The organism is Nodosilinea sp. P-1105 (assembly GCF_012911975.1).
Taxonomy (GTDB): Bacteria; Cyanobacteriota; Cyanobacteriia; order Phormidesmidales; family Phormidesmidaceae; genus Nodosilinea.
Window position 1 is genome coordinate 1 of sequence record NZ_SMDQ01000014.1, and the last position, 57,671, is coordinate 57,671.

Here is a 57,671-nt window from a genome sequence, read left to right on the forward strand (position 1 = left end):
TCCTTGAGTTGCACCATACACCTGCTCTGTCAGAACAGTGCAAATATACTGAAATTCTGTTTATCCGAACAGTATTGCATGGCGTTCCACCCAACCTGCGATGCTTCTAGAACTCCGGTACAGAACCCCGGTTTCTGGGCCAGAAGGCCAGTCATGCCGTTAGGGCAGTGACGAAGCAACCGGGTTGTTAACCCTACTGAACTAATTGCTCTGGGTCGCTCAGCCATGCCCGTGTCTCTGCTGCTGCGGCCGTCATTGCCGCCTCGGGGGTGGTCTGCCCCACCAATACCTGCCACAGGTGGGCCTGCAAAATCCGCGACACCTGGTCATACTGGGGAATCTGGGGCCGAAAGACGGAGTTATGCTCCAGAATCTCTAAGATCTGAGGGAAAAAGGGATACTGGGCCACGATTTCCGGGGTCTCAAACAGGGCCGTGCGGCTGGGTAAATGGGCCGAGCCCAGCACAAACTGGCGTTGGGCAGCGGCGCTGGTGAAATAGGTGATCGCCCGTTCCGCCGCCTGGGGGTGAGCTGCATTGCGGGGAATGCCAAATCCCCATCCCCCCCGGCAGGCCTGGGACCTCCGCCCAGAGGTGGCAACCATGGGGGCCAGGTTAACCTGGTGCTGCAGGGGCGACTCCTCTTGCTGGGCCAACTGCCAAAAGGCGGGCCAGTTGCGCACAAACAGGCTCTGGCCATCCAGGAATTGATTAAACGACGCCGTTTCCCCATAGCTGGTGACCAATTGGGGGGAAATTCCCTGGCGAATGGTGTCGGCTAAAAACTGGGCAGCCGCGATCGCCGCTGGCTGATCCAACCCCACCTCCTCTGTGCTGGGTTCAAGCCAAAACCCCCCGTGGCCGGCCAAGACCTCCACAAAGTTGGCCACCAGCCCCTCGTATTCCCGCCCCTGCCAGAGATAGCCCCAGGTTGTCCCCTGGGCCTGGGTCCCCTGGGCCTGGGCCACCAAGTCGGCAAAGGTTTGGGGTGGCTCGGCCCCCACCTGGGCCAGCAGATCAGTGTTATAAAACAAGAGCCCCACATCGGCCCGAAAGGGTAGCCGGTACAGACGGTCCCCATAGCGCCCAGCCGCTAACTCACTGGGGATAAAGGCGGCCAGCTCATCCTCGGGCAATAGGGTAGAGAGATCTTGCAGCCAGCCTTCACTGGCAAACCAGGGCAGCCAGACCACATCCATATACACCAGGTCATGCTGGGGGCTACCGCTACTCAGATCAGCGCTATAGATGGCTTTGACCTGGTCCGTACTGTAGGTGCCTTCCACCAGTTGCAGCCGAATGTCAGGGTTTTGGGCTTCAAACTCAGCAATCAACGGCTGCCAGGCGGCGGCTTCATCCAGCGGCACCACAAACGACAGCAGGGTCGGCTGGGCCTGGGGCCAGGTCCACCACCAGGCCGCCAGGCCTAGCAGTTGGGCCAAGAGCAGGCCCGTGAGACAGGCGATCGCCAAGTGATGGGGAGCTTTGACAAAAAAACGGCGCATGATGGGGGGCTCCCTAACGCTGCACTAGAATGCTACCGCTATCTTTAGAGGTTGTTTGAAAAAGGTGATCCCAGGTATAGTTTGCCGCCAAGAGGCCGTCAACTCGCTGACGCTTGAGGACGTAGGGCTACTCTATATCTCAATATCCTCAGGCAAGAGTGATAGTCCTGATAGAAACTTCATCCCTAGGGATGTCTCATAGGGCACAATAAGGAAAAGATGAATCCCAGACATAACCTGTCTGACCCGATATTAACCAATCTGGGATCAGGCTCGTACCGTTACCCCCCGCCATTGAATTACTTGAATTACTGCCGTTGCTATGGTTAGGCCCATCAACCGTCCGATCATCCACCACTTGAGGGAAATCAGCTGCACAGCGCTTGCTAGCGTTATCTTGATGTCAGGGGCGATCGCCCAACAGGCCATGGCCACCCCATCGCCCTCGGCGGGGACGCATACCACTGCCGCCACCACCACCGGGCAGCCGAAGCAACATCAAGCATCAGAACAACGGCCCACGGTACCGGCCCTGCCTGCTGATATTCCTACCGCCATTGAGCCTGACGAAAACGGTATCGTCGGGCTTATGCCCCAGCCTAATGATGACCTTGGCATTGGTCATCTGCGACCGGCTGACCTGGATTCCTTAGCCGGTAACAACTGGCGCAACAGTCCCTTGCTCAACGCCCGCTGGCTGCGAGGCACAGCTTTGCCCATTTATGCGGCCCCTGAAGGGGATCCCTGGGGCTGGTTAGTTAATGGCTGGTTGCTGTCTGACGGGCATGACCCCTTGGCCATTGGTCGCGATGCGGCTTTTTCGATGGTGCAGGTCAACCGGGGACTCTACACCTTTCCAGTGCTCGAGCTGCGCGATGATGGCTGGTTTGAGTTTCAGTACACCCCCGCCGGCAGTGCCTGGGCCCATGTTAGCCACCTCAATCTAGGGGCCAATACCCTAGTGGTTGAGGCTTGGGAAGACTACCTGCCAGCGGTAGATCGGGTTGAGTTTCGGCGTTTGGGTGTGTCTCAGCCAGTGCGCTCTGCCCCCAGTGCCAGCGCCTCGCTGCAAGCGTTAGTGGGGCCTAATAGCCTGATTGAACCCCTAGAAGTTGCAGATGACTGGCTGCGGGTGCGGGTGGTTCAGCCCGCCAATGGCTGTACGCCGCTGCCTGGTTCCGGTAGTGCCGAGGGTTGGGTGCGCTGGCGTGACGACACCGAAACCCCCCTGGTTTGGGTGGCTGTCGACGACTGTCTTTAGGGGCTCAGCCCATCAGCTTTGGCTTGACAGACCACTAGTACTGCCTGGCCGAAATATGGCCACCTTTGCTGGGGGTGTCAGGTGCTAGGTGACAGGTAACATGACGGGTTGGCCGATTTATGCCACCGGGTACTACTGGTCTGAGGCAGAAATCAGTCTATTGTTCAGGACGCTTAAAATCCTTGGGCAGCCACAATTTTTCACCTTGAACTTTGCATTTTTAATTCCGCGTAGCGGTACTAGGCTTAGGGACGCCTCATCCACATATGAGAGGATAACCCTGGATATCAATGATTTTCAGGAGTAGCGCAGACTGTGGGCTATGGGCTTGTTTTGCTGGCCGGGGTTTTCTTCTGTAGCCAGAATTTAATTGTGCGGGTGCTGTTCACCCCATCCAGCTTGCTGGGTCACCTGGAAACTGGGGGCTTTGTGGCTCCGACCCTGGCTAATTCGTTTCTGCTGCTGTTTATGCGGATGGCCGTTGGTGTACCGCTGATGCTAGGGCTTTTGCCCCTGGTCTACCCACGCTTGTGGTCTGATCTGCGTCAACTGCATCAACCCCGCTCTCGTCCAGACCTGATCCTGGCCCTGACGGGTGGGGTGCTGATGTTTAGCTACCTGGCGCTGCTGTATGTGGCCATTGGTCGGGTTGCTGCTGGCATTGCCCTGGCCCTATTTTTCACCTTTCCGGTGTACACGGCATTGCTGTCATGGGCCTGGTTTGGCCACCGTCCCAGTGGCCTGCGCTGGATCATTATGGGGGTGATCTTGTTAGGCAGCAGTCTCACGATGCCTCAGGATGGCACAACGGTGGATAGCTGGCTGGGGGTAATCTTTGGCTTGGCCTCTGGGCTGGCCTATGCCCTGTATTCGGTAACAGCCCAAAGGGCGTTTGAAACCGTTCACCCGGTACCGTTTACGACAATCAGCTTTGCCACTACCCTGGTGCTGGCCACGGGTAGCCTCCTGGTCTGGCGCAGTGACCTGAGTGGTCTGGCCTGGACGGCTCTGTGGATGGGTGGGGCGCTATCGGCGATCGCAACGGTGACTGGCCATGTGCTCAACAATCTGGGCATTCGCCTGGTAGGGGCCACGGCCGCGGCCATGTTGGGGGCTGCCAATCCGGCGTTAACCGCTGTGCTAGCTTGGGTGGGGCTACAAGAACAGCTCACCCTGATCCAGGGGGCCGGGGTAGCGCTGGTGACAGGGTGTGTGGCCTTGCTGGCTCTGAGCAAACCGGCCTGAGCCTTAACATGGTCTGTCAAGCCGGACGTGACGGTGCACGGTTCACGGTCTACGGTTCACGGTCTGCGGTTCACGGCTCGCCTTACCGTATACCTTGCACCTTGCGTCGTGAACCCCAAGTCCCACCTCCCGTCATTATTTTTTGGGACTCAACCCTAGCGGTATGCTGATCTAAGACGTTACCACTGGACCATCATGCCTCTGATTAAAGTACAAACTTCGGTACCCGCCCCCGACAAAACCCAGGTAGAGGCCATGCTAAAAGACCTGTCCGCCAGCCTGTCTGACCATCTTGGCAAGTCAGAGTCTTACGTCATGACCGCCTTTGATGCTGATGTGCCGATGACCTTTGGGGGCACTACCGACCCAGTCTGTTACATCGAAATCAAGAGTGTCGGCACCATGGGCGGCAGTAAAACCAAAGCCATGAGTCAAGATTTTTGCGCCAAGGTGGAAAGCGCCCTGGGGGTGCCCCAAAACCGCACTTACATTGAGTTTGCCGATGCGGCGGGGGCCATGTGGGGCTGGAACGGCAGCACCTTTGGCTGATTTAGGGTTGGAGACTACTTCCTGGACAAGACCGGACCCATATCGCGCAACATCCGAGTTAAGCCCACAAATACCGTAAAAAACTCTAGCCGCCCTAAAAACATTGCAGCGATTTGGGTCCAGAGCAAGGTGACAGGGGCGTCAGGGGCGGTGACCCCCACCGATAGACCCACGGTGCCGATAGAGCTTGCTGTCTCAAACAGACTCTTGTCTAGGGCATAGCCGTGGGCGGACATAATCAGGGTGAACAGGCTGAAGGTAGCGAGGTAAAGGAACATAAAAACGGCGACTTGCCGAACTTGGGTATCCTTCAGAAACTGACGACGGTCACTTTGCCATAAGGAGGGTTCACCGACGACACGATCCGGTTTCAACATCTGCTGAACTTCCCACAGCAGACTGCGGTAGAGCATATAAATACGAAGTTGTTTGATGCCCCCAGCTGTGGAACCAGCACCACCGCCGACTAGCATCAGCAAAATCATCATCCCCCAGCCTAAGCTACCCCAGTCGTCATAGCCCACGGTCGAAAAACCGGTTGTAGTAAGGGCTGAGACTGTTTCAAATAATGCTACCCGAATGGCCTTGTCCAAACCGCTGTAGATTGGTAAAGCCACAATAGTTAGAAGCACTAGCGTGCTAATACCAATTAGAACAGTTTGTAGGCGTACCTGACCGTCTCGCCACAAACTCTGAAATCTGCCGGTCAAGGTAAAATAGCTCGTGACAAAGCTAAGGCTGCCTAGCAGCATCAGGACCAGCGTAACAGCTTCAATCAGAGCGCTATCCCAATGGCCAATTGATTCATCTTGGGTAGAAAAGCCACCCGTAGATAGGGCAGCAAAGGCATGGTTGACCGCATCGAACCAGCCCATCCCTGCGAGCACTAATGCCAGGATACCGAGGGCTATGTAGCCAAGATAAATCTTTAGTACTAGTTTGGCAGAGCGGCGCACATTAGGGGCTAGCTGTTCGCTGCGACCCTCAGCGCTCGATAGCCCTGAACCCGACGGCCCGGCAATCGCGCTCAGGGTGATTATCGCTAACCCGGCACCGCCAAGCAATTCGGTAACACTACGAAACAGCAAGATCAGCCGAGGGGCTTGGGTGACATCCACTACTGACAGTCCGGTAGTGGTCCAGCCACTGGTCGATTCAAATAGGGCCTGGGTAAAGCTAAGCCCTGAGATCCTCAAAAAAGGTACTGTTCCAGCCAGAATGGCCAGTATCCAGGCCATTACCACAATCACAGACCCCTCTTGTAGGGTAAGGCTGGCTCCATTGCGAGGGCGTAACCCTTGCCAGGCTGCTCCACCCAATCCTATGAGCAGGCCCCCTGGCAGCAAAAACCCCATCGCCAGCGTCCACTCTTCCGGGTAAGCCAGTAAGGCCAGCAGTGGCGACAAAATACCAACACCTGCAATCAGGCAGACAAGACCGGTATAGGCAGCGATCGCCCGATAACGTTGGCGCAGAAATGTTTGATAGCGCCCCATTTAGCTGGTCTCTCCTACGATCACGCTGTAGACCGCCTCGTAGGTCTCAGCCCGGCTAACCACCACCAGGCGATCGCCAGCGGCTAAGCGACTACTACCTTTGGGGATGAGTAAATTTCCCTGGCGCACAATGCAGGCAATGATAGCCTCGCCAAGGTTAAGGTCTTGTAGGGTCTGCCCTACGGCCAGGTGGTGTCCCTGGAGGGTGAGTTCTACTAGCTGAACATTGCCATCGGCAACCGGAACCAGTGCCTTAATATCTTGGTAATCGGTCTGCTGCTCAATCAGATGCCCTAGGATTTCTGTAGCTGAAAAGACTACCGATACCCCTAGCTGACGAAACACGGGTTGGTTATCGGGGTCATTGACCAGGGCAATGGTGCGAGGTATGCCAAACCGCTTTTGGGCAATTTGACAGGTCACCAAATTATCTTCATCTTGGGCAGTGAGGGCTAGCAAGACATCTGCCCGATAAGCTCCGGCATCTTCGAGCACAGCCGGGTCGCTGCCATCACCATGGAGCACCGTAGCCTTGAGCTTGTGAGATAAGGCGATCGCCTCCGCTTGGTTAGGGGTAATCAAGGTCAGAGTATAGCCTTTGGCGACAAAGTGCTTGCCTAGAAAATAGACCAGCTTTTCTTGCCCAATCACAATTACTCTCATAGGGCCATCTGCATATCTTGGGACAGAATATCCAGAAACGTCTGGGCCGACAGCTGGGTTGGACTAATGGTGGCGATACCAAAGTCTTTGTAAATTGCCTCGCGCATCGGATTGTAAACCCGAGCCATGACTACTGGTACATCGAACATGATCTTGGCCACCTGGGCCACCATCAAATTTAAGTTGTCCTGGTCGGTTACAGCCAGCAGGCAATCAGCCCGCTCAATATTAGCCTTTCGTAAGACGGTCATTTCAGTGGCATCTCCGGTAACCTTAAAGCCGCTAAACTCCAGTGCTAGATGCCTGAAAGCGCTATCTTGGATATCAATGGTCACTACGCTGTGGCCAGCGCTACTGAGCTGGCTTGACAGCAGTGCCCCTAACCGGCCACATCCGACGACTACGAAATAACTCGATTTAGCCATAGACAGCGACGTTTTCCAGAAAACACTACCTAGGGCACCGTTAACCTGTTAGCCAGAGCAGCTAAGAGTACATTACCCCTATCCTGAACTGACTGCCTGGCAGATCTCCAGTCCCCTCAACGCTTTATTGAGTAGTATATAGGCAGGTAGTACCATTGTTTTTACAGTGAGGCTTCCCACTTTTTGGCTGGTTAGAAAATCTGAAATGACGACTGCCCCCAGTAGACCGATCGATCAGCAAGCAAGCGCCCATGTGCTGGTCATTCATCATGAGCCGGAAACGCGATCGCTACTTACACAATATTTGCAAGCGGGTGACTACCAGGTTTCTGCCGTAGAAGACTGGGATACAGCTTTAGGCAGTCTTCAGCAGCGGATGGCAGATGTGTTGATTTTAGATTTGGCTATGGTGCAACAAGCTGAAGGCGATCGGCTAGGTTCACTGTTTGCCCAGTATCCCACCCTACGTTTAGTGGTCATCGGCGATGGTTGTAGCTTAGAAGACGCTATTGGGGCGATGAAGCAGGGTGCTATGGACTTTATTGACGAGCCGCCAGGGTATCTCCAGCGACCTTTAGAAGCAGACCGTATTCAAGCAGTGGTTGCCGAAGTATTGCAACGCCCCTTACCCTCCCCAGAGGTTTCGGTAGACTACGACGAGTTGATCCAGCGGGCACAGCAATGGGCCCAAAATAGCGATTTTCATCGTGCCCGCGAGATCATCCGAGAAGCGCTCAAGCAGGCCCCCAACCGTCCTGAAGGCCTGACATTGCTAGGGCAAATTACTGAGTACCTGGGTGATCACAACGAAGCGCTCAAGTACTACCGGGCGGCCATTGGCCTCGACCCAACCTACACAGTGGCTAAACAAAACTTAGATCGAGCTGTGATGCACCCCCGCACCCGCCCCAATTTTGATCAGTAGCCTGGGCTCTGCCCTAGGGGCACCTCGAACAACTGCCTTGAATACGCCTCTTGTTGGACCTATTAAACCAAGCCCCAGTTCAGACGTGGAGTTCTGCTTATGGAAAAACGCCAGATCCTGAACTGGACTTGGTATAGGTCCGGGGTAATAACTTTTGACTCGGTTAAGCACCTAAAAGGGGACATCCCGATCGGGGTGGGACGGCTGGCTGGCGGCTCCGTTGTGGCTGTTGGCTCTCCCCTCTTTTAGTAGCGTATCAACATCATTATCTATATCGACATCGACCACCTGGCCGTTAAAGAACTGGGCGAAGTTTTTCACAGCCCGGTCAAAATCACTGGCAATTTCTGGCATCAACGGAGCGGCTGGTTGTTGATTGGCAGAGGCGGCTGGCTCTATAGTGGGCGGCGCAGGGGACGAGTTGCTGGGGGATACGGCCTGGTCGTGGGGCACTGGTGGCGGCGGCGACTCTGGAATAGACGGCGGTGAGGTCGTTGGCTGCCGACCTGGGGCCCCAGAAATATTGGGGGCTGGGGCCTCAGGCTTTGGGTCGAGTAGCACCTCCAGGGACACCTGCACCTTTTGCTGAACCACCTTTTGAAAGGCGGCCTCAATATTTTCTACCCGGCCCTGGGCCATCTTAAACAGGGGCTTGGAGCTAATGCCAATGCGGGCCACGGTGCCGTCGTAGAACAGCAGGCTACCCTGCTGCTGCATCAGGGCGCGAGTGCCCAGGGGCTCGAGTACAGCGATCACTTGCAGCCAGAGTTGATCGAGGTTGGGGTCGGGGGTGTCGGCGGGTGGGGGAGTGGGGGAGTGGGGGAGTGGGGGAGGTGGAGAAGATGGGGGAGATGAGGGAGTGGGGGAGTGGCCTGCCCTGAGCGGAGTCGAAGGGGGGAGTGGGGGAGTGGCGGGAGATGGGGAGGAGTTGGGGAGGAGTTGGGGAGTGGGGGCGCTGATCAGAGTGGAGGGTAAGAGACCGAGCAGGGAGACTTCTAGCCAGAGGCGGGGTTGGGTGGTGTTTTTCACCTGCACTTCGGTGGAACGCAGGTGTTGCTGCCCCTGCAACAGCAGAGCAATATCTAGGTCTTGGGCTAGGGTTTGCATGTCGGCCCAGGTGGGGGGGGTAATGGCTACCAGGTCTTGGCGATCGCCCGCAGTTTTGGCAATCAGTAAATCTCGATAGAAACCGGCCAAGTTTTGTAGCACAATCAGGGGCTCGCGCCCTCGGTCCATCAGCTTACGGGCTTGCTCAAGCACGGCCGTACCGTTATCACTGACGATCGCCTGGACCAGGGCTAACAGATCCTGCTCTGGCACGGCGCCGACCAGATCCCAAACAGCATCTGCTTCTATGGGGGGCTCCAGCAGGCTGAGTTGATCGAGTAAGCTCTGGGCATCCCGCAGCCCCCCCTGGGACACCTGGGCGACGAGCCGTAGGGCTTCATCGTTGATGTCGATGGCTTCTTGGGATGCGATCGCCCGTAAATGCCCAATCATCGGCTCCAGGGGAATGCGCCGATAGTCAAACCGCTGACAGCGCGAAATAATTGTCGGTAGCACCCGTTGGGGATCCGTGGTTGCCAGCACAAACACCACATTGCTGGGCGGCTCCTCCAGAGTCTTTAGTAGGGCGTTAAACGCAGCAGTGCTTAGCATGTGGCATTCATCAATAACGTAGACCTTGTAGCGGCACTGCACCGGGGCAAATTGGGCTCGTTCGATCAATTCCCGGATGTTGTCGACGCCGGTGTTGCTGGCGGCGTCGATCTCGATAAAGTCGAGGGCCGAGCCGTTGGTGATCGAGCGGCAGGTCTCGCAGACGCCACAGGGCTCTGGGGTGGGGTGGTCCTGACGAACACAGTTGAGGGATTTCGCCAAGATTCGGGCGCTGGAGGTTTTGCCTGTGCCCCTAGGGCCGCAGAGCAAGTAGGCGTGGGCAATGCGCTGCTGCTGCAAGGCATTGGTCAGGGTCGTGGCGATCGCATCTTGCCCCACCAGTTCGCCAAAGGTCTGGGGCCGGTACTTGTGGTGCAGGGGTTCGTAAGCCATAGCACTAAGATACCTTGCCCCATGGTCCCATGGCCCTATGGCCACCCGGCTTAGCCATAGATCACTCGATGATCAGAATGTCCATATCTTGGCACGAGCAGTCAGACTGACCCTGGCAAGAGTAACCGATACGTTGCTGGACTTTCTGGGCCAATCTCCTGACTTGGGTCACCGCTGCCGAGATCGCCTGGCAAGGGGTAACTGGCCGAGGCCCCAATGAGGCCCCTAAGATACCTGATGGGCACGCAAGCTTTGCCCATCCTATGGGGGTATTTTGTTATCCAGAGATTGCCTTAAGCGATCCGGCATCGCCTGTTCCACTTGGGCCGATTTTTCTAAACCGTCTACCAACTGCCCCATAGCGTGGGCAATTAACCGATTATCCTGACGGGTGGTGGGGTAAATATCCTTAAGATCTAGCCGCAGGCTTCAAATTCAGCCAACTCTCGTAGCATCATGGGACAGACCTAGCGATTGGAAAATGTCATAAATATGTCAATTATTCAAAAAATCTACACCGATGGTGCCTGCTCCGGAAATCCCGGTCCAGGGGGCTGGGGCACCGTGTTGTACTTAGCCGAGGGGGGGGTCCACGAACTCGGTGGTCGCGACGCTCAAACCACCAACAATCGCATGGAAATGCAGGCGGCGATCGCTGGGCTAACCCTCCTGCGCGACAGTGGCCAAACCCAGCCCATTACCCTCCACACCGACAGCGAATATGTGCTGAAGGGCATCACCCAGTGGATCAAAGGCTGGAAGCGCCGGGGCTGGGTAAACTCTGCCAAAAAGCCGGTGCTTAACCGCGATCTGTGGGAGATCATGGATCAGCTCCATGCAGAGGTAAATCAAACCCTGGATCGTCCGGTGCAGTGGGTTTATGTGCGGGGTCATGCCGGGGACCCTGGTAATGAGCGCTGTGACACTATCGCCCGAGCGTTTGCCACCAACCGTTCCATCGAGTTGGAAACCGCCGACTTTCCTAGCGTCGTTAGCTTGTAGTCAAATCATTGGGAGCCGGTCGATTTAGCTCATCAGTTTCAGCTTCAACGGCTCCCCTGTCGATACTATCTATATAGAGTGCTTTGCCCAGTGAGGAAAACTGTGCTGCTGTCAAAAGGCTTCGAAGTAGAAATGTATACCGGTACCCCCGCCGGGGAGATTGTTGGCCTCTCCGATCGGATTGTGGCTGACCTAAATGGCTTTGTGCGGGAGCCAGACAGCCGCAACGTCGAATACACCACCCCGCCCCTCTGCCAGTACGAAAAACTACTATGCGAACTGGTGCGGCCCCGCCACGAACTCCGACAGTACCTGAAGGGACTTGGCAATTACACCCTGGTGCCGGGCAGTACCCTCGCCCTAGGAGACACGAGCGCATTCCATCGTTCGGATCCAGGTAACCCTTACCATGCCTATATCGAGCAGACCTATGGCACCACCGTAGTGACCGCCAGCATCCACATCAATATTGGCATTTCCGATCCAGAAACCTTGATGCGGGCCTGTCGCCTGGTGCGCGTAGAGGCCCCTCTGTATTTAGCCCTTAGCGCCGCCTCGCCATTTTTGGCTGGCGAAGTGACTGGCTATCACTCCAGCCGCTGGCAGGTATTTCCTAAAACCCCGGCTGTTGTTCCCTTATTTGAAAGCCACGACCACCACATTCGTTGGATGGAAGCGCAACTGGCTGCGGGGACCATGCAGAATGTGCGCCATTTGTGGTCCTCGGTTCGGCCTAACGGCGATCGCCGCCCCTACAACCTTAATCGCCTGGAACTGCGCATTTGCGACTTAATTAGCGATCCTATCGCTCTGTTAGCGGTTACAGCTCTGCTAGAAGCCCGGCTGATGCAGCTCATGGCCAATCCAGATATGGATCCCTTAGTCATGAGCACCCTACCCAAGGCCACCCGCAATCAAGCCTTAGTTGCCCTCAGTGATGCCAATGAAATGGCCGTGGCCAAGCATAGTCTGGACGCTGAACTGCACCACTGGCAGGATGGTCGTCCGATTCTGGCTCGAGATTGGATTCAACAGCTCTACGACCAGGTTTGGCCCATCGCTAAAGCCCATGGCATCAGCTGTTTTCTCAGCCCGGTCAAGAAAATCCTCCGGGAGGGCAACGAAGCCCAACGTTGGCTGCGACAGTACGAGTCAGGGCAGTCGGTCCAGCACGTTATTCAAGGGGCGATCGTGGCCGTTGGCACCCATGAAGGGCGACTTGCCAGGGACCTCTGTGAGCCCTGCGCGGCCTAGATCTAGGCCGCCATTACCTTTGCCGTATTTATACTGGCTATAAGCTAAGCTTTTCTATTGGCCAGAGTTTTCTAGTCAATTCAGAAGTTGAGAGGGGGGCTGGCCAACCGAGAAGCAAGTATTAATAAAATCTATAGCTCCTAGACTTTCGTCTCGTTTTGCCGATCAAATTTCGTTCGCGGTTTATTCCTGCTGCCATGCCCCATCTTGTGTTGGTTACGCCTCAAATTCCCCCCAATACTGGCAATATTGCCCGCACCTGCGCTGCGACACACACGCCGCTCCACTTAGTTGGTCCCTTAGGGTTTGAACTCAGCGATCGCTATCTCAAGCGAGCCGGTCTAGATTACTGGCCTCAGGTCGATCTAGCCCTTTATGAGGACTGGGAACAGTTCTATACCCAGCAGCAGCAACAGGGCGGACGCACCATCGCCTTTAGTACCGGTGGGCGATGTAGCTATATAGAGCTAGACTATCGTCCTACCGACTGGCTGTTGTTTGGCAGTGAGACTGAGGGGCTACCCCAGACGGTACTGGCCGCCTGCGACGAAACCGTCACCATTCCCATGGCCCGCTCAGCTGTTAGAAGTCTAAACTTAGCCACCAGCGCGGCTATTGGGCTCTTTGAGGCATTGCGACAGCTTGAATTTTCTCCTCTCTATCACCCCTAGCGGCGACTAGAGCTTGAAACACTCATGGCGATCGCCCCTATGAAATCAGGGGGGTGATGCAGGTTCAACTCCATCCGCAAGCAGTAATAAGTGTCACCGGCCCACCGTAGGTGCCAAGGAAAAATGGGTGGTGAGGCTCGCATGCCCCCTCTTATAGTCAGACCAGTGGAGAGCCGTAACCTCTATTACTGTCTGCTTCAAACCTAGACTTACATCAGGTTTCATGCCCCTGAATCAGGGGATTAGAGGTTGGGCCGTAGAGCGAAAAGCGCCTTAAAAAAACATGGGGTTGTCGGGGATACAAAACAGGCCACGGCTAGATAAGAAATTTATATGGCTCGAACCTGTCACAGACTTATGGGATTAGTTGAATGGATACATAACCCTATCTTAGGGCTGTCTTGATCCCCAGATATCCTTGCCGTACTAGGTTCTCAGCCTTTTATGCTGAAGAATGTTGCCGCCCCAACTGACGTAACAACAGGCCTTTCAAGCTGTAACTGGATCAGGGAGAACACGCTTGCGGAAAAATTCTTTTAGGGGTTAAACCTGTATGTTGAGTTAGCAAAGTTCCCGGTTAAGCTTGGCTTCACTGGGAATAAGCGGTAAGAATCGTGAGGGATTGCTTTTTTAGAGCACTCATGTAAACTTGCCTAAGCCACTTGGGCAAGGTAGTCTTACCTAGTCAAAAGAGCTTGGTTGATTCACGGTTGTTGTAATGCTAATGTTCTGCTCGCCATCTAGGATGTTGACTCGTCGCTCTACGGAGATCTCGAGGTTGACAATCCGGTGGGTGGGAAAGTTCAAACGAAGTTGATTCGTTGAGCGCTGGTTTACAGGAGGTCGTTCCTTGAAACGCGTATTTCTGCAAGAGCCTATGGTTGATTCACATTCATCTAGCTTGAATGAGGTTCAGCTAGGAGCTTCAGGAGGTTCCCGCCGAGTTCAAACTTCGGCCGCCATGTTAGGTATTGCTTTGTCTTTTGGGGCATCGGCTCCTCTGCTATATGAGCCGGAAATGGCTCTAGCGGCTGATGGCTCAGCAATTGCTGTTTTGCCTGCCGTTCGAAGCAATGTTGAGGTGTCTGGTGCAAGAGGTGCATCTGGTCAACGATCTGTTTTGGCGTCCTACTACACGGTCGAAGATGGGGATAGCCTCTGGCAAATCGCCGAGCGTCACCAGGCTGATATCGATTCGATTAAGGTAGCTAACGGCATCTCTCCCGAAGAGGTGCTCCGAGCTGGTCAGGTGATTCGGGTCCCCGCTGTGGGTATGGCTGACGCCGGTACGGTCAGTCAGGATCAGCGGTTGGCCCTGCGTTCCGATGGCCTTGGGGGCGTTGGTGGTGATCTATCAGCTGCCAATACATTGGTCCTTTCGGCATCTGCCTTGTCCGTTGATGACTTGGAAAAAGCGTCAGCCGATAAGCTAGAACTCGAAGAAATGGCTGGGTTAGATCTAGACGAGCATGACGATGACGTCGCCACAGACTTAGCTGATGAGGATGTCCCCAGTCTGTTGGCTTCAGCCAATTTAGATGAAAGCTCATCCCCAGATGCCAGTGTCATCGCTGATGATCAGCCTGCGACTAACAATTGGTCTGTGGCGGATGTGGCCGGTGTGGACCAAGTCGCCTCGGCTCAGGTGCCTGCTACTGAGGAAATCGCTACTGAGGAAGCGGTGACCTCTGTTGTAGCCGCAGACGAGGTTTCTGATGCTACGCCTGGGTATCCATCTACTTTGCCGCTGCATGAACAGCCTCCACAGCCTCGCCTGGCTGTGCGGTCTGCCCCATCTGAGGCCACTGCTAACACTATTGCTAACACTTCAGTCGAGCCGGAAGCGACTTCAGAGACGGTTAACTCTGACTCTGTGGATCACTCTGCTGCTGATGACCTCAATGGAGCTAGGGTAGCCAAAGAGGAATTTGTTGCTGTTCTAACTCCAGGGGTGGTGGATTCTAGCCAGCTACCGTCGACGAGTGCGACACCAACCGGTACGGCTACTAGCAGCTATGATGTCAAGCCTGGGGATACCCTGTGGACCATTGCATCTAACCATGGGGTGACCTTGCAAGAGCTGTTGAGTCACAATCATGGCATTGACCAGCCAGAGGCGATCGCTGTTGGTGACAGTATTAGTCTGCCGACAGCAACAGCTTCGATAGACGAGGTCTCTGATCGCTCTGCTGATCGGGTATCTGCTGCCTTGCCTAATGCTGCAGCTCCTCGTACTCGAGATCAGGTCATTCAAGATCACCTGGCTCGTATCCGAGAGTCAGCCAATAGCCTGGTGGATCGTGAGGAATTGAATGCTCGTATTCGTCAGGCTCGTGAAGAGCTAGAGCGTACTCGCCTAGCGACTAGTGAGCGACCTCAGGTGTCCTTGGAATACTACAGCGATGATCAAGCTGTTGCCTTAGCCTCTCCAGAGCATGACACGGTATCCGCTACAGCTACAGCCTCGACCCCTGCTACCCTAGCCAGTTCCCAGTCCAGCCAGTGGCGAGTCACTGATGCCTCCCAAGCTGATGATACTGAGGCTGCGGTGGCTGCCGTTATCAGCCCAGGTGTCATTCAACCAGCTGACATTAGGGACACTGATTCCCTGGCTGATGAGGTACCTGAGCAACTAGACAGTCGGCAACTCTTGGCGGCAGCTCCCCTGGAACCCGACGCTTACCGGGCTACTCCCAGTTTACCGACAGGGCAAACCGTATCTCCCAGTATGCCGTTGCTACCTAGTTCAGGGGAGTTCCTCCCAGAGGCTCCCGAGCGATTTAATGGCTACATCTGGCCCACCCACGGCACCTTTACGTCCGGCTATGGCTGGCGCTGGGGTCGAATGCACCGTGGGATTGACGTTGCTGGTCCTGTGGGTACGCCGATTGTGGCAGCCGCAGCAGGGGTGGTGGAGCGTTCTGGCTGGAACTCGGGTGGCTACGGCAATATGGTTGATATCCGTCACCCCGATGGCAGCATGACCCGCTATGCCCACAATCATCGGAACTTGGTACAGCAGGGACAACAAGTGCGCCAGGGGCAGCAGATTGCTGAGATGGGTAGCACCGGCTTTAGCACCGGGCCTCACTTGCACTTTGAAGTGCACCTGCCTAATCAAGGAACCGTCAATCCGATGGCTTTTCTACCGAGTCGTTAGGCTCGTAGGTGAGACTGTATAGCATCCCCAGACTGCCTTCGCTCAGTCCGGGGATGTTCATAGGTTTGGTCAGGATAAGTTACCCTACAGGCTCCACAAAAATAAGCTTGGTATGTGGCTGATTCTGTGATACGTTTATTTACTGTTGGTTTGCGAAACGCAGTCTAGGACTGCTAGTAGCAACTAAACTCTGGCTCAGTAGCTCAGTGGTAGAGCAGGGGACTCATAAGCCCTTGGTCGCGTGTTCAAATCACGCCTGAGCCATTTTTTTGAAGTTTGCTCTGTAATGTCTTGAGTGTAAACAGTGGGCTACAGGTATGGCTCTAGGGGTTGTGCTGCGTAGTGCTGCGCTAGGGCTTGCAACAAGGTTTCAGTACAACTTGTCCAGCCCACGATGCCGCCCTGGGCCCGCACCATCTCCAGAGTAGCCCGCTTAAACTCAGGGAAATAGCTCTCGGTGGCGTCTTCCACCAGTAGGCACTCGTAGCCGCGATCGTTAGCTTCGCGCATGGTGGTCTGTACGCAAACCTCGGTGGTCACCCCAGTAATGACTAGATGGGTAATGCCCTGTTTGATCAGGTGGTGTTCTAGGTCGGTGGCAAAAAAGGCCCCCTTACCTGGCTTGGGAATTACCACTTCCCCCGGCAGCGGTGCCAGCTCAGGGATGATGCCGTTGCCCGGTTCCCCCAGCACCAGGATGCGACCCATGGGGCCAGGGTCGCCTATTTTGAGGGCGCTAGTGCCGCGATCGCGCTTCGACGATGGACAGTCAGACAGATCGGGCAAATGTCCTTCTACGGTCTGAAAAATCGGCAGATTGTAGCGGCGAAACGCCTCCTGTAACGCCTTAACGTTAGAGATGATGGCCCGCAGCAGACTGACATCGTTGCCCAGGGCATCGCCAAAGCCGCCGGGCTCGATGAAGTCCCGCTGCATGTCGATGATCAGCAGCGCCAGGCCGGTGGCGGGCAGGGGGTAGGGGTAGGGTTGGGCGGGTAGAGGGGTGGTGGGCATGGTGGGCATGGTGGGTGATGGGGTGGATGGGTGGGGTGACGGGGAGGAAACGTAGGGGCGGACCCGTGTGTCCGCCCTTAGCGGGAAACGACGACAAAAATGAATGAAGGGCGATGCCGTAGGGGCGGATCCGTGTGTCCGCCCTAGGGTTCGATGTGGACAGGTTTGGCCCAGATGGCGAGGACGATGCAGCCCTCGGGGCTGTGGACGGTGTGGCGGGTGTCGGGGGGATTAACGACCAGGGTGCCAGCGGAGTAGGTGCCGTTCTCGTCGGACTGACTGCCAGAGAGCACCAGAATGTGCTCGAAGCCGGTGTGCAGGTGGTAGGGCACGGTGGCTCCCGGCTGGTACCGCAGCAGGGCGGCAGCGGCCCCCTCCGGTTCGGCAGGGTACAGCCGATGGATCTCCACCCCAGGGCGAAACGGCTCCCAGGGTAGGTTTGGGTCGAGGGCGATCGCCTTCAGGTCATTCAAAACAATCGGTTCCATCAAGACTCTCCCATTGGTCAACCGCTTCTCGCTAGGGCGGGCAGACACGTGGGTCTGCTACGACCCATCCACTCCCTACCCATCCACTCCCCTAATGTCCCGCCATCCGCTGCCCCAGCACCTTGATATCCGCCTTGGCGGTGGCGCTTTCGTAGACCAGGTCGCCGTCGCTGATCACCACAATGCGATCGCTCAGCTTCAGCAACTCATCCAGGTCTTCGCTGACCAGTAGCACCGCCACACCGCGATTGCGGGCGGCGAGGATTTGGGTGTGGATGTAGTCTACGGCGGAAAAGTCGAGGCCAAAGCAGGGGTTGGCGGCGATCAGCAGGTTGATCGTAGTGGACGACAGCTCGCGGGCCAGCACGGTGCGCTGCACGTTGCCGCCAGAGAGGTGACCGACGGGGGTATCCACCGACGGCGTTTTGACCGAGAACACCTGCACCAGGCCCTCGGCCATACGGCGAATATTGCTGAGGCTGAGCAGCCCGCCCCGCTTGGCCTGGGGCGGTTTGTCAAAGGTGCGCAGGGCCATGTTTTCGGCCACGCTCATGTGGGGGACGCAGGCGTTGCGCAGGGGTTCTTCGGGCAGGGTGTAGACCTGGTGCTGGGCCATTTCCTTGCGGGTGGACTGGTAGGGCTCTCCATTGACCAGAATGTCGCCGCTGGAGCGGGGGCGCTGCCCGGCCAGCACCTCCACCAGCTCCCGCTGGCCGTTGCCCGAGACCCCGGCAATGCCGACGATTTCGCCACTGTTGACCATCAGGTTGATACTGCGGACGGCGGGCAGACCATTGTCGCGATCGGCACAGAGGGCCTTGAGTTCCAGCACCGGGTGAGGGTCGGGGATGGCGACTTTCTCGACCGGGGTGGGTTCCTGCTTCTCGCCCAGCATCATGTGGGCCATGTCGGCTACAGTGAGGTCGCGCACGTAGCCGTGGCCCGCTAGCTTGCCCTTGCGCAACACGGTAACTTCGTCGGTAAAGGCCGTCACCTCCCGAAACTTATGGGAGATCATCAACACGCTCAGGTGCCCGGCGGTGACTTCTTCGCGCAGCAGGCCCAGCACCTCGTCGGCCTCGTCGGGGGTGAGCACCGAGGTGGGCTCGTCGAGAATCAGCACCCGGCTGTTGAGGTAGAGCTGTTTGAGAATTTCCAGCTTTTGCTTTTGGCCCGCCGCCAGCTGGGCGATGGGGGTGCGCAGGTCGATCTGAAAGGGGGAGGTGGCCATGAAGGCTTCCAGGCGATCGTACTCCTCCTTCCAGTTGATCCACTGGGGGCTGTCGTAGCGGGAGAGCACCAGGTTTTCGGCCACGGTCATGGCGGGCACCGAGGTGAAGTGCTGGTAGACCATGCCAATCCCGAAGTGGTGGGCATCCTTGGGGCTGGCGATGGTGCGGGAGTGTTTGTCGATCAACACATCGCCGGAGGTGGGGGTATAAAAGCCCATGATGCATTTCACCAGGGTGCTTTTACCCGCCCCGTTTTCCCCCAGCAGGGCATGGAAACTACCGGGGGTGACTTTGATCGACACCTGGTCGAGGGCGGTGAAGGTCCCGAAGCGCTTGGTCAGGTTGATCACTTCGAGCTCGGGGGGGGTGGTTTTGGTTTGGGTGGCGGTGGCGGTTTGCATGGGAGTAGGGGGTAGGGGGTGGATGGGTGAGGCGTGGATGGGCGTAGGGGCAGACCCACGTGTCTGCCCGGATGTGGATGGGTGGATGGGTGGATGAGATGGAGGTGATGGTAGGGAGAGGGATGGGGAAGGTGGGGGAGATGGAGGGTGCATTCGCGGCCTGCAATCCTGCGCGACTCCTCATCACTTTTCCCTGTGGGCCGCAATGCACCGATTTCGGTATCGAGAAATCCGCAGGGTATGAGCCGTAGGTGCCGTAGGGTGGGCACTGCCCACCAATTTCCTTGGGGCTAAACCAATGCCTCGATCAGCGCCTCCGAATGGGCTACGGCGCCAAAGACGCCGCCCTGCATTTTGACCATCTTTAGGGCCGCCAGGTGGTTGCCGTAGTCGGTAGCCCCGGTGCAGTCCGAGAGCAGCAGGCACTCGTAGCCGCGATCGTTGGCGTCGCGCATGGTGGTGTGGACGCAGACGTCGGTGGTGATGCCGGTGAGGATGATGTTGCGGATGCCCCGGCGGGTGAGGATCAAGTCCAGGTCGGTGGCGTAGAAGGAGCCTTTGCCGGGTTTGTCGATCACCACCTCGCCGGGTAGGGGTTGCAGTTCAGGGATGATTTCCCAGCCGGGTTCGCCCCGCACCAGAATGCGGCCACAGGGGCCAGGGTCGCCGATGCCTGCGCCAATCTGGCGCGATCGCCACTGTTTGTTTTCCGGCAGGTCAGCTAAATCGGGGCGATGGCCCTCGCGGGTGTGGATGATGGTGAAGTGGCCATCGCGCATCACCCCCAGCAGCTTGGCAATCGGTTCGATGGGGGCGCGGGTGAGGGAGAGGTCGTAGCCCATCTTGTCCACATAGCCACCGATGCCGCAGAAATCGGTCTGCATGTCGATTACAATCAGCGCCGTATTCTCGGGCCGCAGATCGCCGTTGTAGGGGTAGGGGTAGGGTTCAGCATCAACAAAAATTCCCATAGTGGTTCTCCAATCACAGAAAAGGCAGTGCCATAGGTTGGGTAGAGCGTAGCGGCACCCAACAAATCTGCCGCTGTTGGGTTGCACTGCGTTTCACCCAACCTACAGGGCGAGACACTTCTACAAAATGCTCTAAAGGACGTTGGCAAACTGTTACTCCTGAGCCTGCCCCAGTGCTCCCGGCGCGCCAGTTAACGTGCGCTTTGGCGAGCAGGTGATCACCATGATCAACAGCGTCAAAATGTAGGGCGATGCGTTGAACAGGTAGTAGTAGGCGTCAATACCCACCGACTGCATCGCCGGGCCGATCGCCTGGGCACCGCCAAATAGCAGCGATGCAAACAGGCATTGAATTGGATTCCATCGGGCAAAAATTACTAGGGCGACGGCCATGAGACCCTGGCCGCTAGAGATGCGCTCTGACCAGCTGCCAGGGTAAAACAGCGATAGCGAGGCCCCGCCGATACCGGCCAAAAAGCTGCCCGCCACAATGCTGGCCATGCGCACCTTAAAGATCGAGATGCCCATGGCGCGGGCGGCGTCAGGGCTATCGCCCACGGCCCGCACCAGCAGCCCCCAGCGGGTGGAGCGAAAGAACCACTGCATCAAAGGCGCGATCGCCACCCCCAAAATAAACAGCGGGCTAATCCGCAACGCCGACTCCAGCTGGGGAATCTGGGTCCACCCCGCCAGGGAAAAGGTGGGCAACTGGGGGGCCGAGGGCTGGATGAACGGCTTGCCCAGGAAAAAGGCCAGGCCGCTGCCAAAGATGATCATGGCAATGCCCACCGCCACGTCATTGACCCGGGGCTGCTGGGACAGCCAGCCGTGGATCAGCCCGAGAAACAGGCCCGCCACCCCCGCTGTCACCACCCCCAACCAGGGCGACCCGGTCAGGAAGGAGATGGCGTAGGCGCTCATGGCACCCATCAGCAGGGTGCCTTCCAGACCCAGGTTGATCTTGCCGCTCTTTTCGGTCAGGCATTCCCCCAGGCTGACAAACAGGAAGGGCACGCTGCCCCGCAGGGTACCGGCGACAATGGCCAGGGGTACGCCCCACCAGCCCAATGCTTCTGTAGCCATGGTTCTCTCTCTCCGTAAATAAAACTTTCGCTAGGGACAAGATCGGGGCTTCAACCAGCCGCTACCTATCCACCCTCGCCACCATTCCCCGCCAGGGCAGACACATGGGTCTGCCCCTACACCCACCCATCCACCCTACCCTCCGGGAAGCCGCTCCGCGTCTACCACCCATCCACCCATCCACCCTTCACCCTTCACCCCTAAACCAGCGTCGCCGTTGCCACCGGCGGTGTCGGCCGCACCTTGGGGGGTCGCGCCTTAAAGATCGGCAGCTTGCCGTAGAGGGAGTCGCTGTAGAGTACCGACAAAAACACAATCCCCTGGAACACCATCACCGTGGCATCGGGTAGGCCGTGGGCCCGCTGGAGAATGCCACCGCTGGCCAAAATCCCCCCCAGCAGTAGGGCCACCAGGCTGGCGGCGATCGGGTTGTGGCGGGCAATAAAGGCCACCAGCACGCCGCCGTAGCCGTAGTTGGCATTCAACGATTCATTGGCGCGACCGTGGACGGCGGCCACCTCGACCATCCCCGCCAGCCCGGCGCAGGCCCCGCCCAAAAAGCAGATCGCCAGGGTGAGCTTGCCCACGGGCAGACCGGCTACCCGCGCCGCCCGCACGTTGCCCCCGGCGGTACGGGCCGCAAAGCCAAAGGTGGTGCGCTGAATTAAGAAATAGGCCAGCCCGCAGGCCACCAGCCCCAGCACCAGCCCGTAGTGCACCCGACTGCCGGGCAGAGTACCCAACATGTGCTCCGACGGAATCGGAAAGGTGGAGGGCTTATTTAGCGAGGCCGGGTCCCGCATCGGGCCATTGACCATCTGGTTGAGGAAGGCGATCGCAATGTAGTTCATCAGCAGGCTGCTGATGGTCTCATTCACCGCCCGGTAATGGCGCAGGGCACCGACAATGGCGATCCAGAGGCCGCCCGCCAGAATGCCTGCCAGGGCCATGCCCAACTGCACCCCAGGGGTGGGCAGACCCCAGCCCCCCAGGGTGAGGCCCCCAGCCACCGCCGCCAGCCCCCCCAGCACCAGCGCCCCCTCATTGCCGATAATCACCAGCCCCAGCCGGGCGGGCAGGGCGGTACAGAGGGCGCTCAACATCAGCGGCGACGCCTGAATCAGGGTGTTCTGAAACGAACTCCAACTGCCAAAGGCGGCCCGGTAAATGGAGTGGTAGACCCCAAACGGGTTCGCCCCCGCCAGGGCACAAAACAGGCCAAAGATTACCAGGGCCGCCAGCAACGCCCCCAGGGGGATACAGATTTTTTCCAGTAGACTCCGCCAGCGATCGCTCATGGTTTTGCTCCTTCGTTCACTGATGTTTTGGCGCAGGGGTTGTGGTGTTGGTCAATCGGTAGAGATAGAGGGTTGGTGAGCCGTGAAGGGGATGGTGGGCAAAGCCCACCCTACGTCAGTGGCGAATTGGTTTCAGGCGGGATTTCGGGCGGTGGCGAATTGGTTACAGGCGGGGTTGGGGGCAGACACGTGGGTCTGCCCCTACGCATCCACCCTACCCTCCGGGAAGCCGCTCCGCGTCTACCACCCATCCACCCATCCACCCATCCACCCCATCCACCCACACTCCCCATCCACCCACACTCCCCATCACCCCTTCCGCCAGCCAGTTCATCTGCTCCAGCTCCACTGCCGTCTGGCCCAGTTCCTTGCCGCTTTCAATCACGGTCTGGCCCTGGTTGTCTTTGATTTCGCCTTTGTAGATCACCAGGTTGCCCGCCACTAGCTCAGCTTTGGCCGCTTCTGCTGCTTGCTGGGCTTCGGGGCTCACCGCCGGGCCAAAGGGAGAGAGCTTTAAAAAGCCATCCTGGAAGCCGCCCCGCACCAGGTGGGGGATGCCGCCGTTCATCAAGGTTTTGCCTTCCAGTATTTGAGTCATATAGTTGGTGTAAACATTCGACCAGTCCCACTCGGCCCCAGTCAGGTAGCCCTGGGGGGCCAGTTCCGCCTGGTTGGCATGGTAGCCGGAGGCAAAAATGCCGCGCCGCTCGGCGGTTTCGATCACCACCTTGGGGCTGTCCACGTGGCAGGTGAGCACGTCGATGCCCTGGTCGGCCATGCTGTTGGCCGCTTCGGCCTCACGTACCGGGTCGGCCCAGTCACCGGTAAAGATCACCTGGGTGGTGACACTGGGGTCGATGGTGCGGGCACCGAGGGTAAAGCTGTTGACGTTGCGCAGCACCTGGGGAATCGGCTTGGCGGCGATGAAGCCCAGGCGCTTGCTGTTGGTGGCGTGGGCGGCGACGATGCCGGCCACGTACTGGGCTTCGTCGATGTAGCCAAAGTAGCTGCCCACGTTGTTGGGGTGGACGCCTTCTTCGTACAGCCCACCGCAGTGGAAGAACTGCACGTCGGGGAATTCCTCCGCCAGGGCCAGCACATGGGGGTCGAAGTAGCCAAAGGAGGTGGCAAAGATGGCGGTGGCTCCATCGATGTCAATCATGCTACGCATGGTCTCCTGGACGGCGTTAGTCTCGGGCACACTGGCCTCCTCGGAGACCTTGACCCCATCTATGGCCTCAAGGCTGGCGGCCCCTTCGGCGTGGGCCTGGTTATAGCCGTAGTCATCCCTGGGTCCGACATAGATAAACCCAGCGGTGATGTCATTGTTGCTAGCGGTCGTGGAGGTGTCGCCGCAGGCGCTGAGCTTCACCGTGAGCCCAAAAGCCCCGGTAGCTAGCAATCCCCGGATGGCCTGGCGACGGGTCACCTGAAACATCGGACTCCGCATGGGGGTTCTCCTTAGATGAACTACAAAACAGCAGCAGCAGTCCCCTAAAAGGGGGAGCGCCTGGGGCGTGAACCAGCCAATTAATAAAGGGGCTAGTCGATTAGGGCTTAGGGTGGCAAGGTCTGGGGAATAAGGCAGAACCGTGAACCGCAAACCAGCAACCCGGCACCCGAAACCTAAAACCCTGGCGGTAGAACGCTATTGTCGAAACGTTAAAGTAGAGGTTATCAGCGCCAGCCGAGGGGCAAGGTTCGAGAGAAGTTCGCGAAAAGTGCGTTGTTTAGCTGCCTAGGGAGTCTTGCCTCTAGAAATGTTGCTTAGGTCACAAAAATGGGGGTATTGCTTGACTACCATCGAAATTGAAGAGTTGCCTCTAAGCCCTGTGCTACTTGAGTTTCAGCACAGCAAGTAACTTTGGACACACCACCATGATCGCCGATGATGCCTTAAGACTGGTTGAACGGGCGTTGGTCGAGCAGGGGGCAGAACCGCTCAGCCCAATGCAAGGGGCAGTATTGCAGCAAGCCTGGAACGATCGCTCTTACCAGGCTATGGCTTTGGCCTTGGGCTATGAAGTGGGCTATGTCAAGCAGGTGGGCTCTGATCTGTGGCAGTATCTCTCGACTCACCTGGGGGAGAAGGTGACCAAGCGTAATTTGCGGGGGGTGCTGACGCGGCGACTGAGCTTTAAGCAGTCTACCGATGACCCCCCGGTGGGGCTGGTTGGGGGAGTTCCCTCCCAGGGACGCCGAGATTGGGGTGATGCCTCTGATGTTGTCACTTTCTATGGTCGTACCGACGAATTGGCCCAGCTTAAGGCGTGGGTTTTAGCCGAAGCTGGGCCAGATCCATCTCTGCCCTATGCCCATCAGCGCTGTCGACTAGTGGGCATCTTTGGCATGGGGGGCATCGGCAAGACCACCCTGGCGATTAAGCTGGCTCGGGAGATTCAAGACCAGTTTGAGGTGGTGATCTGGCGATCGCTGCGTCACGCCCCACCCCTGGCAGATTTGCTCAAGGATTTGCTGGGCGTGTTAGCCCCAGGGCGTGAAACGGCTTTGACCAGGTTGGATGGGTTACTGCGATCGCTGTTCGATCAGCTGCGTCAGCACCGCAGTTTGATCGTGCTAGACAACGGGGAAACGATCTTGCAACCCCAGGACTGTACTGGCACCTATCAGCCCGGTTATGAAGCCTACGAAGACCTCTTCCACTGTCTGGGCCAGGTGGCCCACCAGAGTACGGTGGTGCTCACGAGCCGCGAAACTCTGAAGGGAATGGCCCGCCAGGAAAGCGATGGCCTGCCGGTGCGATCGCTGCGGCTGCTGGGGTTGCCCCCTGCCGTGGGCCAGTCCCTCTGCCAGGCCAAGGGCAGGGTACACGGCACCGCCACCGACTGGCGACAGATGGTTAACCACTATGGTGGCAATCCCCTGGCTCTGAAGATAGTGGCCGCTGTGGTCCAAGACTTTTTTGATGGTGAACTGAGTTCCTTTGTGGATATGCTGGCCCAGGGTGACTCGGTGTTTGGTGATGTGCGTGACCTGCTTGGCAGGCAGATCGATCGCCTCGCCCCCCTGGAACAGCAGGTGATGGTGTGGCTGGCCATACACCGGGAGCCCGTTACCCTGGTCCACCTGCGTACTCATCTGGTGACGCCCCTGCCTCTGGGGCACCTGATCGAGGCCCTCACCAGTCTGGAGCGACGGTCGCTGGTGGAGCGCGACACCCCCCGCACTGGCCCACGCAGCACCCAATTTACCCTCCAACCCGTGGTGATGGAGTACATGACTGACTGGCTGGTGGAGCAGGTAAGCCAGGCGATTCTGGCGCCCCCTAGCCCGGCTCCCAGCCCCCTGCACACCTACGCCCTGATGGTGGCCCAGGCCAAAGACTACATCCGCGACAGCCAGACGCGGCAAATCCTGCAGCCCGTGCTCGATCGCATCGGCCCCGGCCCTCTAGCCCCACGGCTCCAGGGCCATCTGGATGCCTGGCGTCACCAGCGGCTGCCCAGCTATGGGTGCAGCACTATCATTCACCTGCTGCTGCAAGCCCAGATTTCCCTCCAGGGGTGGGACTTTTCCCACCAGACCATCTGGCAGGCTTACCTGCAAGACAGCAATCTCCAGCACACCACGTTTACCGAGGCCGATCTGTCCCGCTCAGTGTTTAAAGACACTTTCAGCCAAGTGCTCTGTGTTGCCTTTAGCCCCGATGGGCAACTGCTAGCCGCCAGTGATGTCAGCTACGAAATCCATCTGTGGCGGGTCAGTGATGCCCAGCCCGTCCTCACCCTCCAGGCCCAGGATGGCTGGTGCTGGGCGGTCACTTTTAGCCCTGACAACCAAACCCTGGCCAGCAGCGCCAACGGCACCATCGACCTGTGGGATCTCAAAACCGGCGATCGCGATGGTCAGTTGAAGGATTCCTCCAGCCGGGTCTTTTCCCTGGCCTTTAGTCCTGACGGCCTTTTTCTGGCTAGCGGCTGCGAAGATCACCAGATTCGAGTGTGGGACGTGCGCCGCCGTACCCTGGTCCATTGCCTGAGCGGCCATCAGGATGAGGTGCGGGCAGTGGCCTTTTCTCCCCAGGGTTACCTGCGTCGGGGGCCAAAGTTGGGGGCACCCCAGGCGGGCCACCAGCTGGCCAGCGGCAGCTACGATGGCACCCTGCGCCTGTGGAATTTAACCGACGGCGACAGCACCGCCCTGGCCACGGACTCTCCAGTGGCAGCCCTGGCGTTCAGCCCCGATGGGCAAACCCTGGCCAGTGGCCATCAAGACGGCAGCATTGGCCTTTGGAACCAGACGCCCCAGCCTCAGGTGCGGTGGCTCAAGCCTGCGGCCAGCGGGCAATCGCTGCAAAGCCAGGTGCGCACTGTCGCCTTTAGCCCCGATGGTCGCACTCTAGCCAGCGGTGGCGACGACCAAACCATTCGCCTGTGGGACTGGCCCACCGGACGGCTTACCTGGGCCTTTAAAGGCCACAGCAGCTGGATTTCCAACGTCGCCTTTAGCCCCGATGGGCGCACCCTGGCCAGCGCTAGCGAAGATCAGTCTGTGCGATTGTGGGATAGCCAGACCCGCCAGGCTCTACGGGTGTTGCGAGGTCATAATAGCGGCGTCTGGTCGGTGGCCCTGCATCCCCAGGGCCAGTACCTGGTCAGCGGCGGTCAAGATCGGCGGGTGCGCCTCTGGCCCCTGGCCAGTACCATTGCTACTGGAGCTACTAGCTCCGGAGCCACGTCACCGCAGGCTCTGGAGGGTCACACCGGCTGGATCCTGGCGGTGGCGGTCAGTCCCGATGGTCGCTGGATTGCCAGTGGTGGCGAAGATCGCACCGTGCGCCTGTGGGACAGCACGACTGGCGATTGCCGGGCCACCTGGGCCGACCACAGTCACGAAGTTTGGGCGGTGGCCTTTTGCCCCCAGGGCGATCGCCTGGTCAGCGGCAGCCTCGATGGCACCATTCGCCTCTGGGACCTCGATAGTCAATCTAGTCAGGGCAAACTTACGGGGCATACCAGCGGCGTCTGGACCCTGGCCATCAGCCCTGACGGTCGCCGGTTGGCCAGCGGCAGCCAGGACGAAACCGTGCGCCTGTGGGATCTGGACAGCCAGATCTGCCTGCAGGTGTTGCCCTGCGAAGGCAGTTGGGTGCGGGGGCTAGCCTTTAGCCCGGACGGGCGCTATCTCTGCTGTGGGGGTTCCAATGGCTACCTGATGCTGTGGGATCTAAAACTGGGCCACCGCACGGTCATCGGTACCCATCCCAGCCTGGTGCTGGCGGTGGCCTTTAGCCCCGACGGACAGTGGCTGGCCAGCTGCGGCGGCGACACGAATATCAAACTCTGGCACCTGACCACCCGCCGCTGTCACCAGACCCTCTCTGGCCATGAAAAGTGGGTGCGTTACATCACCTTTAGCGCCGACGGCAATCGCCTGATCAGCTGCAGCCAGGATGAAACCATTCAGGTGTGGCAAAAACTTAAGGTTCCCGAGGGCTTTATCTACGGTCGCGAGCAAACCCTGCGGTTGCCCCGTCCCTACGAAGGGATGATAATTCAGGGGGCTACAGGGCTAACCGATGCCCAGCAGTTAGCTCTGGCGACGTTAGGCGCCACCAAGACTGAAGCGATCACTGTCTCTGGCAAACTTGGCCTGTAGACCACTGGTACTCCGAGGCAGAAATGACTCATCTATTTCCGCCAGCCCAAGCCTTGGCGTAGAGAGGGATTCCATATTCTGCCTTTTGCCTTCTCACTTCTGCCTTTCTGTACTAGCCCCTTGAATCGCCAGCCAGCCCTGCCAATGGCCAAGGCAAGGTGTTAAAGTCTAAGGGTGAATAGCCACAGTGCCCAGTGGTCCTTATTTTAGGGAATTATAGATTTAAGGGATTATACGTTGATGAGTGAACATAACGAGGGATGCCTGCGGGTAGGGCAAATGGCCCCCGAATTTATGGCCACAGCCGTCGTTGACCAAAACTTTAAAACCATTAAGCTTTCTGACTATCGCGGTAAATACGTGGTGTTGTTCTTCTATCCCCTTGACTTCACCTTTGTCTGCCCAACGGAAATTGCCGCTTTTAGCGATCGCTACGACGAATTCAAAGCGCTTGACACTGAAATTTTGGGCATTTCCGTCGATAGTGAATTTTCCCACCTGGCGTGGATTCAAACTGAACGCAAGTTAGGCGGCGTCGGTGATCTGAACTATCCGCTGGTGTCAGATCTGAAGAAAGAAATCAGTGCCGACTACAATGTTCTGGACCCAGAAAGTGGGGTAGCCCTGCGGGGTTTATTCATCATCGACCGAGACGGGGTGATTCAGCACTCTACTATCAATAACCTGGCCTTTGGCCGCAAGGTAGATGAAACCCTACGGGTACTACAGGCGATTCAACATGTGCAGACCAACCCTAACGAGGTCTGCCCCGCCGACTGGCAGCCAGGGGATAAAACCATGACCCCCGACCCGGTTAAGGCCAAAGATTTCTTTGCTGAGGTCTAAAATCCATCAGGTCAATCAGGTCAACCAGGTTAGCCAATCCATGACCGCCGCATCGTCTAGTCCATCCCCCTTCTGGCGTTATCTGCTACCCCGCCCCCCCTGGCTAGGGCTACCTCTGGGGCAGATCCCCCCTGACTTTGCCCTCTGGGATGTCACCCACCAGCGCACCGTACGCCTGGCCAACTGGCGCGGTAAACAGCCGGTGGTGCTTGTCTTTGCCCGTCTTGCCGCCCAGGATGTCTATCAACCCACCGACCACCGCCATATTGTGGCCGTGAATCGAGCCTATGAACCGTTCCGCAACGCTGGGGCTGAGGTGATGGTGATCACCACCCTCAGCCTGCGCCATGCCCAAGGGGTCGTAGACGACTTGCAGCTCAGCCTACCCCTGCTGAGGGATACCACCGGTGACAGCTTTCGGGCCTATCACACCGGCCAAGCCCTGGGAGCCCCCCTGCCGGCTCAATTTATTCTTGATGCTCAGGGTCGCCTCCGTTACGGTCATCTGTTTTCGCTGCTGCACACCCATGCCGACCCTGAGCAGTTATTGAAGGTGGTGGAAGGGTTGTGACAACGAGTTCTTTCAATCCTGCAAACCCCAGTGGAGAACCGGGGTATACTAAATGGGTTGCCCATTACCTGGACCCGTTGTGGATCTTTCCTGTAAAAGTGAATATGCCCTGCTGGCCTTACTGGAGCTTAGTCCTCACTATGCCAGTGGTGAGCCCCTGCAAATTCGTCAGATCTCGAGCCAGCAAAATATTCCCGATCGCTATCTAGAGCAACTGCTGGCGACCCTGCGGCGGGCGGGTCTGGTCAAAAGCCAGCGGGGAGCTCGGGGTGGGTACCTGCTGGCCCGTGATCCCTGGAAGATTTCCCTCTATGATGTGGTGAGCTGCATTGAAGGGTTTGATACCCAGGCGGATGCGACTAAGGCGCCCGATACCTCTGAAGCCGTGGTCATCCAAGATGTCTGGGGGGAAGTGCGCCAGGCGGCGGAAGCCATTTTGCAGAAATATACCCTGCAAGATCTGGTAGACAAGCGCAACGCCAAGCAGCAAGTTGACATTATGTATTACATCTAGGCCAAGCCCATGCGAATTGCAGAAAACGTCACCCAGCTGATTGGTCGCACCCCGCTGGTACAGCTCAACCGCATTCCCCAAGACGAAGGCTGCGTTGCCCGTTTAGTGATGAAGCTAGAGGGTATGAACCCCTCGGCTTCGGTGAAGGATCGCATTGGCATCAACATGATTGAGGCGGCGGAGGCCGAGGGGCTGATTACCCCTGGTAAGACGACCTTGGTGGAGCCGACTTCTGGGAACACGGGCATTGCCCTGGCCATGGCCGCCGCGGCCAAGGGCTATCGGCTGATTTTGACCATGCCAGAAACTATGAGTTCGGAGCGACGAGCGATGCTGCGGGCCTATGGGGCCGAGTTAGAGCTTACCCCTGGCACTGCGGGCATGTCCGGCTGTATTCAACGGGCCCAGGAAATGCTGGATACCCTGCCCGATGCCTACATGTTGCAGCAGTTTCGCAATCCGGCCAACCCGGATATTCATCGCCGCACCACCGCCGAGGAAATTTGGACCGATACCGATGGTCAGGTGGATATGCTGGTGGCGGGGGTGGGGACTGGCGGCACCATCACTGGGGTGGCTGATGTGCTGAAGCAGCGTAAACCGGAGTTCCGGGCGATCGCGGTGGAACCCACGAACAGCCCAGTGATCTCGGGTGGGCGGCCTGGGTCCCATAAAATTCAAGGTATTGGGGCTGGGTTTATCCCCGATGTGCTGGATGTCAGCTTGATTGACGAGGTAGTGCAGGTGAGCGATGACGACGCGATCGCCTATGGCCGTCGCCTGGCCCGGGAAGAGGGCTTGCTCTCGGGCATTTCCACTGGGGCTGCGGTTAAAGCGGCGATCGAGGTGGGCCGTCGCCCAGAAAACACCGACAAATTAATCGTGATTGTTCAGCCCAGTTTCGGCGAGCGTTACTTGAGCACTCCCCTGTTTCAAGATCCCGAACTGCTGGCTCCGATGGCCGTGAACTAGTACCGCAGACTGGGTGAGCAGTCAACGGGTCCTCAGCTATTCCTCGGATTCCTGGAAGAGAGTCGTTAGCCCCAAGCTGCCCTGGGCATTCTAACCAGAGCATTATCGGTGGGCATCGCTATGTTGGCCAGAGTTTGGAGTGCATCCCTGGTGGGCATCGATGCCCTCAAGGTAGGGGTTGAAGTGGATCTGTCCGGCGGATTACCTGGGGTGGTGATTGTCGGCCTACCCGATACGGCGGTGCAGGAGTCGCGGGAACGGGTGAAAGCGGCGCTGAAAAATGCTGGATTTCCCTTCCCCATGCGCAAGGTGGTGATTAACCTCACCCCGGCGGACCTGCGCAAAGAAGGTCCGATTTTTGATCTACCTATCAGTGTCGGGATTATGGCTGCCGCCGAGCAGGTGCGGCCCGAAGCCCTTAACGACCTGCTGTTTCTGGGGGAGCTCTCCCTGGATGGCAGCCTGCGGGCGGTGGCCGGGGTGCTACCGATTGCCGCCGCCGCCCAAAAACTGGGCATTCGCGCCCTGGTGGTACCCACTGACAACGGTCGGGAAGCCGCCGTAGTACCTGGGCTCACGGTCTACAGCTTTAACCACCTGTCAGAGGTGGCAGATTTCCTCAACCACCCGGCTGGCTACCAACCGGTGGTGGTGGATAGCGCCAGCACCATGCAGGCTACCCCAGGGGCTTTGGACTTGCGGGATGTCAAAGGCCAGGCCCAGGCCCGCCGCGCCCTGGAAATTGCGGCCGCTGGCGGCCATAACTTGATCTTCGTTGGCCCCCCTGGCAGCGGTAAAACCATGCTGGCCCGCCGCCTGCCCTCGATCTTGCCGCCCCTGCAATTTGAAGAAGCCCTGGATGTCACCCAAATCCATTCGGTGGCCGGGCTGCTGAAGGAAAAGGGCACCCTGGTGAATACTCGTCCTTTCCGTAGCCCTCACCATTCCGCCTCAGGACCGTCGCTGGTGGGGGGCGGCAGTTACCCCAAACCGGGGGAAATTTCCCTGGCCCATCGGGGGGTCTTGTTCCTGGATGAGCTGACGGAGTTCAAGCGGGATGTGCTGGAATTTCTGCGGCAGCCCCTGGAAGATGGCTATGTCACCATCACCCGCACCCGCCAGTCGGTGGTGTTTCCGGCCCAATTTACCCTGATTGCCAGCACCAACCCCTGCCCCTGCGGCTTTTACGGCGACTCGGTACAGCCTTGCACCTGCACCCCCCGCAGCCGCGAAAACTACTGGTCGCGGCTGTCGGGTCCACTGATGGACCGGATTGATTTGCAGGTGGTGGTTAGCCGGATCAAACCCGAAGAAATGACCCAGCACCAGTCGGGGGAAGCCTCGGAGCCAGTGCGCCAGCGGGTGCAGGCCGCTCGCCAACGGGCCTACCAGCGGTTCAAAGCAGAACCCGGCCTGCAATGCAACGCCGACATGCAAAGCCGCCACCTGAAGCACTGGTGCCCCCTGGATGACCCTAGCCGGACGCTGCTGGAAGGGGCCGTGCGCAAGCTGGGCCTATCCGCCCGGGCCACCGATCGCATCCTGAAGGTGGGCCGTACCATCGCCGACCTGGATGGAGCCGACGATCTGCAAACCCACCACATCGCTGAAGCCATCCAGTACCGCACCATCGATCGAATGCAGTGATGAAGGGGCGCTCAGTAAGGATCTTAAGGGCCATAGCACCGTACAGGATGCTATGACCACTTTTGGAGCCGTATTACGAAGTTCTATATGGTCCTAGAAAGCGCTCACCATTGAAGTGGATCAGATGTGAAGGTGCATCTGCGACCCATACCTCTGTCTCCCAGGCAATTTCACCAAGATATCGCCCCATAATGACACGGTTAGGGAATGCGGTCACGTAAACCAAGTCAGCTCGCGCGCCACTGAATAAAGTAGCTAATTCCCCATGACGTTTACCATCCATAGGACCATGGCTTGTAACTGACTCAATCAAGAGCAGCCAATTTTTCTCAACATAGTGCAGCACTACATCAGGCATCTTGCCATGGGTATCCATGGTAACGCCTAGCTGGCTCAGTAGAGCAGCGTTGAAATATCCCCACTTTTTCCCAGTATCGCCTACGTAGACCAATACGCTTCCTGGTGCAAAACGGGGGGCGAAACTCTCGACAATGGCTCGGATTAGTTCGCTGTGATCACCAGGGCTGAGGGTGATTTGCTGCCCTGGGGAAACCTCTACAGGGATACGGTTTTGCTCCCGCTCTTGAGCATATCGGGCCACTAGGGTTTTCCGCTCAGCCAAATACGCCGCTAGCTGATCGGACCATGTTTCTTGACCAAAGGTACGTAACAGAGAAAGGGCTGAGGGTTCAATCTGATAAGCAGCTTTAGGACTATTTACTGGGCGATCGGGCCGGTCTGGGTTGTAAAGCACAATGCCAGCATCACAGAACTGGTGCATGGTTTGTCGACGAATGGTTTCTCGACTATTAGGAGCATAATCTTTGTCGTAATGCTGTCGAATCCAGTTCATGATTGGGGTTATACCCATTAGTGGACTTTCTGCATCAATCCAGGCTTTACCGGGTGTCAAGTTTAGCAGAGCTAGCAGGCAAAGGGCAGAGCGCTCATTTTGCTGTGCCCGAGGCAAGCCCAGTGAAATAATTATTTGAAAAGCGGCCTTGATATAGGCACTTTTATCTTTCATTGATGAGCGTTTCTAGTCTATTATCAATCATGACCTGGGTTAGGTTGCCCTGCTGCATGGACCATTCACCAAGCTCAAAAAGAACATTTCGGCTGGGATACTTCATCAGTTTTAGGTCGGTGGCATTGACTTGAGTATGGCCACTAAACTGGCGAAATTGCTGGTCAACAGTCGTAGAGTTAAGAAAGACGGCAAGTCCATGAGCCAACGGAGCTGGCAAACTATGCTTATGCTCATGAAATAGATTGAGATGATTTTCGAAGCCTAACATTGGCGAATTGTTAAAAATATTAGGATTTACCACACTAGCTACAATTCGCCGTTTTTCCTCCTTAGATGAGAAGCGTCGTACCACACAATAAAACCCTGTTGGATATAGCCATTTCTCAGTCTCTTGGTTGTGCTGAATGGCATTGGGCTTCTTCATACCTTTAATCGGCCAAGTGGTGGCTCCATATTTGAAGTGCCTGGGATACAGTAGAGGTACAGTGCCTGGTTCTGGACTATTACGTAGGTATTCTTTAAGTCTAAAGTCAACGACTGGACCAGTAGATACTTGAATCCCTAGATCACTCAGCGTATGGTGAAAGGCCGATAGTTCAAAGGTATGGTTGGTTAGTATAGGGACATGAATAAAACGTTCTGAATCACCGGGTAGTACGATTTGGCTGAATGAGTGTTCATGAGTGACTATATCAGTAAATACATCATCGGTAGATGTAGAGATGATCACTGCCCCTTGCCGACCATCTCGCTCAAGCCGAATAATCACGTTCTCTTGCAGAACCGCATCATCCTTAAAAGCTTTGTTGCGTGATTCAAACAGGTGCAGATGGCGGATGGCTGTATGATCTAAAATAAAATCTCGAAAGGGCCGATAGTAAGGCCCGTTGCAGAAACTACGGGGAATAATGGCAACGATTTGCCCACCCGGAGCTGTCAGGGCGATGGCTAGAGCTACAAAGGCTGAATAGAGGTTAACCGTTTCGATGCCAACACGACGCAAGGCTAAACGGTGAGGCGAGTGGCTATTGATCTTCTTATAAGGCGGATTCAGAATAGCGTGGGTATACTGGGGGAGTGGCTCGGCAAACAGATTACCAGAAAGCCAGTCCGCTGCCTTGTGAATGAAATCACCGCTGCGAATACTGTAAGAAAAATCGATTCTGTTGCTGTACCGGCCCAAGGTATCCTGCAAGTAAGGATGTAGGGTCTGATCGAGTTCGAAGGCATCCAGATGAAGACTTTGGAAATTGAGGTCGCTAGAGCACCAGCGGTCTAGAAGTGCGGCTGAAAGAGAACCGATGCCAGAACCGGCATCAAGTAAACAGCAATGACCATCGGCCGCAGGAAATAGGCTAGCCATAAAAGCCGCAGTCTGTTCTGAAGTCAAGAATTGGCCAAACTTAGATTTTTTCCCTGCCTCAGTATTCTGGGAAATCAGCAATCTGGTTTGTTTAACTGTTGATAACAATGGGATTCTCCTTTAAAAGAGGCAAAGACAAATTAGTCTGGTTTCTCCTATCAGGGTTGCCAGGAAGGAAACTCTAGCAGTATAGTTGTTCTCTATTATGATTGTCAGCCGGACATCGGACAATACTGAAAATTAGAAAAATAGTATCTATCCTTCATTCTCAGCTAACTCCAAGGGTTTCATGGTCCAGGTGTGGTCTTCCGCCAGTTCTAGTACCCGGTGGTGGTAGCTATTCAGCGACGCTCGGTGCCCAACACTGATAAAGGTGGTGGCGGTATGGCGCAGATGGTCGTAGAGTTGGGCTTCATTGGCCAGGTCCAGGGCGCTGGTGGCTTCATCCAAGATGGCAAAGTCTGGCCGGTTCAGCAAAATCCGGGCAAAGGTAAGCCGCTGCTGTTCTCCCAGGGAGAGCACATCTCCCCATTCTTCAACGGCATCAAAGCCACCGAAGCGGTCGTCTAGATCCGCCAGGTTAACTTTCTCCAGGGCCGCTTTCAGGGTGGCATCATCCAAATCCTGGCGGGTATTGGGATAGAGCAACTGATCCCGCAAGCTGCCGAGGATCATGTAGGGTTTTTGGGGTAGAAACAAAATTTGGTCCAATGCCGGACGATGCAGGGTGCCGCTGCCGGAGTTCCAGAGACCGGCGATCGCCCGCAGTAGGGAACTCTTCCCGCAGCCGCTGGGGCCAACAATCAATAGCCCGGTTTGCTTTGGCAGTTGTAGGGACAACGCTTCTACCAGGGTGCGCTGGTAGTTGGGGGTTTGCAGGGTCACCCCCTCTAGGGACAGGTGATCGGCAGGTTCTACCGTGATCTGGGGATGCTCAACTGTATCTGCCTGGTCTGCGATCGCAATCTCCCCATGGTTTAGGGCTTCGGCAAAGCTGTAGAGACGGTTAATCCCAGCCCCAAAGGAGGTCAGCTCTTGGAAGCGAGCCACCACCACATTCAGGGAAAAGAACACCCGCACAAAGGCCCCCTGGGCTTCGGACACCTTGCCCACTTCAATCTCGCCAGCAAAGACGGCGGGAGCTACCACAATGGCGGGTAACACAAAGGGAATAAACTCATAGGCATTGGTCAGGGCATTGAGATTGAGTTCCCAAATAATCAGTCGCTTGAAATTCTCAAAGGCGGCCATGAACCGATTGTTCACCTGGCTGGCTTCCTGGGCTTCGCCCCGGTAAAAGGCGATCGCCTCGGCATTTTCCCGAATCCGCACCAGGCTAAAGCGAAAGTTCGCCTCCCGTTTTAGCTGCTCAAAGTTCAGCCGCACCAGGGGTTTACCAAAGATCACCACGGTCACCAGGGTACCGAGCACCGCATATAGCACCAAAAAGACCACCAGGTTCTTGGAGATGCCCCACAGCACGCCGCTGAAGGCCACCACTTGCAGCACCGAACTCACCACCACCAGCAGCAAGGCCAGGGATTCTTGGGTGAAGCTCTTCACATCTTCGGCAATCCGCTGGTCAGGATTGTCAATGTCGGGCTGAAATTGCTGGATCTTGTAGAAGGCGCGATCGCCAAAATAATCATCCACAAACCGATTGGTCAACCAGCGTCGCCACTCCAGACCCAACCGCTTTTGCAGATACTCGTACCCGGCCAGCAGGGGGGCATAGGCTACCAGCACCCCAATAAACACCAGCACCGTCTGCCAAAAGCGGGCTTCGTCCTGGGCTGATAGGGCTGAAATCAGCACCCCCCGTTTGTTGTTCAGCACCACACTCAGGCCGGTATAGCCCAACAGCAGTACCCCAATCAACACCAGCAGCCCTCGAGCTTTCCACTTTTCGTCACCAAACCAATAGGCTTTGGCGATCGCCCAAAACTGACGAAACGCCCTGAAATTAACTCGTTCCATGCCGGTGCTCACGCTCCTGCCGTGGGGATGCTAAAGAGATCTTACAAAACTTAACCCGGCAGTGCTAGAAAGGGACAGATCCCAGGGTTCTGCCCCTTTCTAGTGAATGCTTTTCAAAGTCGAGCGAAAGAATGGGCTTTTCAGCAGTCAGACAACCAAGACACTTGAGCGAAGCAATGAGGGTTTTGGACTATTTCCAGCTTTTATAGCGGTTCTTGATTGGATGAGTTATTGAAGTCCTTGATAAATAAGGCTTACAGGACTTAGGCTGCACCTCACTCGGGTGAAAACCGCTATACTTTGGTCGCCAACTAAAAAACACCCATCTGAAAGGGGTTCTGCCCTCGGACACCCCAAAGTTCATAGCCCGTGATTATCTTGACCTAAACAGACGAAAGCTAATCACATCAAGGCTTTTACCTTATAGATATATCTACAAGGTAAAAATAGTAGTACAAAGGTTCGGACATTTTTCCGGGCAAGTACTGAAACCCTTGTTTTTTCTGTTTTTTCGTTGGCTAAATCACGGTAGGAAAGGGCTTCAACCTGCATTCTACCGTTGGCATTCAAAAACTGTCCGGAGTGTTGGTAGTAATGAGTTGGATCTACAATCAGCCATGATGTATGTCTAGCCATAGACTCCCTAGATACTTAAACGGGCAAAGCTATATTCATCAGTACTTTCAGAGATTTTAAGTAAGCGTGTCAGATACACTCATATATGTTAAGCAATTGTAAAGATTACGCTTTTGGGTGATGCCTTTAGGCCTTTTCCGTAATATATTTTACCTATGGAGAAGAAAGGCTTGACAAAATTTTTCATTAGCTCTAATATATAAGATTTGCTAAAGCATTGGCATATTAGCATCAAAAATGTTATATTAGCTACAGAGCTAAATTGATAGGCCTTCTGGGGGCTTCACCATGGTCGAACATTTTTATTGATCCTCCTGTTGATTAAACTATATTTGGTAGCACAGACCCATGGCTCGCAAAATACCATTGACATTCAACGAGCTAGCTGTCCTAAAGTCTTTCGGTGACTTGTGTGAGGCTTCCATCCCTCAGCTTGCCGTAGAAGCAAGGTTAACTCCTACTGAAATGCGCGAAACGCTGTTTGGGTTAGAAGGTAAAAGTTTGGTTAGGACTGCTAAGGGCGGCTACTTTGCTCAAATCACGCCTTTGGGAACAAAGGCGCTGACCAACTGGGAATTTGATGAATATCAGGGTTCTTCGACAATTGTTCCCAAAGGTTCGAGAAACCGTCCTAACCCCCAAACAGCCTTTCAGCCCGAGAAATGTGATCACTAGACAAGCTGTATAAATGTTAATTAGTGTTAAGGAGGGGGACTTACTAGTTCTTCTCCTTATTTTATTTAATAAAATAGGCTCGAAGTCTATGGGGCCGAAGTTTCATGTATTGGTGGCTTCTAACGCCCATTCTTTCTGGCTTTCTAACTTGGCTCGAGATAGACAACACTATATCTATAACAACTGATATAAAAGAAAGGCGACGATTTATTCGGATTTGTTTTTTCCTCTTTATCGCAGTTAATAGCATTCTGTCAATTGTATTGTATTTCATACTTGAGGAAAATGCTGCTTTGAGAGATCTTCGCCCTCCAGTCAGGGCATTCGTCGTTGGAATAGGATATCCAGCTCTTATCCGTTTAAAATTTACGACCCTAAAGGTAGATGACAGAGAGGTCTCGATCGGGCTCGAACCTATTTACGAAAACATCAAGAACTCTTTAGACAAAAGAATTCGGCGAATTGTTCAAGAAGCTGAGTTTGAGGAAGTAAAAAATTATGCTAATTCCAAAACTTTACCAGAGCTATTACAGCGAGCACAATTTCAAGTAGGGCAGATAGGGTTTGATTCAGAGAAAAGAGGAGAATACATGTCATGGTGTGAGAGTACGGCTAATGACGAAAAATCTACTGAAATGGATAGAAAAATATTTTTGGCTGATTTTATCTTATTTAATAGAAGGAGGTGATATTTTCTATGTGGGTGGATGATTCAATCTAGCTCAGGCAGCAGTTAGTAATCACACTGCACTCTAGTAAAGATATCTGGACCTTCAACTTCCTTAAGCGCTTCTTCACCGAATTTGTTAATCAAGACATCAAGAGCCCTCTGAGTACAAACAGTTGAGCGATTAGATTGCGAAATGTTGTAGTCACTTCCTTGAGTCAAATCTGTGTCTTGACGAAGGGTTTCAGCTATCTGTTCTTTAGTAATCATCAGACCCTGCTTACATACGTTACAGCTTAGTTACAAATTGACAAAGAGCTATCAGGGTTCACGGTTTACGGCTCACGGCTGACAGTGAACTCCAGGTCGCAGAACCTATCATCATCAGATTGACTGAGCATTACGGTTAAGGCATCGGCACCCAGGCGAAGGGATAGACATACTCGTCAGGGGCTGTCAGGGCAGAGAAGTCGCTGCCATCGGGGCGTACCCCATGCAACACTTGCGTGCCTAGCTCATCGCCGATTGGGGTGGCTGTAAAGGCGATCCAGTCCCCATGGGGGCTCCAGTGGCTGTCGAGTATCGCTTGAAATGCCTCAGAGGTGAGGGTGGTATAGTCGCGGCTAGGCAAATCTAGCAAAAACAACGCCTGTTGATTGATCTCCTCGCCAAAGGCAAAGACCAGTTGCTGGCTATCAGGGGACCAGCTTAACCCACTAAAGAACCCAGGTCCCGTCAGTGATTCGACCGTTTGGGTCTCAATATCAATCAGGGCAATTACTTCTTGATTGCTGAAAGGGGGATCAAAAGGCTGGTAAAAGGCCAGGACGTTGCCATCGGGGGACCAGTGCAAACGGCTGCGGTAAATTTGGAAGTCTGGATTCGGGGTTAAGAGCTGCTGGTCAGTGCCATCCCCCTGTACCAGATGAATCCGCTGGAAGGGGTAGGCCCCTTCGTAGACAGCCAGTTGACGGCCATCGGGCGACCAGGCTAAAGGGCTACCAGCGGCTCCGTAGTTGCCTGGCGTCTGGGAAATTCGGCGGGGAGGGTTGCCGTCGCTATTATCGCCATTCACAGCAGCGACATAGACATGCTCACCCGCCACATAGGCGACCTGAGTGCCGTCAGGGGAAAGGTATAGATCTGAGGCCAGGTCTGCCGGTAAGGCAACGCTGGTCATTGGACCACCGGGTTCAGTCAGCCACAGATCGGTTTGCCCTGAGGCGTTGGAGGCAGTTTGATCGCACTGTTGACCAATGACCAGGGTTTGGGCAGGCTGCTGCCACCGCACGGCGATCGCTGGTGACCCGGTACACTGGCTGGAAAAAATTGGGGTTGATGAGCCAGTCTCTAAATTCACCAGGGTTACCTGGTCTTGGCCCTCTACTACAGCGAGTTGTTGGCCATCCGCCGACCAGGCCAGGGCGTTATAGGGGGTATCGCTGTTTTGGGTCAACGGCTGACGGTCTGCCCCATCGGGCCGAATGAGAAACACCCCTTCTGGCGTCGCAAAGGAAATTACCCCGGGGGCTGCTCCCACATTCTCCATGGCCTGCTCCGCCATCGTCTGCGGCAGTCCCACAAGGGTGATACAACCCGTTAGCACAGCAACGACTGGGTACTTAATCACAATTGATATCCTTAAACATCCCATTTGCCATCATAGCCAGTTGGCAGACAACTCATACAGGCTGATAGAAACTGCTACAATCCCCAGCAAAACCTCATTTTGGGTTACTCACCAACAAAGGATTAGGTCTGGACAATTGCTAGGGATAGCGTGTCTGCCCTAAAACAGCTACGGTCGCTAGATTCAGCAGGGAGCTTCAGGTCTGGACGTCGCCTAAGCTGTGATCAGGTAATCGACGATTGCCTGGGCAATGGTCTGGTTGCCGTCTTTGGCCAGTGGGTTAGCTGTGCGGGGGGGCGAGAGCGGCTCTTGCAAGAACTGCCACTGCCCTTGGAAAAAGGCCTCGGGGGTAAGTACCCGATGCCAGCTATGATCCTGCATGGCGTTGACCAGTACGGGACCTTCGGCGAAGGTGTTACGGGTGATGGTGGTAATGGGCAGATCTAAACGGCAGGCTTCGGCAAAGGTGCTAAAGCCTGGCTTTGATACCACCTGGCTGCACAGGGGCATGACATCCACGGGGCGGAATCCGAGCTTGGGCACCTTAAACAAATTGGGTAAATCAGGGGCGTTTTGGTCAAAGGTGAGAAACTGCCAGTGGGGGAAAGCCACTAGCCCTTGGTAGGGGATGGTTTGCAGCCCTAGGCCGCCAAAGGTCAGTAGGACGGTGCGTGCTTGGGGGACGGTCAGCTGCCAGCGACGGCGCAAGTCCTCCGGGGCAAAACGGGGGGAACCGCCGGTTAAGCCGACGTCTTCGATGACCGGGAAGGCCGCCATCGGCTCATGGAAGGGGAGGCGAAACAGGCGATCGCACTGGCTAAAACACGTACCAATCCAGTCGGCGATCGCCTCAAATTCGCCCCCCCAATCTCGGTAGATAAAGTCCCAGCCAAAGTTGCTAACCAGCCAACAGGGCACCCCAGCCTCATGGGCAATCGCTGGGGCCAGGGGGGGAATATCCCCTAAGACTAATGTCACCCCCCGCTGTCGTAGATAAGTCGCCTCGGCCGCCACAATCTGCTCCTGGTGAGCCTGGATGTGCTGGAGTTTGGCCAGGGTGGCCGGCAAGTCCATGGTCAAACTGTCGGGCTGCACTACTCCCAAATCTACCGACACCGGGCGATACTCAAAGGCGGCGGTTAAATATCCCTGCAACAGCCACTGGGGGGCCGTAGTGGCCATGATGATGTCAACCTCGGGGCACAGGGCTTGGACCGTAGCGGCGATCGAGGCGGTACGGGTGGCATGGCCAAAACCGTGGTTGGTAATTGAGAGGTAGAGGGTGGGACGGGGCATCGGGTTACTACAAGACCTCCGAGGTTTTTGAAAACCTCGGAGGTCTGGCTAGGGTCTAAGGGTTAGAGTTGGGGTGCAAACTGAGGCTTTTCAGGCACAACGGCATATTCCGACACGATTTGACGGAACTCATCGCCGTCGATCGTTTCTTTTTCAATCAGCAAATCCACTAACCGATCGATCACGGCTCGGTTGTCCTGCATGATCCCCTTGGCCTCGTTGTAGCAGTGTTCCACAATCGAGCGCACCTGCTCATCAATGCGAGATGACACTTCCTCAGAATATTCTGAGCGGGACAGCCAGTCGCGACCCAGGAAGACCTCCCCTTGGGAACTTTCTAAGGACAGAGGCCCCAAGTCAGACATGCCAAACCGGGTCACCATCTGGCGAGCCATGTTGCTCACCTGCTGCAGGTCATTGCCGGCCCCGGTGGTGACTTCGGCATCGCCAAAGATTACATCCTCGGCGGCGCGGCCCCCCAACGCTCCAGTGATCCTAGCCATAATTTGGGAGCGGGAAATCAGCATTTGCTCTTCGCTGGGGGTAAACCAGGTCAACCCCTGGGCCTGACCACGAGGAATCAGCGTCACTTTTTGTACCGGATCGTGATCTTTGACCAGGGTACCCACCATGGCATGGCCAATTTCGTGGTAAGCAATCAGCCGCTTACTCTTGCTATCCACGAGGGGAGTGCCTTCCATCCCGGCAATCACCCGATCCACAGCGTCATCCACTTCTGCCATGGTGATCGCCTCTTTGCGCCGTCGCGCCGTCAGAATTGCGGCTTCGTTCAGTAGGTTGGCCAGGTCAGCACCGGTAAAGCCAGGGGTACGACGGGCAATGGTTTCTAGGGAAATATCATCCGACAGTTTTTTGTTGCGGGCGTGTACCTCCAGAATACCCAGGCGCCCCTTGATATCGGGGGGATCAACCATCACCTGCCGGTCAAAGCGGCCGGGACGCAACAGGGCAGAATCCAGCACGTCAGCTCGGTTGGTGGCGGCGATGATGATGATGCCGGTGTTGCCCTCAAAGCCATCCATCTCGGTTAGCAACTGGTTGAGGGTCTGTTCCCGCTCGTCGTTGCCGCCGCCAATGCCAGCGCCCCGCTGGCGGCCAACGGCGTCAATCTCATCGATAAAGATGATACAGGGGGCATTTTCTTTGGCCTTCTTGAACAGGTCGCGCACCCGAGAGGCACCCACCCCTACGAACATTTCCACAAATTCAGAGCCGGAAATACTGAAGAAAGGAACCCCGGCTTCCCCTGCGATCGCTTTTGCCAGCAAGGTTTTACCAGTACCGGGAGGGCCGACTAACAGTACCCCCTTAGGAATGCGAGCCCCAATGGCGGTAAAGCGCTCGGGCTTTTTCAGAAAGGTAACCACTTCCTGTAGTTCTTCTTTGGCTTCGTCGATGCCGGCGACATCGTCAAACATGATGCCAGTCTTAGCTTCCATCATGAAGCGAGCCTTAGACTTACCGAAATTCATGGCCTGGCCAGGTCCACCAGCACCACCGGCAGAACGGCGGAACAAAAAGAACAGACCCCCAATCAATAGGAGCGGGAACAACAAGTTGCCGAGGGCCCCGACTAAGGCGCCGTCATTCCGGGGCGGATGGGAATCTAAGCTAATATTGGCGTCCCGTAGCCGACTGACCAGGTCTGGGGAGTTGCCGGGTAGATCCACTCGCCAGCGCATGACTCGATCATTCAGCTCTGGATCTACAGCTTCCACAATGGCGGTACGGCCACTATCGTACAAATCAACAGCGGTGACCCGTCCAGCGTCTAGATAGTCTAGAAAGCGGCCATAGGTCAGACGGGTATTTGCCGCATTGCGCCCCATGTCAGCAGGGGCAGAGGAAAAGGCTCCCTGCCAGAGAAAGAACCCAATCACCAACAATGGCAGGGTCCAGAGTAATACGACTCTCCACGAAAGTTTCATAACCAATGGCCTCTATTCACGACGTGCAAAGATGGGTTTGCTATAGGGTGGTGGGCAAAGCGGCCCGAACCATCCGGCTCACTATTTCCGGCTCACTATTACTATTTAAGTTCAATCTTTAAATTAGGTTGGCTAAAGCACAGTATCTTCAGTCACCCAGGTTGGCCTTGATGGTTCATACATACGTCCATCATGCCTGGAAAACGGCAAAACCATAGTTTTTAATGAGCAGAACCACCTATCTATCCAAAAATATGAGATGAATCTTTACTTAATGTAACGTAATCTGATGAACTGGGGCAAATTTACAAGCTGGGATCGCCGCGAGGGGCGATCCCCTAGGCCAAAATTGGCCGCTGTCACCCTTTAATCCGCCTTGGCAATCCCTAGGGCCTGCTGCAGCCGAGGTAGATCAAACTGGCGTTGGCGTAAAATCAGCCAGGAGTCCATCAGGTCTGGCCCCTGGAGTGCCCCCATTAGGGCCGCCCGCAGTGACTTCATCACCAATCCTTTCTTCACCCCTTGGGCCTTCGTCACCTGATTTACCACCCCCTTGAGTGCTGCCGGGGTGTCCAAGGGGTCCCCAGCGGTGAGAGCTGACAGAACGGCCGCCATCACATCGGCCACCCCTGGCAGTTGGAGTTGGGCTTTGGCTGCCTCGGTGACATCGACGGTCTTGGCGATAAAGAAGCGACTTTGGTCAACCGCGTCAGTAAGCCGGGTCAGGCTGGGGCCAATCAGGGCCATGAGGGGCAACAACCAATCGCGATCGTGGTCTAGATCAACACCATAGCCTGCCCCCTGCAAGAAGGGCAGCACCAGCTCTAACAACGCCTCAGGCTCCATACTGTGCAAGTACTGGCTATTGAGCCAGTCCAGTTTGTCCCAGTCAAATTTGGCCCCTGCTTTATTGACGCGATCGAAGCTAAAGACTTTGGCCGCCTCCGCCAGGGTAAACAGTTCTTGCCCATCGGGGGCCGACCAACCCAGCAGCGTCATGTAGTTGGCTAGGGCCGGGGCCACAAACCCCATCTTCTGAAAGTCGGAAATGGAGGTGACCCCGTCCCGCTTAGACAGCTTTTGGCCAGTTTGGTTCAAAATCAGTGGCGTATGGGCGAATTCAGGCACATTAGCCCCTAGGGCTTCGTAGAGCAAAATTTGCTTGGCCGTATTTGCGATGTGGTCTTCCCCACGAATCACATGGGTAATCGCCATATTCATATCATCCACCACCACCGCCAAGTTATAGAGAGGCTGGCCAATGGTGGTTTTGGACGCAGCTCGGGCAATCACCATGTCGCCCCCTAGATCGCTAGCCTGCCAGGACATGGGACCCCGCACTAGATCTTTCCAGGTGATGGTGCGACTATCGTCAATTTTGAAGCGGATCACCGCTGGACGTCCTTCGGCTTCAAAAGCCGCCTGTTGCTCAGGGGTTAAGTCGCGATGGCGGTTGTCGTAGCGGGGAGCCTGGCCCTTTGCTTTCATGGTGTTGCGCATGGCCTCTAACTCTGCCGGGGTATCGTAGGCCCGATAAGCTAACCCCTTATCTAACAGAGTCTGGATCGTCTGGCGATATAAATCCAGTCGTTGGGATTGAAAGAATGGCCCCTTATCCCAGGTCAGCCCCAACCAAGTTAGCCCTTCTAAGATATTGTCGGTAAATTCTGGCTTCGACCGGTCTTCGTCAGTGTCTTCAATCCGAATAATGAACTGTCCCCCTTGGTGGCGGGCAAATAACCAGTTAAAGACAGCGGTGCGAGCGGTACCGATGTGCAGATTCCCGGTGGGACTGGGGGCAATGCGAACGCGGACGGTCATGATGTACCTGCTCTATCGACAAACCCTTATTTTAAGGGTTGGCGAGATTAGTTTTTCTAGACTAAGGGGGCTACATAGCCTAAAGCCAACCCTAACGCCGCCACCCCCAAGCAAAAATGCGGGGACGATTTTGCAGACGGGGCAGAGCCTCATAGCTAATTTTTAAGCCCAAAATAATGGAAGACAGCATCAGGGTGACCAGATTGGCCATTACCAACGGGGTGTCGTGCACGTACATGCCATAGACCAGCCACAGAGAAACGCCAGCACAGAGCACTAGTAACATGGCCCAGGATAAGCTGTCGGCTGACTTTGTCCGCCAAATTTTGATCACTTGGGGCAAGTAGGCCAAGGTCGTGAGAGCACCAGCTACCATACCGAGGGTTACTGTGAGATCCATTAAAGCCACCTCATGACAATCAAGCGTGGATTTCAGCAGACGTTGAGTTGCCTCAGTCAGTTAACCTAACACAACAAAGCAAGATATTTCCTCACATAACTTGAAGTAATTCTGTCCATTTGCGGCTTGAACCTCAAGAGACTGTAAATAGCCTCGTCTAGGGTTGGGGTAGATTGTTAAGTCTTGTACATCTGGGTGCTTTTAGCCTGGGGCTCACCAGTGCACCATCTGCTTAACCGTCCCGGTCACTGTTTCAGTTGCCATAAAGGAGCCATCCTGGGGATAGGCCACCATGGGAAGTCCCCCTTTCGGCGAAAGAACGATAAACCCAGCCCGATCGATCCGAGTGTGGGGCCGCAGTTGTAGGCGGTAGCGCTGTAACAGCATCGCCAACACCACTTTGATTTCCACCATGGCGAAGGTGGCTCCGATACAGGTGCGTGGCCCGGCACTGAAGGGGACGTATTCGTAAGGGCTAGGGGCGATGGAGAACCAACGCTGGGGATCAAACTGCTCTGGTTCGGGGTATAGGTTGGCCTGGTGGTGAGTATGGTACAAGCTGACCATAATTTCGGTACCCGCAGGCAGATCATAGCCCAACATTTGGGTCGGCTGGGCCAGCACCCGACCATTCCAGGGAACAGGGGTAATGATCCGCAAAGACTCTTTGACCACGGCATCCAGATAAGGCATTTGCTTCAGCTGGTCTAGGGTGGGGGCAGTCCCCTGGAGCACGGTGGTCAGTTCGCAGAGCAACTTACTCGCCACCTGGGGATGTTGAGACAGTAGCATCAGGGTCCAGGTCAGGGCATTGGCGCTGGTTTCATGGCCAGCGGCAAACAGCACGCCAATGTGGCCTAGGAGCTCTGACTGGCTAAGGGTAAGACCGGTGTCAGCATCCCTCGCCTGGATTAACAGGGCTAGCATGTCGTGGGCTGGGTTCGCCTGTTGACGCTTTTGGGCAATTAGCTTGTCCATCGCCCGCTCGTAGTCATGTATCCGATTCAAAAATCGGTGAAACGGCAGACCAGGCCGGTCATAGGGCAGCATCAGCACTCCCAGGCTACCTAGCATGGATAAGAGCTGTTGCAGGAGTTGGCCTAGTTCTCCGCCCGATTCGCCCATGTCGTAGCCAAATAGGGTTTTGGTAGCAATCCGCAGGGTCAGCAGTCGCATCAGGGTGGCCACGTCGAAGAGCTGATGCAAGGGCACCCGGTCGAGCATGTCGGCGGTGATCGCCACCATGTCATCTCGATAGGCTTCGATTTGCCGCTGGTGAAAGGCGGGCATCATCAGCCGTCGATGTTGTAGGTGTTGGAGGCCGTTGACGCCAAATAGCCCCACGACAAAATTGTGCAGGCCGGTGGTGCGATCGCTACGATCGCGATAGCGGTGGAGCACCCCAGTCAAGGGAAACTTATGGAAAACGTCATGGTTGAGGGCCACCTGCTTCACCACCTCAGGGCCGCAGGCGATCACGGTGCCTGGACAGTCTGGCAGGGGGGAGTAGAAATTGGTGCCGCCCCCAGCCGCCAGAGAGACGATGGGGCCATGCTGTTGGAATAGTCGACCAGCAAACCCCAGGGAGTCTTTGGCGTAGCCTATGGTGTTGAGCCAGGGGCCAAGGCCAGGGAAGGTGGGGGCCGCAGGCAGTGATGCTGGCCAGGGGGCGGCGGGCAGGGTAGACACCATGGCGGAACGGTACCATATAGGTCAAGGCCATCCTAGCGAACATCCAACCTGACCACCTTTATGACGATTCAACTCTTAAGCCAGGACGTGGCGAGCACCGTCCGCATCCTCAACAGCCTGATGATTAGCGTATGCCAGCTGCTGGCGTTGTTAATTATCTTCTTGGGGGTGATGCGGGCTTTGGTCATTTATGTGGGCGATGGTCTGGTTCGGCGACAGGCGAGTAACGCGTTCCAAAGTAGCCGCCTAGCCATGAGCTATTCGTTTTCCCTGGGGCTGAGCTTTTTGATTGGGGCCAGTATTTTGAAAACTACCATTTCCAGTCAGTGGGAAGATTTTGCCCAGTTGACGGCCATTATTGCGGTGCGCACAGTCCTGAATCTGCTGTTGGAGCGGGCGATTCGCCAGGGCAGTATTGCTCAGGATAGTGAAATGGCTGCTTAAGGAACGAAAAAAGAAGCTAGAAGCCCAAAGAAAGCGCCCAGGATGCTGGCGCTAGAACGCCGACACAGATCCCAGGGTTCTGCGCTCGGATAGCCCCAAATTCCTGGCTAATCAGCCCAAGAACCCTGGGATCTTGACATACTGTAACGATGCGCTACCGATCGACGTAGGCGGTGAGTACCGTCGTGGAATCAAGGATAACCCGCCTGGGCCACCTTGATGTTGGGATCATTGCCGTCAGGATCCCCATGGCCGAAATGGTCTCGCAGTCCCATCTTGGCTGAACGCGATCGGCCTTACAAGAGGCCTCGGTAGCGGATGAATAGCAAGATGACCGCCCAGGAACCCAGGGCAACTTTGAGGGCCACCAGCACATTCAACAGGGGAATGATGCCCCCACTGAGCAGGGTGCCAAAAGCCCCAGGCGGCCATTCTCCTCCCACCAGGGTAAACACAGCTAAAAGAATGAAAATCAGCACCGACACCTTTTCCCAAGCGGCGGCCCGCCAGCGTTCGTAGATGGCCTGCATCCACTCTGGAGAGGCGGCGGTAATCGCAATTAGGCCAATGGCCGTTCCTCCTGCCACCCCAGCGGCAAACCCACCCCCAGGGCTCAGGTGGCCGCGAATGGCCAGTTCGATGCTAACCAGGGCAGCAATGGTTGCCCCCAGCCGGGCCAGCACCACAGAGGGTTCATCGGTGAAACGGTAAAAAGAGGCCACTGGGGTCTCGTCAGCCAGCAGATACTTTGCCCCCATAATGGCGATGGAAAACACCACCACCTCAAAAATGGTGTCGTAGAGCCGATTGCGAAAAATAATGCCGGAGACGGCATTGGGTACGGCGCTGTCTGAGACGATGGCTTCTGCGATCGACACGTCAGATCCTGCCGCCACCGGATCGGGCAGCACCAACATTTTCACAAAGAGCAGCATCCCTGCCACCACATAAACCCATTTCATACCTAGTCATCCTCCGTTAGGGGTGAGGCATCTGCCAGAACCGGCTGCAAGTCGCCAGTCCCAAGATCATCTAGCCCATCGTCTCCCAGCGCTTGGACTTGAGCCATCACTGGGGGCAGCTCGGTCGTGAAAATCTCATAGAGGCGGGGCACCCGCAGGGTAATCAGGTAGGGGGACTCGGGGGTATCGACAGGCACAGGGTTAGGGCTGCCATGCCCATCTGACAGCGCCTCATCAGGATAGTGGCCTGCCTCAGTCGGTCCAAAAACCACACAGGTGCCATGGACGTCTTTCGTCTTGAGCGCCTGGTGTAGTGTCTCAACATCGTCATAGGTCACTAGTTCTAATCGCAGGTGGTAGCGATTAAGCAGGGCTCGTAGGTAAGTTAACAGTGGTCGCCAGTGCAGATTTTTCCTGACTTCCTCCCCTGACAGCACCCCTAACCGCATCACCAACGATGACCGCACCGCCACCGCGTATAGGGTAATCGCCAGCATGGTCCCCACCAGGGCTTCGGTCAGGGCCACGTCAGCCCCCCCTAATACCGCATAAATTAGGGCAGCTACAGCCCCTAAGATGCCGCGAATCACCAAAGCCTGATAAGGGCTGGTTTGAATCACTAACATCAAGGCTGCCAGGGGCAGCAGTGCCATAATCACGTAGATATAACTGTCGGTGATAGCACTATGGCTCATAGCTGTCCTCCTGAGTCGAGCAGTAGGCCAGCACATAGCCTAGGACTGTGTTCCAAATGGCCAAAGAAATTAACCCCAGCACCAGCAATGGCCACTCGTGGGGAATGCGCAGCAGCAGTCCGACGACGATCGCCATGGATCCTAGGGTGTCGGCTACCGACAGACCATGCAGCTTGAACAAGACGGAACGGCGACCCAATAGGGGCCAGGTGCCCCAAAACCAAAACACCAGGCCAATCACGATACAGACATAACTGAGGACGTTAACCATCAATATTCCTCCATTACCTCACTCAGTCGTCGAATGACGTGGGCCAGCAGCATCAGGGCGGCATTGCCCACACTCAGGATCAGCACCCCCACCACCCCGATCATCCAGTCATCCCGCATTACCGACACCACTAAAATCATCACCGATGTTTTGGTGGCAATACTGGCAAAGGCCAACATCCGTTGCCAAATATCCTCATCCTGAAATGCCTCCACCATAGGAATCAGCAACGCCGCAATCATTGCCATTAGCACAGCTGTCATGGGTTTGGCCTCCGTTGAATGCGGTGGACTTCATACCAGCCCTGTTCTCGATAGTGTTGGACAATGGTTTTAGGGGTAAAGGTAATCAGAAAAATATCCAGAAAGATTAAACTGGGACTGCGACGTGGTTTAGCGCGATCCACGGTCACCACCTCATAGCGATGGGGGCGCAGCATGATTTCAAAGGCTTCGGCATAGGCCTGGGGAATCGCCACAACGACCTCCCCCAGGGTCTGCAGCCAATCTTTCAACCTTCCAGGGTTGCTCGCCCCCCGGGGTAGCAAAATCGCCACCGTAACTCCAATTAAAATGTTGGCCCAACTCAGGTCGGCCGTGAGCAAAAACCAGATCGCTAATCGCAGCAGTAGGTTTAGATAGCCAGCCATGACCACCCCATCCAAAACAACACAATCAACATCAAGCTCATAAACCCGATTAGATGCTCGAAGGCTTCTAGGCTCTGGGACAGGCTGAAGCCAGTGCGCTGAATCACCCCTTCATTAATCAGCCAGCCACCAGCGATAATCGCCAGTACCTTCAGCCCATTGCCCCAGGTATAAGCCCCTAGGAACCCTATATTGGCCACCACCAGGCCACCAATCAGCAGCGTCAACGCCATCCACAACCCTGGTTTGGCCGAGGCCCAGCCGCCCCTGGGCTGATTTGACTGGTGGGGCAAAAAGATAAATTTGGCATAGACGAGGGCTGTCCCTGTGGCCGCCACATTCAGGGCGATCACTTGCCAGGGAAACGCGTGCTTGAGGGTGGAAAATTTGGCCGCGAAGCCGACTAACCCTGGAAACCCTGACATGGAGAGGCCAGCCACCGTCAGCGGCAGCCACAGACTGGTGTAAATGGGCTGCTGCCGCAACACCCTCAAATCACGGCTAGGCAAGTTGCCAACGGTCAAAAAAAGAGCCCCTTTTGCTAGCCCATGGGCCAGGGCATAGAAGCCAGCCACCTCTGGGGCGGCCAACACCCATCCCATCTGCGAGAGGGTACTGCAAGCCAGCACCCGCTTGGCATCGGTTTCAACCAGGGCGTACACCACCCCTAATAGGGCGGCCGCTACCCCAAATAGGCGCACTAATGGGTCTAATTCCTCCACCAGCAAGGCGCAGCGCACCAGGGGAAACACCCCTGCCTTCACCACCACCCCCGATAGCAGGGCCGATACTGGACTTTCTGCCTCTGAGTGGGTCAGGGGTAACCAAAGACCCGAGACAAACACCCCTCCCTTGGTGAGCAGCCCCACCAAAATCAGCGCCAGGGCTTCGGGTGGGGCTCCATGCAGCCCGCTAAAGGCAAATGAGGTGTGGGTTTGGTAGACCAAAATCACCCCCACCAGGTAGAACAACATGGCTGTGTTGCTGACAAACAGATAGCGCAGGGCTACCCACAGGGAGCGATCGCCCCTGGGATAGGCAATCAGCAAGAAGGCGGCTATGCCGATGACTTCCAGGGCCACATATAGGCTGATAAAGTCGGCACAGACAAAGGTGGCGTTGATGCTGCCATGGAGGATAATCACCTGGATATAGAAAAAGGCTGACTTACCGGTCTCCCAGCAGTAGAGAATCACCGCTGCAGTGACCAGGGCATTGGTCAGAATGAACCAGGCACTGAGATTATCGGCCAGCAGCGTCACCCCAAAGCTATCCAGTAGGTGCAGGTCCAGGGGGGCCGCCTGCAAAAATAGGGTGGTGGCGTAGGCGATGGATACCAGGGTGCCGCCCAGGGTAAGCAGGCGATCGCCCCGGGGGAGCAAGTAAATCCCAAACCCGAGTAGAAAGGGCACGGTAACCCACAGAACCGTAAACGCAATCATGGGCACCCCCATTGACAGAGCGATTTAAAGGCCAGGGCTAGTCCTGGCTGGGGCAACGCCCAGGGCTGCTGCCGGGGCGATCGGCTTAAGCCATTGACCATGACCACACCATCCAAAACAGCACCACCAGCATGACACTCATTCCGCCAATCAAATGGTCCATTTCCTCTAGTACGACAGGTAATCGTAACCTTAGGGATCGCCGCAGCCCTCCATACGCTAACCAGCCTCCGGCCAAAAAGGCCAATACTTTCGCTACATCTGGCCAGGTATAGGCCTCCAGGTGCACGGCACTGCCCAGGACCACCCCCCCCAGCAGTAGTCGCGAAGCCGCCCAGTAACCCGGCTGAGGGGGCGCCTGCTTAGGGGCTGAAGCGTCGGCTGTATGGGGCAAAAAAATGAACTTGGCATACACCGCCGCCGTGCCTGCCGCCGCCCCATTCATGGCTGCTGATTGCCAGGGCAACACTGAATCTAGGGTCAGCACTTTAGCGCCAAACCCGACCAGGCCTGGCATGCCTGACATGGAAAGGCCGCCCAGGGTCAGCGGTAGCCACAGGGCCGTCGCCATGGGTTGCTGGCGCAGGGTAGTGATATCTCGTTCGGGCAACTGACCCACCGTTAGAAATAAACTGGCCTTGGCGAGGCCATGGGCCAGGGCATAAAAGCCCGCCACCGCTGGAGCCACCAACAACCAGCCCAGTTGAGACAGCGTACTACACGCCAGTACCCGCTTGGCATCGGTGGCGACCAGCCCATAGGCAACCCCCAACAGGGCCGTGGCTATCCCAAAAATCTGGATGATCGGCTCAAACTCGTCTAGCATCAGGGCAAACCGCAGGAGGGGAAAAACCCCTGCTTTTTCGACTGCCCCAGACATCATGGCAGCCACGGGACTATCAGCGACGGTGTTGGTCGCGGGCAGCCATAATCCAGATACAAAAATGCCGCCCTTAGTCAGTAGACCCATCAATATTAAGGCCGGGGCCTCTGCTGGAGCCCCCCGCAATCCCTCAAAGGCAAAAGACTGATGGGCCTGGTAAACCAGTACCGCCCCCATCAGGTAGAACAGCATGGCCACATTGCTAATAAATAGATAGCGGAGGCCCACCCACAGGGTCTGATCCTGGCGAGGCAGGGCAATGAGTAAAAAGGTGGTGATGCCGACTAACTCTAGGGCCACATACAGGCTAATCAAATCAGCACAGATAAAGGTGGCATTGACGCTGCCATGGAGCATCACTAGCTGGATGTAAAAAAAATCAGGTTTGCTCTGATCCCAGCAGTAAACGATGACGGCGGTAGTCACCAAGGCGTTGGTGAGGATAAACCAAGCACTCAAGTTGTCGGCCAGCAGGGTCACTCCGAAGCTGTCGAGGAATTGCAGCTCTAAGGAGACAGGCTGCAGAAACAGGATGATCCCATAGGCGACAGAGGCCAATGCAACACCCAGGGCCAAAAGGCGATCGCCATGGGGTAGTAGATAGACACTAAACCCCACAAAAAACGGCAAGGCCATCCAAACAACAGTCCAGGTGGTCACGGCCGATACCCCTTTTCGATTTCGCGAATTTCCAGGGTGGGGTTATCCCGTGCCAGTTTCATCACCCCTACCAGCATCAGTGCCTGAATCGAAAACCCAATCACAATGGCAGTCAAAATCACCGCCTGGGGAACCGGGTCGGCGAAGTTTCGAGGAGTCATCACCGAGACAATTGGTGTCCGAATCCCCTCTCTAGCGGCCACTAACACAAACAGAGCAATGACTCCGGTGCTCATCACATCCATGGCAATGATTTTCATCACCAAGTTCTCTTTGAAGATGAGACCAAAGAAACCCAACAGAATGGTGGCATAAACACAGGCGTGAAGCATAAGCACTCGGTGACAAGGCTTGGACAAAGGAACAGATAAAGACCAGGGGGATAAATATCACCATGATAGTCACCGCTGCCGACCGCTTGTCAGGGCACCAGAAGCAGGGCAGAACCCTGGGCTCAGGAACCTTTCCGGCATCCCATCACCGTCAGCCAGGCTGTATAACTATCTTGGCTGGCGGCGCATACGGGTTGTGATGCATCCGCCAACACCCAAAAAACAAGATTTAGCTGAATCAATGGCAGGAAGTCATTGTATCCACATAAGTCTATAGTAAACCATAGCAGTCTGGCTGTGGATGCGATCGCCGCAATTTAACGTCGCAATTTATAGAATTTCCTGAATGTCCTGATAAGTCAGTCAAGGACGGCTTGTAGAAGCTGCGTCACAACGATGCTTCTGCGGATCAAAGCCTTAGCCAGTATGGGTTACTGGCACAGGTGCGCCTGTGAGCAGGGCATCAAGGTCAGCCGAGACTATCTTGAAGGCGAGGAATTGGCGTACTTCGTATCAACTGACCCTAGTATCAACTGACCCTACAGAGAGCAAAACTTGCGCACCCGGTCGAACTCTGGATCTTGCCAGGAATAGGCAAAGTGGCTAACGGCGTTAATTTCAGGCGCGGCCCGGCGTAGGGCCTCCATCTGGGTTTCCAGGGCCGGGCGGTTATAGGTGGCTTGGCCCCAAATACCGGCCAGGGCAGGCACAACGGGCGGGGTGGAATTGCTAGGAGCCATGGTTAACACCCGCCGCACCCCATCTAAAATACAGCCCGTATGGCCGCAGACCCCGTAGGCCATGGGATGCCAGCTCATGGTAGTCGGGAAACGGTCCCAATACTGTAAGCGTGAGTCGTAGCCCCCTGTGCCCACCAGTTGGTTGCCATCTGGAAAAAACACTGCCCCGGCCCGAATGTTGTGACGCTGCATCTGTTCTCCAGCGACGTCTAAGAAATCAACCACCCCCTGGACGGCGTGAGCCACGGTTAACTGCCATAGCTCCGCCTGCAACCGAGGTCTGAGGGTAGCGGGGGATGGCCGGGCGGCACCATTTTCCAAGGGGGGAGAGGGGGTGCGACTTTGCCAAAGGGGCTCGGGTTCATCGGGGTAGAGGTCACGGACATCTTGAATATCGCGATCGACTAGATGGCCTCGGCTAATATAGCGACGAATCAGCTCTAGCCCCTGGCGGTTGGTAGCTCTGCGAAATAGAGCATCTCGGGATGCCTGACCGTAGATCCAGAGGTCATCTACACTGTCAGCCACAGAGTTGGGCCCCACCCCCCGGGGGTAGCGCACATAGTCAAACAGGATGCCGTCAGGCTGTCGCCGCGCGATCGCCTCTAGGAGCTGGGCATAGTCAGCCCGGGCCTGGGGATGATAGGGGTCGATAAACACCTCGTCGGGGTTGCTGGAAGCCCCCGATTTGGCATAGGTATAGGTGGTTTGCCCCCGGCCATTTAGCGCCAGCACATGCTCTCGGTCGGCGCGCAGCCCATAGGAATAGCCAAAGTTAAGGGTAAATACCCAAGCATCTACCTTGAGCCCCCGCTGCCGACCCTTCTCAATCGCTTCAGCGAATAGATCCCGGCGCTCGTAGCCTGCTTTTTGCACAACGGCAGGCCAGACGGTGGGGTTGTCCGCCTGGGGTAGCAGCACCTGACCACCGTAGAACACTTCTACATAAACTTCGTTGTAGCCCAGGTTAATAATGCGATCGAGCACTGCTTCCAGTACCCCTGGCTGTAAATCACAGGGGTACAGTCGTAGCCAAACCGCCTGTTGCCGAGGCCAGGTTTGACTGCGACAGCGGCGTAAGGCGTCGTTATGCTGGCGGACTACGATCTCGTATTGCTGTTGAGCTGTGGTATCGCCATCAAAAGCCGCTTTGCGAAGTGCTTCCTTAGCCAGAGCTGACTCTTGGCTGACCTGGCAATAGGCATTTAAATCTACCGCCCCACCCGTGGCCATAGGCAATACCCCCAGCCCCGCTATCCCAGCCGCCAAGGCCAGGATCTGAACCGCTAGGGGCCTGAGATAGCGACGAAGACGGGATCGTAGAGCGTGGGGCCGAGGGTTAAACATGCCTGAGTTTAGCACTGTCCTTAATCAACGGTAGGAGAATTGGTTTGGTCGCTAAATGTTCCCCATTCAGCTTCATCCATTTGGGCTAAGAGCGATCGCAGCTTCATGCGCTGAATATAGGGCCAACCGCCATTCAACTCAATATCCCGCAGCAGGCTATATAAGTTGTGTCGGTTGTCGGGTAAGGCGTCTCGAAAGAAGGTGTCGCAGACATCTCGGTGGCGATCTTCTAACAGCCGTAGCAATGCCAGCAACGCCACCGTATTCCCCTGGCGGGCGGTTGCGGCCTGGTCAATCAGTGCAGCCAGTTTGACTAGATCATCCGGCAAAGGAGAAGCGGTAGCGGAAAAGTTATCCATGCAGGGCGCGTTACTCGACAGGTCTTTTATAGCAAGTCCTAAAGGAAACCCCACCATAGCTTACTCACAACTTATGCAAACGCTACGTTGACGACCAGAATTTTGAGCATCAGGCGAAGGCCGTCCAACCCTATCCTGAGACAGCTTCATATACCTTAATATCTCCTTTTGTCTTTTTCAGGAATCTGCTGAGAAGCCACAGGATCTTTGTCTAGTGGTCGCTTCTGGACCTTGGCCCCATCCCCTGTAGTCTGCTTGAGAATGAATCTTCAGGACCACAGCGGCAATGTCTGGCAGATTCTAAGAAAGGGGCGCAAAGCCATGTAGAATGCTTACTTGAGGCTCTACTGGCTAAGAGTATTTCAGCTGTGCCAGGTCCAGCTCAAGATCTGGAGGGTTCCCACTGGCAACACTCCACGTCTGGACTTGGATGAGGTTTAATCTGCCGACGCCTACCAACAGCCCAGAGCCACAATCTGTCGCATTATTCAATAATTTGACAGTCATTTTACATACTGATTTGAGGTAGACCATGAGGTATCGCGCCCTTATAGTTGCGTTCTTGGCCATCTGCCTGAGTGTGCTGACAGCCTGTAGCAAAGCGCCCAGTCCCACCAGTAGTGTGCCGTTAACCTATGACCAAATTCGAAACACCGGCCTAGCCAACAAGTGTCCCCAGTTATCAGAAATGACCCGGGGCAGCTTAGAACTAGACCCTGATAAGCGCTATCAGTTGGTAGGCATGTGTATCGAACCCACAGCTTACTTCGTTAAAGAAGAGCCTACGTCTAAGCGCCAAGAGGCGGCTTACGTTCCCGGCAAGGTGCTGACCCGCTACACCACTAGCCTAGATCAGGTGCGGGGCGACCTGACATTGCAGTCGGATGG

The 57,671-nt window shown here is 56.0% G+C and carries 51 protein-coding genes and 1 tRNA gene (1 of these 52 running past the window's edge); 19 read left to right on the forward strand and 33 right to left on the reverse strand.

Annotated features, from left to right (window positions below; translation table 11 throughout):
* Positions 1-193: 193 nt before the first annotated feature.
* Positions 194-1,504 (reverse strand): ABC transporter substrate-binding protein, encoded by a 1,311-nt coding sequence (locus E1H13_RS08470; RefSeq protein ID WP_169612978.1) that lies wholly within the window; start codon positions 1,502-1,504, stop codon positions 194-196.
* Between the two features lie 322 nt (positions 1,505-1,826).
* Here E1H13_RS08470 and E1H13_RS08475 point away from each other — a divergent pair, with 322 nt between their 5' ends.
* The 3 genes from E1H13_RS08475 (at position 1,827) to E1H13_RS08485 (ending at position 4,559) form a co-directional block, all read left to right on the forward strand.
* Positions 1,827-2,765, forward strand: a complete 939-nt coding sequence (locus tag E1H13_RS08475) for a hypothetical protein (RefSeq protein WP_169612979.1) — start codon at positions 1,827-1,829, stop codon at positions 2,763-2,765.
* Positions 2,766-3,080: 315 nt separating this feature from the next.
* Positions 3,081-4,010, forward strand: a complete 930-nt coding sequence (locus E1H13_RS08480) for a DMT family transporter (protein WP_169612980.1) — start codon at positions 3,081-3,083, stop codon at positions 4,008-4,010.
* 195 nt (positions 4,011-4,205) lie between these two features.
* Positions 4,206-4,559 (forward strand): phenylpyruvate tautomerase MIF-related protein, encoded by a 354-nt coding sequence (locus E1H13_RS08485; RefSeq protein ID WP_169612981.1) that lies wholly within the window; start codon positions 4,206-4,208, stop codon positions 4,557-4,559.
* A 14-nt stretch (positions 4,560-4,573) separates the two neighbouring features.
* On the opposite strand, the gene E1H13_RS08490 is transcribed toward E1H13_RS08485, so the two are convergent.
* The 3 genes from E1H13_RS08490 to E1H13_RS08500 are packed head-to-tail and all read right to left on the reverse strand — an operon-like array spanning position 4,574 to position 7,143.
* The gene (locus tag E1H13_RS08490) at positions 4,574-6,055 is read right to left on the reverse strand and encodes a TrkH family potassium uptake protein (protein WP_169612982.1); all 1,482 of its coding nucleotides are present in this window, start codon (positions 6,053-6,055) and stop codon (positions 4,574-4,576) included.
* A complete protein-coding gene (locus E1H13_RS08495) occupies positions 6,056-6,718 on the reverse strand; it encodes a TrkA family potassium uptake protein (protein WP_169612983.1) in 663 nt (220 codons plus the stop codon).
* Positions 6,715-7,143, reverse strand: coding sequence for a TrkA family potassium uptake protein (locus E1H13_RS08500; protein WP_169612984.1), 429 nt, complete (start codon positions 7,141-7,143; stop codon positions 6,715-6,717). Before E1H13_RS08500 ends, E1H13_RS08495 begins: the two co-directional genes overlap by 4 nt.
* Positions 7,144-7,348: 205 nt before the next feature.
* On the opposite strand from E1H13_RS08500, the gene E1H13_RS08505 reads away from it, so the two are divergent.
* Positions 7,349-8,068, forward strand: a complete 720-nt coding sequence (locus E1H13_RS08505) for a response regulator (protein ID WP_169612985.1) — start codon at positions 7,349-7,351, stop codon at positions 8,066-8,068.
* A gap of 171 nt (positions 8,069-8,239) precedes the next feature.
* Here the strand turns inward: E1H13_RS08505 and E1H13_RS08510 are convergent, their stop codons facing one another.
* Positions 8,240-10,120 carry a DNA polymerase III subunit gamma/tau gene (locus tag E1H13_RS08510; RefSeq protein WP_169612986.1) on the reverse strand — a complete coding sequence of 627 codons (1,881 nt, stop codon included), beginning with the start codon at positions 10,118-10,120 and terminating at the stop codon, positions 8,240-8,242.
* Positions 10,121-10,612: 492 nt separating this feature from the next.
* Here E1H13_RS08510 and rnhA point away from each other — a divergent pair, with 492 nt between their 5' ends.
* From rnhA to E1H13_RS08535, 5 genes are all read left to right on the forward strand, one after another.
* A complete protein-coding gene (gene rnhA / locus E1H13_RS08515; RefSeq protein WP_169612987.1) occupies positions 10,613-11,122 on the forward strand; it encodes a ribonuclease HI in 510 nt (169 codons plus the stop codon).
* Between the two features lie 102 nt (positions 11,123-11,224).
* Positions 11,225-12,376 carry a glutamate--cysteine ligase gene (gene gshA / locus E1H13_RS08520; protein WP_169612988.1) on the forward strand — a complete coding sequence of 384 codons (1,152 nt, stop codon included), beginning with the start codon at positions 11,225-11,227 and terminating at the stop codon, positions 12,374-12,376.
* A 197-nt stretch (positions 12,377-12,573) separates the two neighbouring features.
* On the forward strand, positions 12,574-13,047 hold the full coding sequence (locus tag E1H13_RS08525) for a tRNA (cytidine(34)-2'-O)-methyltransferase (protein ID WP_169612989.1): 474 nt from the start codon (positions 12,574-12,576) through the stop codon (positions 13,045-13,047).
* Between the two features lie 1,120 nt (positions 13,048-14,167).
* A complete protein-coding gene (locus tag E1H13_RS08530) occupies positions 14,168-16,207 on the forward strand; it encodes a peptidoglycan DD-metalloendopeptidase family protein (protein WP_169612990.1) in 2,040 nt (679 codons plus the stop codon).
* Positions 16,208-16,399: 192 nt separating this feature from the next.
* A tRNA-Met gene (locus tag E1H13_RS08535) sits at positions 16,400-16,471 on the forward strand.
* Positions 16,472-16,516: 45 nt separating this feature from the next.
* Here E1H13_RS08535 and E1H13_RS08540 read toward each other — a convergent pair.
* The 7 genes from E1H13_RS08540 to E1H13_RS08570 all read right to left on the reverse strand — a co-directional run bounded on the left by E1H13_RS08540 (position 16,517) and on the right by E1H13_RS08570 (position 24,144).
* The gene (locus tag E1H13_RS08540) at positions 16,517-17,221 is read right to left on the reverse strand and encodes an isochorismatase family cysteine hydrolase (protein ID WP_169612991.1); all 705 of its coding nucleotides are present in this window, start codon (positions 17,219-17,221) and stop codon (positions 16,517-16,519) included.
* 143 nt (positions 17,222-17,364) lie between these two features.
* On the reverse strand, positions 17,365-17,709 hold the full coding sequence (locus E1H13_RS08545; RefSeq protein ID WP_169612992.1) for a cupin domain-containing protein: 345 nt from the start codon (positions 17,707-17,709) through the stop codon (positions 17,365-17,367).
* 91 nt (positions 17,710-17,800) lie between these two features.
* On the reverse strand, positions 17,801-19,342 hold the full coding sequence (locus E1H13_RS08550) for an ABC transporter ATP-binding protein (RefSeq protein ID WP_169612993.1): 1,542 nt from the start codon (positions 19,340-19,342) through the stop codon (positions 17,801-17,803).
* A gap of 290 nt (positions 19,343-19,632) precedes the next feature.
* Positions 19,633-20,313, reverse strand: coding sequence for an isochorismatase family cysteine hydrolase (locus E1H13_RS08555; protein ID WP_169612994.1), 681 nt, complete (start codon positions 20,311-20,313; stop codon positions 19,633-19,635).
* A gap of 153 nt (positions 20,314-20,466) precedes the next feature.
* On the reverse strand, positions 20,467-21,396 hold the full coding sequence (locus E1H13_RS08560) for an ABC transporter permease (protein ID WP_169612995.1): 930 nt from the start codon (positions 21,394-21,396) through the stop codon (positions 20,467-20,469).
* Between the two features lie 200 nt (positions 21,397-21,596).
* Positions 21,597-22,694: an ABC transporter permease gene (locus E1H13_RS08565; protein ID WP_169612996.1), complete on the reverse strand. Its 1,098-nt coding sequence runs from the start codon at positions 22,692-22,694 to the stop codon at positions 21,597-21,599.
* A 214-nt stretch (positions 22,695-22,908) separates the two neighbouring features.
* Complete coding sequence (locus tag E1H13_RS08570) at positions 22,909-24,144, reverse strand: BMP family ABC transporter substrate-binding protein (protein WP_169612997.1); 1,236 nt, start codon at positions 24,142-24,144, stop codon at positions 22,909-22,911.
* Positions 24,145-24,572: 428 nt separating this feature from the next.
* Between E1H13_RS08570 and E1H13_RS08575 the strand changes: the two genes are divergently transcribed.
* From E1H13_RS08575 to E1H13_RS08600, 6 genes are all read left to right on the forward strand, one after another.
* Entirely contained in the window at positions 24,573-28,313 is a 3,741-nt protein-coding gene (locus tag E1H13_RS08575) for an NB-ARC domain-containing protein (protein WP_169612998.1), read from the forward strand.
* Between the two features lie 240 nt (positions 28,314-28,553).
* Complete coding sequence (locus E1H13_RS08580) at positions 28,554-29,159, forward strand: peroxiredoxin (protein ID WP_169612999.1); 606 nt, start codon at positions 28,554-28,556, stop codon at positions 29,157-29,159.
* A gap of 40 nt (positions 29,160-29,199) precedes the next feature.
* Complete coding sequence (locus tag E1H13_RS08585; RefSeq protein WP_169613000.1) at positions 29,200-29,730, forward strand: redoxin domain-containing protein; 531 nt, start codon at positions 29,200-29,202, stop codon at positions 29,728-29,730.
* 79 nt (positions 29,731-29,809) lie between these two features.
* Positions 29,810-30,244: an Rrf2 family transcriptional regulator gene (locus E1H13_RS08590; RefSeq protein WP_169613001.1), complete on the forward strand. Its 435-nt coding sequence runs from the start codon at positions 29,810-29,812 to the stop codon at positions 30,242-30,244.
* A 9-nt stretch (positions 30,245-30,253) separates the two neighbouring features.
* Entirely contained in the window at positions 30,254-31,216 is a 963-nt protein-coding gene (gene cysK, locus E1H13_RS08595) for a cysteine synthase A (RefSeq protein WP_169613002.1), read from the forward strand.
* A 120-nt stretch (positions 31,217-31,336) separates the two neighbouring features.
* The gene (locus tag E1H13_RS08600; RefSeq protein ID WP_169613003.1) at positions 31,337-32,863 is read left to right on the forward strand and encodes a YifB family Mg chelatase-like AAA ATPase; all 1,527 of its coding nucleotides are present in this window, start codon (positions 31,337-31,339) and stop codon (positions 32,861-32,863) included.
* Between the two features lie 73 nt (positions 32,864-32,936).
* On the opposite strand, the gene E1H13_RS08605 is transcribed toward E1H13_RS08600, so the two are convergent.
* From E1H13_RS08605 to E1H13_RS26835, 4 genes are all read right to left on the reverse strand, one after another.
* Complete coding sequence (locus E1H13_RS08605; RefSeq protein ID WP_169613004.1) at positions 32,937-33,890, reverse strand: BsuBI/PstI family type II restriction endonuclease; 954 nt, start codon at positions 33,888-33,890, stop codon at positions 32,937-32,939.
* Entirely contained in the window at positions 33,880-35,364 is a 1,485-nt protein-coding gene (locus E1H13_RS08610) for an Eco57I restriction-modification methylase domain-containing protein (protein ID WP_240966545.1), read from the reverse strand. The genes E1H13_RS08605 and E1H13_RS08610 overlap by 11 nt, the downstream gene beginning before the upstream one ends.
* A gap of 147 nt (positions 35,365-35,511) precedes the next feature.
* On the reverse strand, positions 35,512-37,233 hold the full coding sequence (locus E1H13_RS08615) for an ABC transporter ATP-binding protein/permease (protein WP_169613005.1): 1,722 nt from the start codon (positions 37,231-37,233) through the stop codon (positions 35,512-35,514).
* A gap of 402 nt (positions 37,234-37,635) precedes the next feature.
* The gene (locus E1H13_RS26835; protein WP_206070244.1) at positions 37,636-37,869 is read right to left on the reverse strand and encodes a hypothetical protein; all 234 of its coding nucleotides are present in this window, start codon (positions 37,867-37,869) and stop codon (positions 37,636-37,638) included.
* A gap of 348 nt (positions 37,870-38,217) precedes the next feature.
* Here E1H13_RS26835 and E1H13_RS08620 point away from each other — a divergent pair, with 348 nt between their 5' ends.
* Together E1H13_RS08620 and E1H13_RS08625 are read left to right on the forward strand one after the other, a co-directional pair.
* Positions 38,218-38,544: a hypothetical protein gene (locus tag E1H13_RS08620; protein WP_169613006.1), complete on the forward strand. Its 327-nt coding sequence runs from the start codon at positions 38,218-38,220 to the stop codon at positions 38,542-38,544.
* A gap of 263 nt (positions 38,545-38,807) precedes the next feature.
* A complete protein-coding gene (locus E1H13_RS08625; protein ID WP_206070246.1) occupies positions 38,808-39,233 on the forward strand; it encodes a hypothetical protein in 426 nt (141 codons plus the stop codon).
* Between the two features lie 44 nt (positions 39,234-39,277).
* On the opposite strand, the gene E1H13_RS08630 is transcribed toward E1H13_RS08625, so the two are convergent.
* The 7 genes from E1H13_RS08630 to E1H13_RS08660 all read right to left on the reverse strand — a co-directional run bounded on the left by E1H13_RS08630 (position 39,278) and on the right by E1H13_RS08660 (position 47,999).
* The gene (locus tag E1H13_RS08630) at positions 39,278-39,481 is read right to left on the reverse strand and encodes a hypothetical protein (protein ID WP_169613008.1); all 204 of its coding nucleotides are present in this window, start codon (positions 39,479-39,481) and stop codon (positions 39,278-39,280) included.
* 136 nt (positions 39,482-39,617) lie between these two features.
* Complete coding sequence (locus tag E1H13_RS08635) at positions 39,618-40,841, reverse strand: LpqB family beta-propeller domain-containing protein (protein WP_169613009.1); 1,224 nt, start codon at positions 40,839-40,841, stop codon at positions 39,618-39,620.
* Positions 40,842-41,054: 213 nt separating this feature from the next.
* On the reverse strand, positions 41,055-42,137 hold the full coding sequence (locus tag E1H13_RS08640) for a glycosyl transferase (protein WP_169613010.1): 1,083 nt from the start codon (positions 42,135-42,137) through the stop codon (positions 41,055-41,057).
* 62 nt (positions 42,138-42,199) lie between these two features.
* The gene (gene ftsH2, locus E1H13_RS08645) at positions 42,200-44,086 is read right to left on the reverse strand and encodes an ATP-dependent zinc metalloprotease FtsH2 (protein ID WP_169613011.1); all 1,887 of its coding nucleotides are present in this window, start codon (positions 44,084-44,086) and stop codon (positions 42,200-42,202) included.
* A 366-nt stretch (positions 44,087-44,452) separates the two neighbouring features.
* Positions 44,453-45,907: a glutamate--tRNA ligase gene (gltX, locus tag E1H13_RS08650; protein ID WP_169613012.1), complete on the reverse strand. Its 1,455-nt coding sequence runs from the start codon at positions 45,905-45,907 to the stop codon at positions 44,453-44,455.
* Between the two features lie 91 nt (positions 45,908-45,998).
* Positions 45,999-46,307 (reverse strand): SemiSWEET transporter, encoded by a 309-nt coding sequence (locus E1H13_RS08655; RefSeq protein WP_169613013.1) that lies wholly within the window; start codon positions 46,305-46,307, stop codon positions 45,999-46,001.
* A gap of 213 nt (positions 46,308-46,520) precedes the next feature.
* Positions 46,521-47,999, reverse strand: a complete 1,479-nt coding sequence (locus tag E1H13_RS08660) for a cytochrome P450 (RefSeq protein ID WP_169613014.1) — start codon at positions 47,997-47,999, stop codon at positions 46,521-46,523.
* 60 nt (positions 48,000-48,059) lie between these two features.
* Between E1H13_RS08660 and E1H13_RS08665 the strand changes: the two genes are divergently transcribed.
* Positions 48,060-48,443, forward strand: coding sequence for a DUF1622 domain-containing protein (locus E1H13_RS08665; RefSeq protein ID WP_169613015.1), 384 nt, complete (start codon positions 48,060-48,062; stop codon positions 48,441-48,443).
* 296 nt (positions 48,444-48,739) lie between these two features.
* On the opposite strand, the gene E1H13_RS08670 is transcribed toward E1H13_RS08665, so the two are convergent.
* The 10 genes from E1H13_RS08670 to E1H13_RS08715 all read right to left on the reverse strand — a co-directional run bounded on the left by E1H13_RS08670 (position 48,740) and on the right by E1H13_RS08715 (position 56,783).
* Entirely contained in the window at positions 48,740-49,405 is a 666-nt protein-coding gene (locus tag E1H13_RS08670) for a Na(+)/H(+) antiporter subunit B (RefSeq protein ID WP_169613016.1), read from the reverse strand.
* Between the two features lie 2 nt (positions 49,406-49,407).
* Positions 49,408-50,085, reverse strand: coding sequence for a DUF4040 domain-containing protein (locus E1H13_RS08675; RefSeq protein ID WP_169613069.1), 678 nt, complete (start codon positions 50,083-50,085; stop codon positions 49,408-49,410).
* Between the two features lie 4 nt (positions 50,086-50,089).
* Complete coding sequence (locus tag E1H13_RS08680; protein WP_169613017.1) at positions 50,090-50,371, reverse strand: monovalent cation/H(+) antiporter subunit G; 282 nt, start codon at positions 50,369-50,371, stop codon at positions 50,090-50,092.
* A complete protein-coding gene (locus E1H13_RS08685; RefSeq protein WP_169613018.1) occupies positions 50,371-50,634 on the reverse strand; it encodes a hypothetical protein in 264 nt (87 codons plus the stop codon). Before E1H13_RS08685 ends, E1H13_RS08680 begins: the two co-directional genes overlap by 1 nt.
* Positions 50,631-51,020 (reverse strand): Na+/H+ antiporter subunit E, encoded by a 390-nt coding sequence (locus E1H13_RS08690; protein WP_169613019.1) that lies wholly within the window; start codon positions 51,018-51,020, stop codon positions 50,631-50,633. The genes E1H13_RS08685 and E1H13_RS08690 overlap by 4 nt, the downstream gene beginning before the upstream one ends.
* Positions 51,005-52,462, reverse strand: coding sequence for a cation:proton antiporter (locus tag E1H13_RS08695; protein ID WP_169613020.1), 1,458 nt, complete (start codon positions 52,460-52,462; stop codon positions 51,005-51,007). The genes E1H13_RS08690 and E1H13_RS08695 overlap by 16 nt, the downstream gene beginning before the upstream one ends.
* An 85-nt stretch (positions 52,463-52,547) precedes the next feature.
* Positions 52,548-54,005 (reverse strand): cation:proton antiporter, encoded by a 1,458-nt coding sequence (locus tag E1H13_RS08700; protein ID WP_169613021.1) that lies wholly within the window; start codon positions 54,003-54,005, stop codon positions 52,548-52,550.
* A complete protein-coding gene (locus tag E1H13_RS08705; protein ID WP_169613022.1) occupies positions 54,002-54,337 on the reverse strand; it encodes a cation:proton antiporter subunit C in 336 nt (111 codons plus the stop codon). Before E1H13_RS08705 ends, E1H13_RS08700 begins: the two co-directional genes overlap by 4 nt.
* A gap of 539 nt (positions 54,338-54,876) precedes the next feature.
* Entirely contained in the window at positions 54,877-56,424 is a 1,548-nt protein-coding gene (locus E1H13_RS08710) for a family 10 glycosylhydrolase (protein WP_169613023.1), read from the reverse strand.
* Positions 56,425-56,444: 20 nt separating this feature from the next.
* On the reverse strand, positions 56,445-56,783 hold the full coding sequence (locus E1H13_RS08715; RefSeq protein WP_169613024.1) for a hypothetical protein: 339 nt from the start codon (positions 56,781-56,783) through the stop codon (positions 56,445-56,447).
* Positions 56,784-57,315: 532 nt separating this feature from the next.
* On the opposite strand from E1H13_RS08715, the gene E1H13_RS08720 reads away from it, so the two are divergent.
* Positions 57,316-57,671, forward strand: partial view of a photosystem II manganese-stabilizing polypeptide gene (locus E1H13_RS08720; RefSeq protein ID WP_169613025.1) — the beginning only. Its footprint extends 472 nt past the window's final position; the window shows 356 of its 828 coding nt (coding positions 1-356); its start codon is at positions 57,316-57,318; the stop codon falls past the right edge of the window.

Coding starts and splice junctions, on each gene's coding strand:
- E1H13_RS08470 (WP_169612978.1), bottom strand. CDS start 1,504: ATGCGCCGTTTTTTTGTCAAAGCTCCCCATCACTTGGCGATCGCCTGT.
- E1H13_RS08475 (WP_169612979.1), top strand. CDS start 1,827: ATGGTTAGGCCCATCAACCGTCCGATCATCCACCACTTGAGGGAAATC.
- E1H13_RS08485 (WP_169612981.1), top strand. CDS start 4,206: ATGCCTCTGATTAAAGTACAAACTTCGGTACCCGCCCCCGACAAAACC.
- E1H13_RS08490 (WP_169612982.1), bottom strand. CDS start 6,055: ATGGGGCGCTATCAAACATTTCTGCGCCAACGTTATCGGGCGATCGCT.
- E1H13_RS08495 (WP_169612983.1), bottom strand. CDS start 6,718: ATGAGAGTAATTGTGATTGGGCAAGAAAAGCTGGTCTATTTTCTAGGC.
- E1H13_RS08500 (WP_169612984.1), bottom strand. CDS start 7,143: ATGGCTAAATCGAGTTATTTCGTAGTCGTCGGATGTGGCCGGTTAGGG.
- E1H13_RS08505 (WP_169612985.1), top strand. CDS start 7,349: ATGACGACTGCCCCCAGTAGACCGATCGATCAGCAAGCAAGCGCCCAT.
- E1H13_RS08510 (WP_169612986.1), bottom strand. CDS start 10,120: ATGGCTTACGAACCCCTGCACCACAAGTACCGGCCCCAGACCTTTGGC.
- rnhA (WP_169612987.1), top strand. CDS start 10,613: ATGTCAATTATTCAAAAAATCTACACCGATGGTGCCTGCTCCGGAAAT.
- E1H13_RS08525 (WP_169612989.1), top strand. CDS start 12,574: ATGCCCCATCTTGTGTTGGTTACGCCTCAAATTCCCCCCAATACTGGC.
- E1H13_RS08540 (WP_169612991.1), bottom strand. CDS start 17,221: ATGCCCACCACCCCTCTACCCGCCCAACCCTACCCCTACCCCCTGCCC.
- E1H13_RS08545 (WP_169612992.1), bottom strand. CDS start 17,709: ATGGAACCGATTGTTTTGAATGACCTGAAGGCGATCGCCCTCGACCCA.
- E1H13_RS08550 (WP_169612993.1), bottom strand. CDS start 19,342: ATGCAAACCGCCACCGCCACCCAAACCAAAACCACCCCCCCCGAGCTC.
- E1H13_RS08555 (WP_169612994.1), bottom strand. CDS start 20,313: ATGGGAATTTTTGTTGATGCTGAACCCTACCCCTACCCCTACAACGGC.
- E1H13_RS08560 (WP_169612995.1), bottom strand. CDS start 21,396: ATGGCTACAGAAGCATTGGGCTGGTGGGGCGTACCCCTGGCCATTGTC.
- E1H13_RS08565 (WP_169612996.1), bottom strand. CDS start 22,694: ATGAGCGATCGCTGGCGGAGTCTACTGGAAAAAATCTGTATCCCCCTG.
- E1H13_RS08570 (WP_169612997.1), bottom strand. CDS start 24,144: ATGCGGAGTCCGATGTTTCAGGTGACCCGTCGCCAGGCCATCCGGGGA.
- E1H13_RS08575 (WP_169612998.1), top strand. CDS start 24,573: ATGATCGCCGATGATGCCTTAAGACTGGTTGAACGGGCGTTGGTCGAG.
- E1H13_RS08580 (WP_169612999.1), top strand. CDS start 28,554: ATGAGTGAACATAACGAGGGATGCCTGCGGGTAGGGCAAATGGCCCCC.
- E1H13_RS08585 (WP_169613000.1), top strand. CDS start 29,200: ATGACCGCCGCATCGTCTAGTCCATCCCCCTTCTGGCGTTATCTGCTA.
- cysK (WP_169613002.1), top strand. CDS start 30,254: ATGCGAATTGCAGAAAACGTCACCCAGCTGATTGGTCGCACCCCGCTG.
- E1H13_RS08600 (WP_169613003.1), top strand. CDS start 31,337: ATGTTGGCCAGAGTTTGGAGTGCATCCCTGGTGGGCATCGATGCCCTC.
- E1H13_RS08605 (WP_169613004.1), bottom strand. CDS start 33,890: ATGAAAGATAAAAGTGCCTATATCAAGGCCGCTTTTCAAATAATTATT.
- E1H13_RS08615 (WP_169613005.1), bottom strand. CDS start 37,233: ATGGAACGAGTTAATTTCAGGGCGTTTCGTCAGTTTTGGGCGATCGCC.
- E1H13_RS26835 (WP_206070244.1), bottom strand. CDS start 37,869: ATGGCTAGACATACATCATGGCTGATTGTAGATCCAACTCATTACTAC.
- E1H13_RS08620 (WP_169613006.1), top strand. CDS start 38,218: ATGGCTCGCAAAATACCATTGACATTCAACGAGCTAGCTGTCCTAAAG.
- E1H13_RS08630 (WP_169613008.1), bottom strand. CDS start 39,481: ATGATTACTAAAGAACAGATAGCTGAAACCCTTCGTCAAGACACAGAT.
- E1H13_RS08640 (WP_169613010.1), bottom strand. CDS start 42,137: ATGCCCCGTCCCACCCTCTACCTCTCAATTACCAACCACGGTTTTGGC.
- ftsH2 (WP_169613011.1), bottom strand. CDS start 44,086: ATGAAACTTTCGTGGAGAGTCGTATTACTCTGGACCCTGCCATTGTTG.
- gltX (WP_169613012.1), bottom strand. CDS start 45,907: ATGACCGTCCGCGTTCGCATTGCCCCCAGTCCCACCGGGAATCTGCAC.
- E1H13_RS08655 (WP_169613013.1), bottom strand. CDS start 46,307: ATGGATCTCACAGTAACCCTCGGTATGGTAGCTGGTGCTCTCACGACC.
- E1H13_RS08660 (WP_169613014.1), bottom strand. CDS start 47,999: ATGGTGTCTACCCTGCCCGCCGCCCCCTGGCCAGCATCACTGCCTGCG.
- E1H13_RS08665 (WP_169613015.1), top strand. CDS start 48,060: ATGACGATTCAACTCTTAAGCCAGGACGTGGCGAGCACCGTCCGCATC.
- E1H13_RS08670 (WP_169613016.1), bottom strand. CDS start 49,405: ATGAAATGGGTTTATGTGGTGGCAGGGATGCTGCTCTTTGTGAAAATG.
- E1H13_RS08680 (WP_169613017.1), bottom strand. CDS start 50,371: ATGGTTAACGTCCTCAGTTATGTCTGTATCGTGATTGGCCTGGTGTTT.
- E1H13_RS08685 (WP_169613018.1), bottom strand. CDS start 50,634: ATGACAGCTGTGCTAATGGCAATGATTGCGGCGTTGCTGATTCCTATG.
- E1H13_RS08690 (WP_169613019.1), bottom strand. CDS start 51,020: ATGGCTGGCTATCTAAACCTACTGCTGCGATTAGCGATCTGGTTTTTG.
- E1H13_RS08695 (WP_169613020.1), bottom strand. CDS start 52,462: ATGATTGCGTTTACGGTTCTGTGGGTTACCGTGCCCTTTCTACTCGGG.
- E1H13_RS08705 (WP_169613022.1), bottom strand. CDS start 54,337: ATGCTTCACGCCTGTGTTTATGCCACCATTCTGTTGGGTTTCTTTGGT.
- E1H13_RS08710 (WP_169613023.1), bottom strand. CDS start 56,424: ATGTTTAACCCTCGGCCCCACGCTCTACGATCCCGTCTTCGTCGCTAT.
- E1H13_RS08715 (WP_169613024.1), bottom strand. CDS start 56,783: ATGGATAACTTTTCCGCTACCGCTTCTCCTTTGCCGGATGATCTAGTC.